Raw genomic sequence first — 57,671 nt, 5'->3', positions numbered from 1 at the left:
AGTTCTTCCTGGCCCTTTTTCAGGCGGCTGCCTATCACCATCAGCTGTTGCAGGCGCTCGCGCTGATAGGTCCAACCCTCACTCAATGGGGCCAGGGCGGCGCTGCGCTCGAGCTCGGCGGCCAGGCGTTGCAGGCGCCCGGCGACGTGGGCTTGCTTGTCCTGCAAGCCCTTGAGCAACGACTGGCCTTCGGCGCAGGCGGTTTGCTGCTGGAGTTTGTCTTCGCTGCGCTTGGCCAGGTCTTTGGTCAGGTGGGCGAGGGTGCTTTGAGCTTCGAAAGCCTGGCGCAGCAACGGCACGGCGTCGCCCTGGGCTTTCAGCGCTTCGGCCAGTGCCGCCTGGGCGTGGGCCTGCTGCTGTTGCGCCTGCGCTTGGCGGGTCTGCAGAGCGGTTTGTTGTTCGAGGTGCTGCTGAATCTGTGCGGCCAATGGCGTCAGCAGCCCATTGAGCTCAACCTGGCGCGTGAAGTGATGGCGTTGCGGTGCCAACTGCTCCAGCCGGTTCAGGTCCTGGCGTTGGGCCGCCTGGTTGTCCCAGTCGGCCTGGGCCCGTTGCAGTTGTTGCGTAGCGTCGAGCTGGCGCTGTTGCCATTCACGCAGTTCCTTGAGCCAGGTGTGCTGCAATTCCAATTGCTTGAGCTGGGCCTGCCGGGTCTTGAGCTGTTGCTGGGCGTCGGCCAGTTGTTGGTCCAGTTCGGCGCGGGCTTCGGCGGCCAGGGGCACCACGCCGGTGGCTTGGTCCTGCAACTGCTTGTGCGCATCCTTGGCGTCCTTGGCCTTGTCGAACGCACGGCGCCCCAGTTGGGTGTACAGGGCGGTGTCGGTGAGCTTTTCCAGCAGTTCGCTGCGCTCGTTGTCGTTGGCCTTGAGAAACGCGCTGAACTCGCTTTGCGCCAACAGAACGGCGCGGGTGAATTGCTCGAAATTCAGGCCCAGGGCCAGTTCCAGCTGGGTTTTGTATTCGGTTTTCTGGCTGGCCAGCAGTTGGTCGCTGTCGAGGTCGATCAGGCTTTGGCGGCTGTTCTGCAACTTGCCGCTGGCCTTGTCGCGGGCACGGTTGGCTTCCCAGCGCGCGCGATAGCGACGGCCGTTGACGCCGACGAAATCCACCTCGGCATAGCCGCCGCCGGTGCCGCGTCGCAGCAAGGTGCGCGGGTCACCGATGGAAATATCGCTGTCGGCATCCGGCATCTTGGCCTGGCCGGTGTCGCCCAGGCGCGGCACCGCGCCAAACAGCGCCAGGCACAGTGCGTCGAGCAAGGTGCTTTTACCGGCGCCGGTGGGGCCGGTAATCGCAAACAACCCGGCACTGGCCAGGGGCTCGGCGGTGAAGTCGATCTCGAACGGGCCGGCCAGGGAGGCCAGGTTCTTCAGGCGGATGGCGAGGATTTTCATGCCTGCTCCTCCTCTTGCTGCACTTCCTGGAGCAGCACGGCGAAGTCCTTCAAGGTCTGTTCATCCACTTCGCTGCCGTAGCTGTCCTGCCAGGCGCGGCTGAACAGCTCCTGAGGCGTGAGCTGGTCAAGTTCGATCAGGCGCTCGTCGTCCGTGTCATCGTTGCCGCGTTTGCCCGCGTACTCGGCGGCGATGCGCACCAGGCGCACGGCCTTGCCTTGCAGCGCGGTTTCGATCTGCTGGCGCAGGTCCGGTTGCGGCTCGTCGAGGCGCACGCGTACTTCGAGCCAGGGGTGGCGTTGGGTTTCGGCGAGCAGGTCGATGTCGGGCAAGTCCGCCAGTTGCTTAAGGATATCGGCCAGTGGCGCGGCTTCCAGGCGTTGCAGGTTAACGGAGCGGGGGATCAAGAGCGGTTCGACGCTGACCAGGGCTTGGCCTTGGAACGTTACGTCGAGAATCTGGTGCTTGTAGCCGATTTCGGAGAACGACAGCGGAATCGGTGAGCCGCTGTAGCGAATGCGCTCTTCGCCATTCACCTTTTGCGGCTTGTGCAAATGGCCGAGGGCAACATAGCCGACACTTTTATCGAACAACGTGGCTGGAAGCGCCTCGGCATTGCCGATGATCAGGCTGCGCTCGGAGTCTTCCGACACTGAGCCGCCGGCCATATGGGCGTGGCTGATGGCAATCAGCGCCTGGCCTTTTTTGCGTTTGGCGTTGGCGGCGGCGATCAGCCATTCATGGACTTGGCCAATACCGCGCAGGTAATCGTCACCCAGGTGCGCGCCGGTGACTTCCGCCGGGCGCAGGAAGGGCAATGCCAGGCACCACGCGGCGATCTTGCCTTTGGCATCCGGCAGCGGGATCAGCAGGCGTTCGGCGTCCAGCTGGCCGTCATCCAGCCACAGCACGCGGCCCAGGGCATGGGTGCGCAAGCGCCGCATCAACGGCGCGGGCAGTTCGATGCGCGAGCCGGAATCGTGGTTGCCGGCGATCATCACAATGGTCAGGTCGGGGTTTTGTTCGTGGGCGCTGATGATGAAGTCATACAGACGCTCCTGAGCCTTGAGCGGCGGGTTGACCGTGTCGAAGATATCGCCGGCGATCAGCAGCGCATCCGGGCGCTGGGCTTTTAACTGGCCCAGCAGCCATTCGAGGAAACAGGCGTGTTCGAAGTCGCGTTCCTGGCCATGCAGGTTCTGGCCAAGGTGCCAGTCGGAGGTGTGGAACAGACGCAAGGCGAACTCCGTGGAGAAGATGAAAAGGAGGGGAGTTTACCTGTAAACGCACACAGGGTGCCGGTGGGTGACCACGATCCAATGTGGGCTGGCTTGCCTGCGATGGCGGTGGGTCAGCTGGCATAGGGGTCTACTGGTCCACCGCCATCGCAGGCAAGCCAGCTCCTACAGGGTTATGCGGCGTTGGTGGGGGTTGGGTGCAGGCAATCCAGCGCCCGGTCGGCGAGGGTCTTGGCCATGTCGATCAAGTGCGCGGTGGCGCAGGCCATGTCGCGCTGGGCGCCGGTCAAGCCTTCGGCCGTCCCGGTGGCGGTGGTGGCGGCGCAGCGAAGCAGTGATGAAATGCTGGCGATGGCGTCTTCGAAACTGAGGTTTTCGTGGGCGACGAAGAGTGGGTCGGGGACGATTTTGTTCATGCGTGAAGCTCCTGTTTGGGTTGGGAGCCAGTCTTTTGCCGATCTCACTCGACGAAAGGTGGCAGCTATGTGCGGGGTGAGATTACCGGACAGGAGCACCCGGTCAGACCGAGGTCTGCCCGCACACAGCCGCCATAGAGCATGTTGCTCGCGGTTGTGGCACTTGGCTCCGTTCATCACAGGATCTCACCCCTGATCGCTGATATGCAGCGACGGAGCGAAGGCTAGCCAGTGGACTGAGCAGGCGCAAGGCCGTGGGATTGTCTAGGAAACGTCCTGCAAATTAAAGGGATATGGATTGCTGGCCTTTAACAATGCATGTCGACCATACGACACAAGTCAAATGCAGGAGACCCCACTACCCCGTGGCGAGCGGGCTTGCCCCGCGTTGGGGTGCGAAGCGCCCCTAATGAAGACGAATGCACTGTATCAGGCACGCCTCTGCGCCTGGTCTTGGGGCTGCTTCGCACCCCAACGCGGGGCAAGCCCGCTCGCCACAGGAACGTGTTCGCCGTCTCACATCCTTAACTGACCAGCATTGGGGTTTGCCCAGATGCCAGTCAGTTAAGCGCCGCTCCCACACCTGGAGTGTGTGGTGTCAGGAATGTTGCGATTACTTGGGATACAGCGGCGGCAAGCTGGTGGTATCCGTGGCCGGGTCTTGCTCGCGCTCGGCCATGGGGATGGCCTTGATCGCGCGCCACAGGTCTTCACCCAGCCAGAAGTGGCCGCTTTCGCTGTACAGCGCGCCGTTCAAACCATCCAACGCATCCGACAGCGGCACGAACCGCGCGGCCATGTCGGCCAGGGTTTCCGGTTGCTGCCGGGCCCAGGCGTCGAGGGCCTGGCGGGTGGCGTGGGGGTCGTTGGCCTGGGTCGCGCGCTTGAGGTCGTCGAGCAGGGTGCGTGGGCTCGGGCCGGTTTGTGCGGCGCGTTGTACGGCCGGTTGTCGGCGTGCACGCCACCACAGGCCAAAGCCGAGCAGGGTGGTGCAGGCCAGGAGCAGGGTGCTCAGTTGCCATAGCCACAGGTGGTTGTCGTCGGGGGCGGTGATGATGGTGGGGGTGGCGGGAGTGTCCACCGCCAGGCTCGGGTTGTTGGCCACTTGCAGGGTACGGGCAGGCAGGCTGGTGCGTTCGAGGTGGTCCTCATGGGTGTTCCACCACACGACCTCCACCGCGGGCAGTTCCAGGCTGCCGGCGCGGTTGGGTACCAGGGCTTCGCGGTCTTCGCGGCTGGCGGTCAGGCCGCGATCACTGGTCTGGTTGCCGAGCACCGGCTGGTCCGGGTAGCGGCGCAAACCCGCGATATCGGTGCTGGGCAAGGCCGGCAATTGCGCGCTGGACAGGCCCTCGGCCTTGACCGTCAGGCTGCGGGTCAGCGAGTCGCCGACCTGCACATGCTCGGGGTCCGGGTTCCAGCTCTCGCTCAGGGTAAGGCTGCGGGCCGGCAACCAGGCGGCGTCGGCCGGATACAGCGCCGGCTTGGGCTTGACCGTCAGTGGCAGCGGCGCTGAACTCACGTGGATCAGCTTGCCGGGTTTGGTGCCTTGCAGGGTATTTTCCTGGGGTGGGCGCGATTCGACCAAGGTAGCGCTGAAGGTCTGCGCAGGAATCTCAAGCATGCCGCTGTGTTGCGGGTAGATCGCGTAGCGGGTTTCGATCACGCCATGGCGGATGCTGTTGATGACTTTCTCGTAGGTGCGCGACTCACCCAACTGTTCCACACGGGCATCGGGGATCTGCAAGGGCGTGAGGCTGCTGTCGTCGTACAGCGACACCGAGTGGTACACGCGCACGGTCAACAGCACCTGGGCCTGCACGTACACGCTGCTCTGGTCGAGATTGGCTTCGACGAACACCGGTGCCAGTTCGGCGCTGGTGTTCTGGCTGGTGGTTTCCAGCACTTGCAGGTTGATCGGCTGGGTTGTGAACTGGCCCACTTGCAGCGGCGGGATGACGACGTTGCCGCTCTCCTTGGGCAGCAGGGTAATGATCCAGCGCGTGGTGGCGTGGTTATCGCCGCCCAGGGTGGTGAGCTGGTTGATCTGCCGCGTGCCGCTGACTTCGAACTGCGCATCCAGGGGGGACAGGTCGGGCTTGCCGAACTGGGTGACGTCGCTGGACTCCACCGTCAGTTCCACCGTTTCCCCAGCGTTGAGGCGGCTGCGATCGACGCTGGCGACCAGGTTCGCCGCCTGGGCGTGGGCTGCCGATAACGCGAGCAGAAACAGAAGGGTGGTGCGGCGGCTCATCGAGTCTTGTCCTGATGCTGTTGCTGTTCGTACCAGAATTTGCGCCGCAGCAGTTCGCCGGGGTTGTCCGGGATTTCCCGCAGCCATTGTTCCAGGGCCTGGCGATGTTCGCCGTCGAGGCTGGCGTCGATGGGACGCAGTGGCGGGCTGGTGGTTTGCTCATCCCCCAGTTCGCTGCCCGGTACTTCGTTACCGCCGGTTTGCGGTGTGGCGCCGGGCTGGGTATCGCCGCTGGCGGCTTCACCCTGCCCCTGGGAAGACACTTCGCTGTCCTTGGCGGTTTGCCCACTGGCGCCCGGTTGCGCAGTTTGGCCGGGTTGACGGGTTTCGTCATCTTCGTTTTTTGCCGGTTGTTCGGGCTCGGGCTGCGCCTGTTCCTGCATCAGGGTTTCCACCATGGCTTTGTTTTTCAGCGCCGGTTGCAGGTCGGGCTGGGCCTCCAGGGCTTGTTCGTACGCATCGATCGCCGCTTCCAGCTCGCCGGAGCGGGCCAGGGCGTTGCCGCGATTGTAGTGAGAGTAGGCGTCTGTGCCCTCGGCAAACCGCTTGATGGCCTCGGCATAGTTGCCCGCTTCATACAGTGCTACGCCTTGCCATTGCGGGTCCTGGAAGTGTTCGGCGGCCTCGGCCGGGCGCTTTTTCTTCAGCAGGTATTGGCCTTGCTGGTCGGGGCGCAACCACAAATCCTGGAACTCAAAGGCATAGCTGGGCTGGGGCGCGCCCAACAGCAGTAGCGCCAGGCAGAACAGCCAGCCACGGCGGGCGGCGCAGGCGGCGAGCAGCAGCAACGGCAAGAGCAGCCAGTAGCCCTGGTCGGCCCAGGTGTCGAGGTGCAGCAGCTGGCCGTCGTTGCGCAGCGCCTGTGGCGGGTCGAGCACGCCGAGCTGGCGCAGGTCTTTGTCGTCCAGGCGCGCGGCACGGTAGCGGCCGCCCATTTCGCTGGCGAAGGCCTTGAGCGTCGGGCTGTCGAGGCGCGGCACCAGGATCGCGCCCTGTTCGTCCTTGAGGAACTCACCGCTTTCCTGGGTCACCGGGGTGCCTTCGCGGCTGCCGATGCCGAGGATCGACAGGGGCGGTGCCCGGTTGTTTTGCAGCAGCAGGCGAATGCCCTGGCGTTCCTGCTTGGACAGCGACGAGCCAATCAGCAGCAGGCGCCCCTGGCCAAGACCGCCCTGGTTGAGCAAGCCCAAGGCCTTCTCCACGGCCAGGTCGGCGCGGTGGCCGGGCTCGGGCATGATCGAGGGGCGCAGGGCTTCGAGCAGGTTGCCGCTGGTGGCCAGGTCGTCCGACAGCGGCACCAGCGTGTGGGCGCTGCCGGCATACACGACAATGGCGGTTTGCGCATCGGTGCGCGCCTGCAGCAGGTCATACAGCTTGCGCCGCGCCTGTTCCAGGCGATTGGGCGGGCTGTCGGTGGCAAGCATTTCCGGGGTCAGTTCCAGCAGCACCACCAAAGGGTCGGAGGGCTTCTGGCTGTTTTGCTCGACCCGCTGCCAACTGGGGCCGAGCAGCGCCAGCAACGCCAACAGCCAGGCAATCCCGAGCACTACCCAGGGGGATTTGCTTTCGCGGCCGTTGCCGCCACTGAGCAGCACGGCGTGGAAGGCCGGCGGCAGGATCATCTGCCAGCGCCCGGCGCGTTTTTGCCGATGCCACAATTGCCACAGCAACCAGCCGAGCAAGGGCAGCAGTAACAGCCACCAGGGGCGGAACCAGTGCGGCCACAGGTCGATCATCGACGCCTCCGCAAGCGCAGGCGTTTGAGGCGCTGGCGCCATTGTGGATGCTGTTGCAGGAAGATCCCTTTGCGCGACAGTGCGTTGAACCCGCGTTGCAGTGCGTTATCGGGCCAGCGTTCCTGGATCACCAGCAGCATGCTCAGGATCAGCGCCAGGGCCAGTGGCCCGCTGTACAGCGCCTGGGCCGGGCGGGCCTGGGTGGGCTGTTGTTCGACAGGTTCGAGTGTATCGAGGGTGTCCTTGATGGCTTGCAGTTCTTCGCCGTCACGGGCGCGGAAGTAGCGGCCGCCGGTGGTCTCGGCGATGGCCTTGAGCGCCGGTTCGTCGAGGTCCAGGCTCGGGTTGACGCCCAGGATGCCCAGGGAACCGGTTTGCTCGGGGTCGGCACCGATGCCGATCGGGTAGATCTTCACGCCTTCTTCAAAGGCCAGGCGCGCGGCGGTCAGCGGGTCGATCTGCCCGGCGTTGTTGGCGCCGTCGGTGACCAGGATCAGCACGCGGCTTTGCGCCGGGCGTTGGCGCAGGCGTTTGAGGGCCAGGCCGATGGCGTCGCCGATGGCGGTGTTCTTGCCGGCGATGCCGATCCGCGCTTCGTCCAGCCAGGTGCGCACGGTGCGACGGTCGAAGGTCAGCGGGGCCTGCAGGTACGCCTGGCTGCCGAACAGGATCAGGCCGACGCGGTCGCCTTCGCGGCCTTGCAAAAAATCGCCGAGTAAATGCTGGACCAGGTTAAGGCGGCTCACGTCTTCGCCCTGCCAGTGCATGTCGGGAAAGTCCATGGAGCCGGACACGTCCACCGCCACCAGCAAGTCGCGGCCACTGGCGGCAATCGGCAGCGGTTCACCGAGCCATTCCGGGCGCGCGGCGGCGGTCAACAGCAACAGCCACAGCACCACGAATGGTGCCTGCTGGCGCCAGCCCGGCAGGTTCGCGCGGGCACGGCGACGGGCCAGCCCTTCGAGGTCGCTGAGGTAGCTGACTTTAAGTGCCGGCTCGCCGCTGTCGGCCGCGGGCAGCACCCACCGCATCAGCCAGGGCAATGGCAGCAGGGCGAAGATCCACGGCCAGGCGAACTCAAACATGTTTGCGAATCCAGGTGTCGACGGCCTGGGTCAGGCCGGCGATGGCCTTGTCGTCGAGTTTGCATTCGGGCTTGTAGGCGCCTTCCACCAGCACCATCCAGCGCGTCAGGCCGGCGGCCGGGCAGCGGTTGTCGAGGAACGCCAGCCATTTGCGCCCGTTGAGGGTGTGGCTCTGGCTATACGGGTAGTCATTGCGGCACAGGCGCTTGAGCAGGCCGTTGAGTTGTTGCAGCCAGGCGCCGGCGGGCGCGCCGTCGTAGGGCTTGGGCATCAGCGCCAGCTCGGCCAGGGCGGCAATGCGCAGCGGGTCGAGTGGTTGTTCGGCGCGGGCGAGCGGACGCCGCGCGGGCAGCAAGCGGCGCAGCGACCATACCCCCCAACCGATCAACGGAATCACCAGCAGCAACAGCCACCAGCCCGGCGCGGGGGGCCAGAAGCCAATGGGCGGTGGCGCGATCAGCGGTTGCAGTTGGTCGAGGCTGCTCATTGTTTTTTCGCCGGGCGTTGCGGGTTGAGGTATTCGCGCAGTTGCTCGACCATTTCGCTCTGGGTGCTCAAGGGCATCAGCAGTACGCGCAACTTCTGCGCGAGCAGTTCCCAGCGGGCGATGCGCGCTTCGGCCTGGGCCTTGTAGGCCTGGCGCAGGTCGACGTTCAGCGTGTCCAGTTCCAGCTGCGCGCCGCGTTCGGCGAAACGCAGCAGCCCGGCGGCGGGCAGGGCGTGGTCCAGCGGGTCGGAGATCGGCAACAGCAGCAGGTCGCAATGGCGCGAAAACAGGCTCAACTGTTGTTCGGCGCCCTCGGTCAGGGCGCGCTCATCGCAGATCACAATCACCAGGCTGCCAGGGCGCAGTACTTCGCGGCCTCGGCGCAGGGCCATGCTCAGGGCCTCGGTTTCGGGGCGGCTTTCGGTGTTCAGGCTCTGGTTGACGCGCACCAGGCGGTTGAGCAGTTGCAGCAGGCTTTGTTTGCTGCGGCGCGGCTTGATTTCGTAGTGCTCGTTGTCGCCGAACACCAGCCCGCCGACTCGGTCGTTGTGCCCCAGCGCCGCCCAACCGATCAGGCTGGCCGCCTGGGCCGCGAGCACCGACTTGAACATCTGCCCCGAGCCGAAAAACAGCCGGCAGCTTTGTTCCACCATGATGAAGATCGGGCGTTCGCGCTCTTCGTGGAACAGCTTGGTGTGCGGCTCCTGGGTACGTGCGGTGACGCGCCAGTCGATGGTGCGCACGTCGTCGCCGGCCTGGTAAACCCGCACCTGATCGAAGTCGACCCCACGCCCGCGCAACTTGGAATGGTGCAGGCCGATCAACGGGCTGCGCTGGCTCGGCGTGGAAAACAGCTGCACTTCGCGCACGCGGTGGCGCATCTCAATCAGTTCGCTGAGCGTGACGCGGATCCCATCGCCGGTGCTCATCGACTTCAAGCGACGGCAACGACGTCGAGAATGCGTTGCACCACGCGGTCCTGGTCAATGCCAGCGGCTTCGGCCTCGAACGACAGGATAATGCGGTGGCGCAGTACGTCGAACAGCACCGCCTGGATGTCTTCCGGGCTCACGAAGTCACGCCCGGCCAGCCAGGCATGGGCGCGGGCGCAGCGGTCGAGGGCGATGGAACCGCGCGGGCTGGCACCGTAGGCGATCCATTCGGCCATCTCCGGGTCGAACTTGGCCGGGGTGCGCGTGGCCATGACCAGTTGCACCAGGTATTCCTCCACGGCATCGGCCATATACAGGCCGAGGATTTCCTTGCGCGCGGCGAAGATCGCCTGCTGGCTGACGCGGCGCTCGGGCTTGGTTTCGCCATTCAGTGCTTCGCCACGCGCCTGTTGCAGAATGCGCCGCTCCACGGCGGCATCCGGGAAGCCGATCTTGACGTGCATCAGGAAGCGGTCGAGCTGGGCTTCGGGCAAGGGGTAGGTGCCTTCCTGCTCGATGGGGTTTTGCGTGGCCATCACCAGGAACAGCGGCGACAGGTCATAGGTGCTGCGCCCCACGCTGACCTGGCGCTCGGCCATCGCCTCGAGCAAGGCCGACTGCACCTTGGCCGGCGCGCGGTTGATTTCGTCGGCCAGCACCAGGTTGTGGAAGATCGGCCCTTGCTGGAAGACGAAACTGCCGGTTTCCGGGCGATAGATCTCGGTGCCGGTGATGTCGGCGGGCAGCAGGTCGGGGGTGAACTGGATACGATGGAACTGCGCTTCGATACCCTCGGCCAACTCTTTGATCGCCTTGGTCTTGGCCAGGCCCGGCGCGCCTTCCACCAGCATATGGCCGTCGGCGAGCAGGGCGATCAGCAGGCGATCGATGAGTTTTTCCTGGCCGAGAATCTGCGTAGAAAGAAAGGTTCGCAGCGCAAGCAGCGCTTCACGATGTTCCATCGATGACGGTTCCTGGAAAGATGAGCCCGTGTGCTGTGCGACAAACACCGGGCTGGGGGGCACTACTTTAATGCATGGAGGGGGGTGGCGACTAACGGCGTAACGGGTATTTTTGGCAAAACTTGTAGGATTTTTGTGTTGCGAACACCGTCTATGTGGGAGCTGGCACCGCTTAGATCCGGATAAGGGTGCCCGTGCCGCTGAGGATGTTCTGCAGGGTTTCTTCGACTTCGGCCATGTCCGACGCAGCAGTGCTGTGGGTAATCTCCAACTGATCCTTGCCACCCAGCGCATCGGCATCACCTGCGGCAAGCTCCACCAACAGGGTGGTGTTGCCCAACGTTACCTTCAATCCGTCCAGGGTCGATGGCTCGTAATCCCAGGTCAGTTCGACTTCGTCTTCATCCGGGTAACGGCTCAGCATGAACATCTCGCCGTTCTTGCCGTGGCAGCAGAGCATGGCCATGTTGTCTTCTTCGTCGTCGCATGGGGTGGCCATCAGGGCGTCGGTTTTCAGCTGCAGCATGTGGGATCCTGTCTGGAGTGGGCGTTGTGCGTGGCAATTGTGCCATTGCGGCGAATTTTCTGCTGCATCCTGTGTCACAACCGCGGCATGACCTGACGGTCAAAACCAGTCATTTTTGGTACTCGCAGGTGTGAAACCTGTCTGTTTTTACACCGCAAATCCCGGGTTGCACCCGTCGCAACTCCACGCCTGCTTACCGATGACCGAATATGTCGCAGCGCTGCAAGAGTGGTCTTCCTACACTCGCTAAGCTGCGCAACGGATGTGCATGAGCCAGGCGCCTGACCTGCCCGTCGTACCGTCACCCGGCAAGGTGCGCATCTTATGGAAGTTGTATGTGACCTGACTGTCTTGTCCAGCTTCACCCACCTGTCACCCTGATTCGTTTATGGTGCTTAACTCGTTACCAGCGATCAGAGCTGATGGTCCCCCGCAAGGGGATAACACGCGACGCTTCCATCAATAACAAGCCCAAGCGGAGTACCACAGATGGCGTTCTTCACCGCAGCCAGCAAGGCCGACTTCCAGCATCAACTGCAAGCGGCACTGGCGCAGCACATCAGTGAACAGGCACTGCCACAAGTGGCGCTGTTCGCTGAACAATTCTTCGGCATCATTTCCCTGGACGAACTGACCCAGCGTCGTCTTTCCGACCTGGCTGGTTGCACCCTGTCTGCCTGGCGCCTGCTTGAGCGCTTCGATCACACCCAACCGCAAGTGCGGGTCTATAACCCCGATTACGAACGTCATGGCTGGCAGTCGACCCACACCGCGGTCGAAGTGCTGCACCATGACCTGCCGTTCCTGGTCGACTCGGTGCGCACCGAGCTGAACCGCCGTGGCTACAGCATCCACACCCTGCAGACCACCGTGCTCAGCGTACGTCGCGGCGCCAAGGGCGAGTTGCTGGAAGTGCTGGCAAAAGGCACCCAGGGCGAAGGCATCCAGCAAGAATCGCTGATGTACCTGGAAATCGACCGTTGCGCCAACGCCGTCGAACTCAGCGTGCTGAGCAAAGAGCTTGAGCAGGTATTGGGCGAAGTGCGCGTGGCCGTGGCCGATTTCGAGCCGATGAAAGCCAAGGTCCAGGACCTGCTGGCCGGTATCGACGCCAGCCCGTTCGCTATCGACAGCGAAGAAAAAGCCGAGATCAAGAATTTCCTGGAATGGCTGGTGGGCAACCACTTCACCTTCCTGGGTTACGAAGAGTTCGTGGTACGTGACGAGGTGGATGGCGGTCATATCGAATATGACGCCGACTCTTTCCTCGGTCTGACCAAGCTGCTGCGCGCCGGCCTCACCGCCGATGACCTGCGCATCGAAGATTATGCCGTGTCTTACCTGCGCGAACCGACGGTGCTGTCGTTCGCCAAGGCCGCTCACCCCAGCCGCGTGCACCGCCCGGCCTACCCGGACTACGTGTCGATCCGCGAGATCGATGCCGACGGCAAGGTCATCAAAGAGTGTCGCTTCATGGGCCTCTACACCTCCTCGGTGTACGGCGAAAGCGTGCGGGTCATTCCTTATATCCGCCGCAAGGTCGCGGAAATCGAACGCCGTTCGGGCTTCCAGGCCAAGGCGCACCTGGGCAAGGAGCTTGCGCAGGTGGTTGAAGTGCTGCCTCGCGATGACCTGTTCCAGACCCCGGTCGACGAGCTGTTCAGCACCGTGATGTCGATCGTGCAGATCCAGGAGCGCAACAAGATCCGCGTGTTCCTGCGCAAAGACCCGTACGGTCGTTTCTGTTACTGCCTGGCCTACGTGCCGCGCGACATCTACTCCACCGAAGTGCGCCAGAAGATCCAGCAAGTGCTGATGGATCGCCTGAAGGCTTCGGACTGCGAGTTCTGGACGTTCTTCTCCGAGTCGGTGCTGGCCCGTGTACAACTGATCCTGCGGGTCGACCCGAAGAACCGCCTGGACATCGATCCGCTGCAACTGGAAAAAGAAGTGGTGCAGGCCTGCCGCAGCTGGCAGGACGACTACTCCAGCCTGGTGGTCGAAAGCTTCGGCGAAGCCCACGGCACCAACGTGCTGGCGGATTTCCCGAAAGGCTTCCCTGCCGGCTACCGCGAGCGTTTTGCCGCGCATTCGGCCGTGGTCGACATGCAGCACCTGCTCAGCCTGACCGAAGCCAACCCGCTGGTGATGAGCTTCTACCAGCCGCTGGGCCAGGTGTCCGGCCAGCGCGAGCTGCATTGCAAGCTTTATCACGCCGATACCCCGCTGGCGCTGTCCGACGTGCTGCCGATCCTGGAAAACCTCGGCCTGCGCGTGCTGGGCGAGTTCCCGTACCGTCTGCGCCACGCCAATGGCCGTGAGTTCTGGATCCATGACTTCGCGTTCATCGCCGCCGAAGGCGTGAACCTGGATATCCAGCAGCTCAACGACACCTTGCAGGACGCGTTCGTGCACATCGTGCATGGCGATGCCGAGAACGATGCGTTCAACCGCCTGGTGCTGACCGCCGGCCTGCCATGGCGCGACGTCGCGCTGCTGCGTGCCTACGCCCGTTATCTCAAGCAGATCCGCCTGGGCTTCGACCTGGGTTACATCGCCAGCACCCTGAACAACCACACCGACATCGCCCGCGAGTTGACCCGGTTGTTCAAGACCCGCTTCTACCTGGCGCGCAAGCTCACCGCCGACGACCTGGAAGACAAGCAGCAACGCCTGGAACAAGCGATCCTCAGCGCCCTGGACGACGTTCAGGTGCTCAACGAAGACCGCATCCTGCGTCGCTACCTGGACCTGATCAAGGCCACACTGCGGACCAACTTCTACCAGACCGACGCCAACGGCCAGAACAAGTCGTACTTCAGCTTCAAGTTCGACCCGCGCGCGATTCCCGAGCTGCCCAAGCCGGTGCCGAAGTTTGAAATCTTCGTGTACTCGCCACGGGTCGAAGGCGTGCACCTGCGCTTCGGCAACGTCGCGCGTGGCGGCCTGCGCTGGTCCGACCGTGAAGAGGACTACCGCACCGAAGTGCTGGGCCTGGTAAAAGCCCAGCAGGTGAAGAACTCGGTGATCGTGCCGGTGGGCGCCAAAGGTGGCTTCCTGCCGCGTCGCCTGCCGTTGGGCGGCAGCCGCGACGAGATCGCGGCCGAGGGCATCGCCTGCTACCGCATCTTCATTTCCGGGCTGTTGGACATCACCGACAACCTGAAAGACGGCGCCCTGGTGCCGCCGGCCAACGTCGTGCGCCATGACGCCGATGACCCATACCTGGTGGTGGCCGCGGACAAAGGCACCGCGACTTTCTCCGACATTGCCAACGGTATCGCCATCGACTACGGCTTCTGGCTGGGCGATGCGTTTGCGTCGGGTGGTTCGGCCGGTTACGACCACAAGAAAATGGGCATCACCGCCAAGGGCGCGTGGGTCGGCGTGCAGCGCCACTTCCGTGAGCGCGGCATCAACGTGCAGGAAGACAGCATCACGGTGGTCGGGGTCGGCGATATGGCCGGTGACGTGTTCGGTAACGGCTTGCTCATGTCCGACAAGCTGCAACTGGTCGCGGCCTTCAACCACCTGCACATCTTTATCGACCCGAACCCGAACCCGGCCACCAGCTTCGTCGAGCGCCAGCGCATGTTCGAGCTGCCGCGTTCGGCGTGGAGCGACTACGACACCAGCATCATGTCCGAAGGCGGCGGCATCTTCTCGCGCAGCGCGAAGAGCATTGCCATCTCGCCGCAGATGAAGGAACGCTTCGACATCCAGGCCGACAAGCTGACCCCGACCGAATTGCTGAACGCCTTGCTCAAGGCGCCGGTGGACCTGTTGTGGAACGGCGGTATCGGTACCTACGTCAAGGCCAGCACCGAAAGCCACGCCGATGTGGGCGACAAGGCCAACGACGCCTTGCGCGTCAACGGCAACGAGCTGCGCTGCAAGGTGGTGGGCGAGGGCGGTAACCTCGGCATGACCCAACTGGGTCGCGTGGAATTCGGCCTCAACGGCGGCGGCTCCAACACTGACTTCATCGACAACGCCGGTGGCGTGGACTGCTCCGACCACGAAGTGAACATCAAGATCCTGCTCAACGAAGTGGTGCAGGCCGGTGACATGACCGACAAGCAACGCAACCAGTTGCTGGCGAGCATGACCGACGAAGTCGGCCACCTGGTGTTGGGCAACAACTACAAGCAAACCCAGGCCCTGTCCCTGGCTGCACGCAAAGCCTACGAGCGTGCCGCCGAGTACAAGCGCCTGATGAGCGACCTGGAAGGCCGTGGCAAGCTGGACCGCGCCATCGAGTACCTGCCGACCGAGGAGCAACTGGCCGAGCGCGCTTCCACCGGCAAGGGCCTGACCCGTCCGGAACTGTCGGTGCTGATCTCATACAGCAAGATCGACCTCAAGGAAGCGCTGCTCAAGTCCCAGGTGCCGGATGACGAGTACCTGACCCGCGACATGGAAACCGCGTTCCCGCCGAGCCTGGTGGCCAAGTTCGGTGAGGCGATGCGTCGCCATCGCCTGAAGCGCGAGATCGTCAGCACCCAGATCGCCAACGACCTGGTCAACCACATGGGCATCACCTTCGTTCAACGACTCAAAGAGTCGACCGGCATGAGCCCGGCGAACGTGGCCGGTGCTTATGTGATCGTGCGTGACATCTTCCATCTCCCGCACTGGTTCCGCCAGATCGAAGCCCTGGACCACCAGGTTTCGGCCGACGTGCAACTGGAGCTGATGGACGAGCTGATGCGCCTGGGCCGTCGCGCCACGCGCTGGTTCCTGCGCAGCCGTCGCAACGAGCAGGATGCTGGCCGTGATACCGCGCACTTCGGTCCGCACCTGGCTGCGTTGGGTCTCAAGCTCGACGAACTGCTGGAAGGCCCGACCCGCGAAGGCTGGCAGACCCGCTACCAGGCCTACACCGAAGCCGGCGTGCCGGAGTTGTTGGCGCGTATGGTGGCAGGCACTGCCCACCTGTACACCTTGCTGCCGATCATCGAAGCCGCCGACGTAACCGGGCATGACGCCGCCGAAGTGGCCAAGGCCTACTTCGCCGTCGGCAGCGCCCTGGACTTGCCGTGGTACCTGCAGCAGATCAGCGATCTGCCGGTGGCCAACAATTGGCAGGCCCAGGCCCGCGAAGCGTTCCGCGACGACGTGGACTGGCAGCAACGGGCGATCACCATTTCGGTTCTGCAAATGGCCGATGCGCCACAAGACATGGAAGCCCGCGTGGCCCTGTGGCTTGAGCAGCACCAGGACATGGCTGATCGCTGGCGCACGATGATGGTGGAAATTCGTGCTGCGGTCGGCACGGACTACGCCATGTATGCAGTGGCCAACCGTGAGTTGCTGGATTTGGCGTTGAGCGGCCAGTCGGTACTGCAACCGGCTTGATTTAGCGGCGCAAACAAAAGCCCCTGTATCGTGAGATGCAGGGGCTTTTTGTTGGAGCCGAATTGATCAAACATAACCGACAACTGTAGGAGCGAGCTTGCTCGCGAATGCTGTGTGTCAGTCAGTTATTTATTCACTGATTCACCGCATTCGCGAGCAAGCCCGCTCCCACATTTTGATCTCCATTCGCTTGGGTTCAGTGGTGTTTGAGTAGTTTGGTTTCGAGGTGATCCAGGTGTTGGGTCAGCAGGGCCACTGCGCCGGCCGAGTCGCGCCGTTCGACGGCATCCGCAATCGTCATATGCGCCTGCCACGCACAATACGTGCAGGCTTTTGCTTCGGATTGGGCAATGATCAATGACGTCAGCGGCACCAGGCTATTCAGGAACTGCGCCAGCGGCGCATTCCCCGCGATGGCTGCCAAGTGCAGGTGAAACTCCCCGGACAAGCGAATCGCCGGTCCACGCTGGTCGCGTTCCATACAGTCGCGTTCCCGTGTTATCAGCTCGCGCAACTGGCGTATCTGCGCGGGCGTGGCCTGGGCGCACGCCAGTTGCGCAACGGTGATTTCGGTCATGCGCCGCGCTTCCAGGATTTGCCGCGTCTGCTGGGCATCCGGCGCCGCCACCTGGGCCCGTTGGTTGGGGCGCAGGATGATCACCTGTTGATGGGACAGCTTGGCCAGCACCCGGCGAATCACGCTGCGGCTCACGCCAAAGGTTTCACCCAGGCTTTCCTCGGTAAAGCGGCTGGCGGGGGCGATGCGTTGTTCGAGGATGGCGTCGAACAGCCGTGGGTAGATGTCGTCCACGGAGGGCTTTTTACCGGCCACCAGGCGCATGGTGGGCAGGGCGGCGACGGCAGGGGCACGGTGCAAGGCGTGGGCGGTCATGGTCGTCTCCAGAATGTCAGTTGCCCAGATGGTCGTCCGGGATGTTCAGGGCAATGCCCATGCGCAGGCCTTCCTGGAGGATGTGCCGACGCATCTCGGCACTGGCCAGGGCGCTGTTCTTGTTGCGGATGGCGCGCACCACGGCTTCGTTTTCCTGCAGGCGTTCGGCCAGGTGCTCGGGGGAGTTGCGCAGCACCTGGGCGCTTTGCTTGAGGGCATTGCGGGTCTGCTGCACCACGTTCTGGAAGATCGGGTTGGCGGTGAGGGCGAAGAGTTCTTCGTGAAAGCCGATGTAGGCATTCATGCCCGCTTCGGCGTCGCCGGCGTCGAGGGCTTCGCGCATGTCCATCAGGGTCAGGCGCAGTTGGCCGACTTCCTTGCTGCTGATGGACTGGGCCACTAGGCCGACAATGAACGGCTCCAGGGTGTAGCGCAGTTGCAGGATGTCTTCCAGGCTGGCATCGGCCACGGCGTCCGCCGAGTGCGTTTCGCCGACACTGGTTTCCAGCACCACCACGCCTTTGCCGGGCATGGAGCGCACCAGGCCGAGGGTTTCCAGCACGATCACCGCTTCGCGCAGGCTGGGGCGGCTGATGCCCATCTGCTCGGCCAGTTCGCGCTGGCCGGGGAGCATTTCGCCTCGGCGCCACTGGCCCCGCTTGAGTGCGGCGCGGAGTTTTTCTACGACTGAATTGACGACGGTTGAGGTGCTGATCACGTCGTGCGCTCCTAAAAAATGAATAATCCCTGCAGTGGAAAGCGTTTAGCGTTTTAAAATTCCTGGTGGACCGGCACTACCGGCTTCTTGGCCTGGAAGGCATAGCCTTGCTGGCCATCCAGCACCTTATTGGCGCGCTGGATATCGATGTCTTTTTCCCAGCGGGCGATGGCCACGGTGGCCACGCAGTTGCCGATCAGGTTGGTCAGCGCGCGGCCGATGCCCATGAACCAGTCCACGGCCAGTACCAGCACCAGGCCCACCACCGGAATCGCCGGGATAGCGGTGAGTGTCGCGGCCAGGATCACCAGCGCCGACCCCGGAATGCCGTGGGCGCCCTTGGAGGTAATCAGCGATACCAGCAGGATGGTCAGCAAATCAGTCATCGACAGCGGGGTACCGGTGGCGTTGGCGATAAACACGATGGCCAGGGTCAGGTAGATCGAGAAACCGTCGAGGTTGAACGAATACCCGGTCGGGATCACCAGGCCCACGGTGGAGCTGCCGATCCCCAAATGTTCGAGTTTGCGCATGACCTGCGGCAGCACGGCGTCGGAGGAGGCGGTGCCCATGACGATCAATAGTTCTTCGCGCAGGTACTTGAGCAGCGGCAACATTCGCAGGCCCGACACGCGCATCACCAGGCCGAGGATCAGTGCGACGAAAGCCAGGCAGGTCAGGTAGAACAAACCCACCAGGCTGCCCAGGTGTTGCAGCGAATCCAGGCCGTAGGTGCTGGTGGTGAAGGCGATTGCGCCGAACACGCCGATCGGCGCCAGGCGCACGATCATGCCCATGATGCGGAAAATCACATGGCTGAGCTCATTGATCAGCCGGGTGATGCCGGAGGCCGCTTCGCCCACCAGGTTCAGCGCGCTGCCGAACAGCACCGAGAACAGCAGCACCTGCAGCACGTTGTTGTCGGCAAAGGCGCCGATCACCGAATTGGGGATCAGGTCCATCAGGAACTGGCTGCTGCCCTTGAGGTGCTGGCCTTTGTCGGCCAGTTCATTCAGGCCGGCGGAGGAGAGTTGTTCCAGATGGATATTGGCGCCGGTGCCGATCCCGGTACTGAAGGCCATGACCAGGCCGATCACCAGGGCGACGGTGGTCAGCACTTCGAAGTAGATCACCGACTTGAGACCGATGCGCCCGACTTTTTTCAGGTCGCCGGCGCCGGAAATGCCGCTGACCACCACGCAGAACACGATCAGGCCAATCAGCATTTTGATCAGCTTGATAAAACCGTCACCCAGGGGTTTGAGTTGCGAGGAGAATTCGGGAAGGGCCAGGCCGCAGATGACGCCGAGCATCAGGCCAATCACGACTTGCAGGAAAATCGAACGCGAGCACCATCTGAGCATGGGAGTGATCTCTATTCGGTGCCCTGGTTGTTCCAGGGCTTAATTGTTGTGGTCATACCGGTAAGTCCAGTGCGCGGCCAGTCTACGCCGGGTTTTTTTCAAATCACAAGTGAATATTCGGCGGTTTGCAGGCACCGGTCTGACCGGTTGCCCGGCAAGGGCGATGCTTGAGCGGTTGGCGCGCTGGAAATTTTTTCGTCTATCATCCGCCGCCTGGCACATGAGGTGATGGATGGACACACCCGGACTGAGCACCGACGCGGCAGGACGCAGCCATTGCGCCTGGCGTACGTCGGCGCCGGAATACCCGCATTACCACGACCACGAGTGGGGCGTTCCGGTGGCGGATGATATCCAGCTGTACGAGAAGATTTGCCTGGAAGGATTCCAGGCGGGCATGGCGTGGATCACCATCCTGCGCAAACGCGAGCGGTTCAGGGCGGCGTTCGACGGCTTTGATTTTCGCCGGGTGGCGCAGTATGGCGAGGCGGATATCGAGCGGTTGCTGCAGGATCCGGGCATCGTGCGTAATCGGGCGAAGCTCGTGTCCACCATCAACAATGCGCGCAGGGCGTGTGAGTTGGTGGATGAAACCGGCTCGCTGGCGCGCTGGTTGTGGGCGTTCGAGCCCGGCCCTGAAGAGCGCCCGGCAGTGGTGGACCTGGATTACTGGAGGGGCAATCCCACCTCGCCGGCCTCGGTGCGACTGTCCAAGGCCCTGAAGAAGCGCGGCTGGACGTTCGTAGGGCCAACCACGATGTATGCGTTGATGCAGGCGATGGGCATGGTCAATGATCACCTTGAAGGGTGTGCGTGCCGTCCGCAGATTGAAGCGCTGCGCCGCCAATTCAAACGTCCCTGAATCTCTGACTGAACGCGGTTTAAACCTGTGGGAGGGACAAGCCCCAATGCCGTTCAGTTAAGCTGTAGGAGCGAGGGGGACGCCTAGTTCTTGCTCGCGAAGAACTCAGGGCCACCGCGCTTATCGAGAATGAACGCGTTGCCTGGGCGTTTTTCGCGAGCAAGAACTAGGCGTCCCCCTCGCTCCTACAGCTTAGATCGACTCCTGGTTGTACACCGGATCGTGGGCCAAGGCGCTGAAGGAGATGAGTAGCAGGGGGGGGGGCGAGCAGTCGTTTCATGATCAGGCTTACGTGTAGTTCGAGACCTGCTCACCCTACGCTGCGAGGCTTGGCGGGCCAATGACCAATCCAGCGGAAAAGGCCTTAGCCAATCTGCTGGAGAATAGTGCGCACTTTATCCAGGGCCGGGTCGATATCCAGCAGTTCAATGGCACCGAAACCGATGATCAAGCCCTCACGCACCGGGGCGTCATGGAAGAACACGTCCAGTGGGTACACGCCGACGTCCACCTGGCGTGCCAGCTGCATCAGCAGTGGGATGTTCACCGGCACCTTGCACAGCGCTGCCAGATGAAAGCCGGCCACGGTGGGCACCGCTTCGAACCACGGTGACAAGTCCCCCGCCAGGCGTTGCAGAATGCGCTCGCGGCGCGCGGCATACACGGTGTGGCAGCGCCGAATATGCTTGAGCAGATAGCCTTCGCTGATGAACTTGGCCAGTGCCCATTGCGGCAGGGTAGAGCTGTGCTGGTCGGTCAATTGCTTGGCCTTGACCACTGCGCCGTGAATCGCTGGCGGCAGCACCAGATAGCCCAGGCGCAACTCGGGCAGCAGGGTTTTGGAGAAGGTGCCGACGTACGTCACCACGCCGCGGGTGTCCATGCTTTGCAGGGAATCGGTGGGGCGGCCTTCGTAGCGGAATTCGCTGTCGTAATCGTCTTCGATAATGATTGCCCCCAAGCCGAAGGCGCGCGCGAGCAGGGCTTCGCGGCGTGCCAGGCTCATGGGCATGCCGAGGGGGAATTGGTGGGAGGGTGTCACATAGATCAACTGCGTGCCGTCCGGTATGTGATCGACCTGGATCCCCTGGTCATCCACCGGCACACTGGCGACGCTGGCCCCCATCGCCATGAACAACTGGCGCGCCGGGCTGTAGCTGGGGTCCTCCATCGCGACGATGCTGCCCGGTTCCAGCACCACGCGAGCGATCAGGTCGAGTGCCTGTTGTGCGCCGTTGGTGACCACGATGTCGGCATCGCGGCATTTGACCCCACGGGAAAACGCAATGTGCCCGGCGATGGCGCCGCGCAACGCCGGCAGGCCTTCGGGCTGGCTATAGAAGCCGCTGTTTTGCGCAATGCGGCGCAGGGCGTCCTGGGTGCAGCGGCGCCATTCGTCCTGGGGGAACTGCTGGCGGCTGGTGGCGCCGCCGATAAATTCGTAGCGCAGGATGCTGTCGCGCGTGGGGTGGTGCATGGGCGAGGGCAGCGCCTGCCACTTCGCCAGGTTGGCGGCGCAGGCCAGGTCGGTGGCGGTTTGCAGGCGATCCGCCTGTGGCGCCCAGGCGTTAACGAAGGTGCCGCGGCCGATCTTTCCCTCCAGCAAACCTTCGTAGGTCAAGGTGGCGTACGTATCGGACACGGTTTTGCGCGATACACCTAACTGCGCCGCCAGCAGGCGGCTGGGCGGCAGTTGCGCACCCGCCGCGAGACGCCCTGAGGCAATGGCTTCGTGCAACTGCTGATAGAGCTGGGCAGCCAGGTCCTTGCGGCCGTTGATGACGATGTGCAATTCCATGTTTCACCCTGAGACAAATCGATCTACGCCAAGGTTACGCGTAAATCGATCTGCAGAAACCCAGGTGCATTCAGGACAGGAAACCACCGTCCACATTCAGCGACACACCGGTGGTGTAGCTCGACGCATCACTGGCCAGGTAGAGCACCGCGCCCGCCATTTCGCTCGGGTCGGCCACGCGCTTGAGTGGGATCTGCGCCAGGGCCATTTTCAGGATCGCGTCGTTTTTCACCAATGCCGAAGCGAACTTGGTGTCGGTCAGGCCGGGCAGCAGGGCGTTGCAACGGATGCCGAATTCCGCGCATTCCTTGGCGAACACCTTGGTCATGTTGATCACGGCGGCCTTGGTCACCGAGTAGATGCCCTGGAACACACCCGGCGAGATACCGTTGATCGAGGCCACATTGATGATGCTGCCACCGCCGTTTTCGCGCATCAGCTTGCCGGCTTCCACCGACATGAAGAAGTAGCCGCGGATGTTCACGTCCACGGTTTTCTGGAATGCACCCAGGTCGGTGTCCAGTACGTTGCAGAACTGCGGGTTGGTGGCGGCGTTGTTGACCAGGATATCCAGGCGTCCGAACTGCTCGCGGATGCCGGCGAACACCTGGGCAATCTGCTCCATTTCGCCGATATGGCAGGCCACGGCCGTGGCCTTGCCGCCGTCGGCGATGATCGCATCGGCCACGTGCTGGCAGCCTTCGAGCTTGCGGCTGGAGACGATCACATGGGCACCTTGCTGGGCCAGCAATTTGGCGATGGCTTCACCGATGCCACGGCTGGCGCCGGATACAAACGCAATTTTGCCGTCGAGGTCGAACAGATGAGTCTTGGACATGGGGGTTCCTTAAAGGGCTGATTTAGCGATGACGTTCAGGCTCATCTGCTCCAGCAGCGTGTTCATATGAATGAACTGCGCAAAGCGTTTGTCCTGGGTCTGGCCATGGAAGAAGCGGTAGTAGATCTGCTGCACGATGCCGGCCAGGCGGAACAGGCCGTAGGTGTAGTAGAAGTCGAAGTTGTCGATCTGGATGCCTGCGCGCTCGGCGTAATAGTCGACGAACTGCCGGCGGGTAAGCATGCCGGGGGCGTTGCTCGGTTGACGGCGCATCAGTTGCACCGGCGCCGGGTCGGCGGCTTCGATCCAGTAGGCGAGGGTGTTGCCCAGGTCCATCAGCGGGTCGCCGAGGGTGGTCAGCTCCCAGTCCAGCACGCCGATGATCTGCATCGGGTTGTGCGGGTCGAGGATCACGTTATCGAAGCGGTAGTCGTTATGCACGATGCTCGAGGTGGAGTGGTCGGCGGGCATCTTGTCGTTGAGCCAAGCCTTTACCGCCTCCCATTTTGGCGCATCCGGGGTCAGGGCTTTTTCGTAGCGGTCGCTCCAACCTCGGATCTGGCGTGCCACGTAGCCTTCGGGTTTGCCCAGGTCGGCAAGGCCGCAGGCGGTGTAGTCGACCTGGTGCAACTCGACGAACTTGTCGATAAAGCTCTTGCACAGGGCTTCGGTCTTGGCGGCGTCCAGGCCCAGTTCGGCGGGCAGGTCGGAGCGCAGGATGATGCCGTTGACGCGCTCCATCACATAGAACTCGGCACCGATCACCGACTCATCGGTGCAGTGCACGTAAGCCTTGGGGCAATACGGGAAACCGTCTCTGAGCTGGTTGAGAATGCGGTATTCGCGGCCCATGTCGTGGGCGGACTTGGCCTTGTGGCCAAACGGCGGGCGGCGCAGCACGAATTCCTGGCCGGGGTACTCCAGCAGATAGGTCAGGTTGGATGCGCCCCCTGGGAACTGGCTGATGGTGGGCGTACCGCTCAGGCCCGGAATATGGGCCTTGAGGTAGGGATCGATCAGGCGGGCATCAAGTTCTTCGCCTGGGCGAATCTGGGTCGATTGATCGTTCAGCGCCATGCTTATCCCTTCTGCTTATTCTAGAGGCCTCGGACTATTTCCTAATCTAATGCGCCCAACCGGCCAGCGACAAGGTCGGGGCGGCTTAATAGGTTAGCGTGTTGGAGGATGATCAGCATGCCTGATCGGTCATTTTATGGGTGGGGGCAACGCGACCGGCGTGAGTACCGGACGGCCGGCAAAGTGCTCCACCAGATTGTCAGCCACCCGTTGCACGGTGTCGTGGGCCGCCTCGGGCGACAGGCCGGCGACATGGGAGGTCAGCACGGTATTGCCCAGGCGCTTGAAGGCGTCGGGCACTTCAGGCTCGTCGTCGAACACGTCCAGCGCCGCCCCACCGATGCGGCGTTGCTCAAGGGCGGCAATCAGGTCGGCGGTGACCACCACGCTGCCGCGCCCGATGTTGACCAGGTAGCCATTGGGCCCCAGGGCGTCCAGCGCATGGCGATCGATCAGGTGGCGCGTGCCGGCGCCGCCGGGGGTGGCCAGGACCAGGAAGTCGCAGGTGCGCGCCAGCTCCACGGGGCTGGCGCAGTAGGTGTAATCCACGTCATCCCGTGGTTGGCGGTTGTGATAGCTCACCTCCATGCCGAACCCCAGGGACGCGCGCTTGGCGATTTCCAGGCCCACCGCGCCCAACCCGAGAATGCCCAGGTGCTTGCCGCCCAGGGAAGGGCGCATGACCTTGGGCCATTCGCCGCGTCGCACGGCGGCATCGGTCTGCGCAATGCCGCGCACCAGCGACAACAGCAACGCCATGGCGTGGTCGGCCACCGACGGTGCGTTGACCCCGGCGCCGTTGGTGACGATGATCCCGCGATTGCTCGCGGCCTGCAGGTCCACATGCTCGTAGCCCGCGCCGATCACGCAGATGATTTCCAGCAGCGGCAGGGCGGCGATTTCCTCGGCGTACAAACCCAACGGCCCACGCGTCAGTACCGCCTTGATCTGCTCGCCGTGGTCCTTGATCGCCTGGGCGCGTTCAGCGGGCGTCGGTGCGAGGATCACATGAAAGTCATTGCTCTCGATAATGGGCAGGTATTCGTTGATGGTTTCAACCAGGACCAGAACAGTGGCGGGCATGGTGCGGCTCTTGTTGTGGAATTTGATGCCTGGATTATGCGGGATTTCTTGCAGGCCGACGTACCTGCAGGAGAAAGATGTTGGCCCGACAGGTATGCCGCCCAGGATGCAGGGCGCACTCGCGAGCCGCGGGCGCCCTGCATCGGTTCCGCGTCAGCGGGTTTGACGTGCCTTGTCCTGTTGGGCCTGGGCTATTTCACGGAAATCATAGGTCGGAAAAAACTCGGTGCGGTAGGCGCCCCACGCGGTGTTTTCCAACGCGAGGTTCACCGCCGACAGGCGCGAAGCGGGGAAGCGCAGCACCACGACCTGGCCGATACCCATGGTGATGTTCCAACTGACCACCTCGACCCCCGCAGGTGGAAACACCTTATAGAATTCCTGTTTGTCGAGTTGGGCCCTCAGTTCGCTTAATGGGCGTGATTGGTCGTGTTTGAGAAATACAGTCAACATGACGGCATTCTCAGGTGTGGTGACTGGGTCTTTTGTTATTGCGGGGGGTTTGGATTGTGCATGGGCGCCGGCGGAAAAAAGGACGGACAATAAAGCGGTGGAAATCAATAGCGATTTAAATCGGTTGTTCATAGGTTGGCACCTTTTTAATAATAGCGTTGCGCAGGTTTAAAATTGACCGTTGATTCACGGGCGTGCGGCGCGGTATTGAAACCCATGTGCCTTTATTGAGCGTAGAAGCGCGAAGGGGTGGTTTTGACGGCGCCTGCATAGGGCGCATGAACCACGTAGATGCGCACGGGGTCGTTGGTTTCGATCATGTCGCGGGGCACTTCCCGCGAGTAGGTGAACTCTTCGTTGTTCAGCGCCTCCAGCCGGCGCACAACCGCCTTGGTGGGGCCTTTGTCGGGGACCAGGATATGGGTTTTCCTGTCACCGGTTACCAGGAAGTAGCCGCCACCGCCCTGTTCATACTTGGACAGCCCCGTGTCGGTGTAGAAAAACTCATAGCGATTACGTTCCGGGTCCCACATGGAGATGCCGACCACGCCTGGGTATTTATCCTTGACGTCGACGTCCGGTGCGCCTTCTACGTAAACCTTGGTGGTGAGCCACCGAGGTGACGAGGCGAATGCGCGGATGTCGGACTTGGCCTCTGCCGGTTGTGCATGGCTGATGAGTGGGGTCAGCAGCCCTGCGAGAAGCAGACTTGTAAAAATAGCGGGGTATTTTTTCATGGGAGAATTCTGGTCCTGTTTTGGTAAGTTTTTTTTATATGTTTTATCAGTGGTGATCAGATACTCAGGTGATGAGTGCAAAGAATATAGATGTGATGCAAGTCGTTCTCAATGCCTGTGTATATGTTTGTAACAATTATGCGAAAAGCCGGTAAAAGAATAGTTCAAATGTATTGTGTGTAAGAGATGTAAGTAGGAGTTTTCTTGGGATTTTGCTTAAAGGGATTAAGTTTGTTATTGCAAGAGGTCTATGTTCAGTCGCGGTAATGTAGCCATAGGTTTTCAATATTAATTGGCAATGAAATCACAAAGTGCTGCCCCGACATGAGGATCGAATGCAAAATGTTTGTCTTTTTTTTCAAAGAAAATGGTATGAGTTTTGTCGCTGGCAGTGAAGACTTTCATGGAAGGCTGTAATTTTTTTAAGGCGGGAAGTGGTGTGGCTGTAAGTAATGCAGTTAGTGATTTTCGACGTCGCTAATATTTTTTAGTTGTAGAGGTGAGGGGGAGGTAGTGTGCCATCATTTGCAAAGATTTTTGATAATGATGGTTGCTATGTGTTTTATCCACGTCTTGTGGAACCGGTCAACCTGATACGAATCATGGCTGCCGTGTTCATAATGTGCGGACTTATGATGATGACGCTATCTTCGGTATGATCAGTTTCGACAGCCAGTTGACCTACAAGGGCAGAGACTGATCTGCCCTTGTAGTCACCTGGGTGTCAGGCCTGGGAGGCCAACCAGGTACGCCAGCCACCGTGCTCGCTGATATCGACAGCACTTTCTAGGCCGTAACCTTCACATATGAAGCCGGTTTCCCAGCGACCGTCCTGAAGCTCTACCTTCCCCAACCCTAGAGGAGCTGGAATACCGTTCAGGAAGGAGCCCAGTTCCGAGCTGGGCAGTTGCCATACTTCAACGCCAATCTCAACGCCTCCTTCCGCGACACGCACCATGCCAGGACGTTTGACCGACCCTCCAGCAAGTGCGTACAGCCGATAATTAGGCGAGCTCACGGTGGCCTCCAGTAAGGTGGCTCCACGTTGTTTTAGTTGCCAGTTGAGCGCCAAGCCATCGAGATGGGCGCCGCACACCACCACGCGGGTCTGATCGTTGCGAGCGGCGTTGCCCGGGGTTTTGCCGGCTTGATAGGCGTTGGCAAGGCTCAGCAGATACTGATCCGTAAACGGCCGGCCAAAGAGCGTTATGCCCCAGGGCAAACCGTTGGCCATCCGGCCACTCGGTACGGCTACGGCGGCGTAGTCAAGCAGGTTCATGAAGTTGGTGTAGTACCCGAGCTCCGAATTGCGCAACACCGGCTCTGCCGCGAGTTCCGCCAGCGTCACTGGCCGGCCCAGGGTCGGCGTCAGCACGCAGTCGAGGCTCGCCATCACGTGGTCACACTCGGCCTTCAGTGCTTGCAGGCGGTATTGAGCGCGGAAGGTCTCGACGCCTGTCACGTCCGGGCCTTTGGCGAGAACGGCATGGATCACCGGCAAAACGGCCTCGGGCTGGGTGCGCGCCAGCTCTCCCACCACACTATAGCGTTCAGCGACCCAAGGGCCTTCGTACAGCAACCGTGCCGCCTCCAGGAACGGTGAGAGGTCCACAACCACCGGCGTGCCGCCCAGTGCTTGCAAACGCTCCACGGCTGCGTCGAACAGGCGGGGGCCCTCAGTGCAGCCAAAGAATTGGAGGTCTGCAGCGCGCGGTACGCCGAACCGGAACGCGTTGACCTGGCCGAACGCAGCTTCGTCGTTCCAGCTGGGGTTGGCGCGACTGTATTCGTCCCTGGGATCAAGCGCTGCAATCAGAGCCAGCAGGCGGCTGGCTTCCGCCGCAGTCGCCGTGAACGTCGTGACGCAATCCAGCGTGCGGCATGCGGGAACAACACCGGCTGTCGATATCAGGCCTTTGGTCGCCTTCAGGCCAACCAGGTTGTTCAGTGCGGCCGGCACACGACCGGATCCTGCGGTATCGGTGCCCAGGGCAAAGCTGGACAGGCCCAATGCGACGGTGAGCGGCGACCCGGCGCTCGAGCCTCCGGATGGATACTCGCGCAGGACGCTGTTGGTGCAGGCGCCGTAGGGCGAGCGGGTGCCATTGAGGCCTGTGGCGAACTGGTCCAGATTGGTCTTGCCCAGCGGTACCGCGCCAAGCTCGATCAGGCGCTGAACGACCGTCGCCGAACGTTCGGGTGTATAGGCATAAGCGGGGCAGGCCGCGGTCGTTGGGATGCCTGCCAGGTCAATGTTGTCCTTGATGGCAAATGGAACGCCGTACAGCGGCAGGTCATCGATGTGACGGGCCTCAAGGGCGAGGAGGTAAGGCTCCAGCTCTTCGACACTGAGCAGATGGATGAACATGTTGTAATCAGGATTCAGTATCCGTGCCTGCTCGCGGAGCGCCAGGATGAGGCTGCGCGGGGAGAGCTGCCCACTCAGGTAGCGCGCTCTCAATACCTCAAGTCTCAGGTCTTCTTTCATGCGTTTTCTCCTTTGGCGGTCACCGGTTCCAGAACAATTACCCGTTGCCCCGCACGTATCGCACCGCCCGGTTCCACCAGCACTTGGCGGACGATACCGGTGCAGGGGGCAAGCACCGGGATTTCCATCTTCATCGATTCGAGTACCACTAACGCGGTACCCGCACTGACTTGATCGCCGACGTTCACCTGTACTTGCCACAGGTTGCCTGCGACAGGACTTTCGACGCCTGTCTGGCCGGGCAGCAAAAGGGCTTCTTCGGTTGCTGGCGCCACGGCTTCGTGACTGTCGAAGTGGGCCTGGCCGCTGTCGATCCAGCGTTGTCTTTCTGCCGCGAAGGCAGTTTGCTGCCGGTCTCGGAATGATTGGATGCTCTGTGCTTCTTTCGTCAGGAAGTCCTGATAATCGGCCAGTCGCAGTTGACTCTGCTCGATCTGCAGGTCAAATCGGCCCAGAGGGAAATCCCGACGGATGCGGGTCAGCTCCTCGGCGCTGACCGGGTAGAAGCGAATCTGGTCAAAGAAGCGAAGCAGCCAGGGTTTGCCCGAAAAAGCCGCGACGTCCCGGTAGCGGTTCCACATTTGCAGCGTGCGGCCTACAAACTGGTAGCCACCCGGGCCTTCCATGCCATATACGCACAGGTACGCACCGCCGATGCCGACGGAATTTTCGGCTGTCCAGGTCCGCGCCGGGTTGTATTTTGTCGTGACCAGCCGGTGCCGTGGGTCCAGCGGAGTCGCCACCGGAGCGCCCAGATACACGTCGCCAAGCCCCATGACTAGATAGCTGGCCTCGAATACCGTGCGTTGTACCTCGTCCAAATTCGGCAGGTCGTTAATACGGCGGATGAACTCAAGGTTGCTCGGACACCACGGGGCGTCCTTGCGCACGGTGGTCATGTACTTGTCGATGGCCAGTTGGCACGCGGGGTCGTCCCACGACAGCGGTAAATGCACGATGCGTGAAGGCACCTGCAAGTCGCCCGCGGCGCACACCGCGCCCCATTCACCGGCCACCGTCTCAAGCAAGGTCTCCAGGGACAATTGCTCAGGTTGATAGTGAACTTGCAGCGAGCGGATGCCCGGCGTCAGGTCGATCACCCCGGCCAACTGCTTGGTTTGCAGCGCCTGCATCAAGGCATGCCCGCGAAAGCGCAGAACCAGGTCAAGCTCGGGCGCGCCGATCTCCAACAGCAGGTGGGTATCACCGGCGACACGTGCCACCAGACGGGTGTCATCGCGACCGATATCCAGAACAATGGGCGAGTGCAGAGGGATGCGCTCAACGGGTTCGACAGCCGTGGGCTCGGCCAACAAGGGCGCGGTAGCAAGCTGACGGGCGTGGGCAAGGGTGCACGGAACGAAGCGAATGTTGTCGCCGGCTTTAAGCTGACCCAATTGCCACAGGTCGGCCTCGATCACGGTTACCGGGCACACGAAACCACCAAGACTTGGCCCGTCCGGCCCGAGTATCACGGGCATATCGCCAGTAAAATCCACGGCACCGATGGCGTAGGGGTTGTCATGGATATTGGAGGGGTGAAGCCCGGCTTCGCCGCCGTCGGCACGCACCCACTCAGGTTTTGGCCCGATGAGCCGAACACCGGTACGGCTGGAGTTGAAGTGCACTTCCCAGTCGGTGGAAAAGAACCTGGCGATGTAGTTCTCGGTGAAGTATTCCGGTGCGCCATGTGGGCCGTAGATAACCCTGACGTGGCGAAGCGCGCCGAGTGGGGGCTGTTCGCAAAGTACGGCCCCCACGGTTCTATCGGTCAGCGGCGCCAGGTGCAGCACATCGCCTGCACGCAGCGCACGGCCAGCGTGGCCGCCGAATTGACCCAGGGTGAAGGTACTTTTACTGCCCAGATAGTCCGGCACTTGAATGCCGCCGCGTACACACAGGTAACTGCGTGCGCCGGCGCCGGCTATCGTGCCCAGGCTCAGGACTGAACCGGCCTTGACCAGCAGTACCGTATTCATGGCGACATCCGCGCCGTCCAGGGTCACAGGCACGACCGCACCGGTCACCGCCACGACCGCATCGGTATTGAACCGAAGGGTGGGCCCGCTCATGGTGATCTCCACTGCGGCAGCGCCTTGAGGATTACCCAGGAGCTGGTTGCCCAGGCGCAGCGCTCGGCTATCCATTGGACCCGAGGGCGGAACCCCGACAGCCCAGTAGCCCAAGCGTCCCGGATAGTCCTGCACGCTGGTCTGGGTGCCGCCACTCAACACTTCAAAGGTGTCGGCCTGGTAAATCAGCCCCTCAAGGCAGCGGGTCCAGGGTTGACCACGGGTGAACGGTTGATCGAGCAGGATTTGACGCAGGTAATCGCGGTTGGTCTCCACTCCGTAGAGCTGGCTTTCGCCGAGTGCCTTGTGCAGTTGCAGACGCGCTTGTTCGCGGTCAGGCGCCCAGGTGATGACCTTGGCAATCATTGGGTCGAAGTAGGGCGGAATTTCGCATCCTGCCTCCACCCAGGTGTCGATGCGCAGCGCTTTGCCATCAGCCTGCGGGAAATGCACTGCGGTCAGCAGGCCCGGGCTTGGCTGGAAATCCTTGCCCGGATCTTCAGCGTAAAGCCGTGCCTGTATGGCGTGTCCACTTGGCTTCAGGTGGGCGCCCAGCTCGCTCAGTGGTGGCAAGTCGCCTGCGGCCAACTGGATCATCCAGCGCACCAGGTCCACGTCCCAGACCTGTTCAGTCACGCCGTGCTCGACCTGCAGGCGTGTGTTCACTTCCAGGAAGTAGAAGCGCTGATCATCGCTGTCGAACACGAACTCGACGGTACCGGCGCTTCGGTAATCAACGGCTTTGGCGAGTTTGATCGCGGCGGCGCAAAGCGCCTCGGCCATGCCCTCCGGGAGGTTGGGGGCGGGGGTTTCCTCCAGCACCTTTTGGTTGCGTCGTTGAACCGAACAATCGCGGACCCCCAGGGCCAACACCTCGCCGGCGCCGTCACCAAAGACCTGAACTTCAAGGTGCCGGGCGCGTTGAATGTACTTCTCGATGAACACGCCAGCGTCGCTGAAATTGTTCTGGCCCAGGCGCTTGACTGTCTCGAACGCCTCGCTCAGCTCATCTGCCGTACGGCAGACACGCATGCCAATCCCACCGCCGCCGGCGGTGCTTTTCAGCATGACCGGGTAGCCGATCCGCGCTGCCGCCTGCAAGGCGTCTTCGACGCTGTCCAGCAGGTCTGTGCCTTCCAACAATGGCACGCCTTGCCCGCGCGCCAGGGCACGGGCGGTGTGCTTGAGCCCGAACACACGCAACTGCTCGGGCGTCGGCCCGACAAACGCGATGCCGGCCGCTTCGCAGGCCTCGGCCAACGCGGCGTTTTCAGACAGGAAGCCGTAGCCTGGATGAATGGCCTGGGCGCCGCTGACTTTGGCGGCGGCGAGAATTTTGTCGACCGCCAGATAAGTGCCTGCGGCGGCGCCTTCACCGAGGCTCAGCGCCTGGTCGGCCTCAAGGATGTGACGGCTGGCGATATCGGCTTGCGAGTAGACGGCAACGCCCTTGATGTGGAGCTCGCGCAGTGTTCGCAAAATACGGCAGGCGATAGCGCCACGGTTGGCGATTAACAGGGTGTCGAACATAGGTGTCCCCTAAAGGCTGCGCGTGCGCGCCTCAACTGGGTTGCGGGTCGTCCCGCAGTTTTTCGAAAGGTCTTGGGGCCGTCCCCGGGCAGCGCTCAGTGAGGCTTGCGGGCCTTGGCGCAATGCTCGTCGCGCGGTCGAACCTGGCTCGCGCGGCTTTGGCAGAGCATGAACAGCCAGGCTCTCACAGTGCGCAACCGAATCTTCATGCCCATATCAATAACTCCGCCGGCGTCGGGTTATAGCCATTGCACGGGTTGTTCAATTGGGGGCAGTTGGAAATCAGCACGATCACGTCCATCTCGGCGCGCAGCTGCACGTACTTGCCTGGCGCAGAAATCCCGTCCTCGAAGGTCAGGCCACCGTCTGGCGTAACCGGCACGTTCATGAAGAAGTTGATGTTGGGGCTGATGTCGCGTTTGCCCAGGCGGCCATCGTGGCAGCAGGCACGCAGGTAATTGTCTCGGCAACTGTGCATATGGCGTTTGTCGAGTGCATAGCGGACGGTGTTGCTCTCCTGCGCGCACGCACCGCCGAGGGTGTCATGACGGCCGCAGTTGTCTTCGAGAATGGTCAGCAGCGGCCGACCGAGGTTGGAGTAGAGGACGCTGCCAACACCGAGGTAGACGTTGTTTTGCCGCCGAAGCGTGCGCTGCACGTCGTAACGCTCACGCGGGTTGGCGGCACTGTAGAACAACGTATCGATCGCTTGGTTACCTTCCAGGTCCAGGATGCGCAGGGTTTGACCCGCCTTGACTTCAGTCAGCCAGGGTTCGCCGGCTGGAATCGTGGCTCGATAAAGGGCGGCTTCTGGATGCAGATAAGCTGTCATGGAATGGTCCTCAGGCGAACAAACGTTCGGTGTTGGCGAATCCGCGCTCGTTTTCAGCGCGCGACGTGCGGCAATGCTCGGCGACACTGGCGTTCGCGTGCATGAAGGTCAGTTGAACGGGTTTCGGCGCATACGCAGTTGCGGGATCCATGGGGTGCTGCAAGGCGGTGATGACGAACAGCGTGTCCATCGGCGCATAGAGTTCAATGCAATCGCCGGCCCTGGAGTTGCCCTGGGCAAAACTCAGCCCACCGTTGTCATCCACATCGATGCGGCTGAACAGGTTTAACACCATGGACAAGTCGGTCAGCCCCAGTCCCCATTTGCCCATCTCGACCAGCAGGTTGTCGGCGCCGTTACGGAAGAAGCCATTGCGCAATTCCTGATAGCGGCCTTGACCGTACTTTTCCTCGGCCTCGGCCGCGCATAGCACGCCACCGATGCTGTCGCTCCACCCGCAGGTATCCCGCGTAATCGCGGCCAGTACACGGCCCATGTCCGAGTACAGGCAATGGCCCGCGGTCAGCTTGGCCGTGTGTTGGCCCTTGAGGCTGTCGGGCAGGTTCAGGCGCTCGCTTTTTTCGTTGGCGTTGAACAGCATGAGGCTGACATTGGCACCGCCTTCAAGGTCGGTCAGGCGCAGCAATTGGCCACGCTTGAGAACGAAGGAAAGATGGCCGCCACCGGGTAGCAGTTCTTCGGAAAAAACGTTGGTTTCACGCATGGGGGATTCTCCCAAAGTCAGTTAATGAGCGCCTGGCAGCGCCGAGGCCAGGGTCAGTTGCGCCTCGCTACGCTTGGCGTTCAGCGGCAGGTCATAGGTAATACGGGCGCCATAGGCGTTGGGCGCGTGCGGGTCGACGCGAACCTTGTCGAACACCATCAGTCGGGTGCCCAGGCTGAAGCCCTCACTCAGGTCATGCGTGACCATGAATACGGTCAGCCGAGTCTCACGCCAAAGGTCCAGCAGCAGTGCATGCATGTCCTTGCGGATGCCGGGGTCCAATGCGCCGAACGGCTCGTCCAGCAGCAGCACCCGCGGCTGCATGATCAACGCTTGGGCGATGGCCAGGCGTTGCTGCATCCCCCCTGACAATTGCGACGGGTATTTATCCAGCGCCTGGCCTAGCCCGACTTTGCAGAGCAGTTGCGCTGCCTGCTCTCGAGCGAGCCGTTTACGCTGCCCGAACAGGCGCCCTGTCAACGCGGCATTGGGAAGTTCCAGCCCAAGCACGACGTTGTCCAGCACACTCAGGTGCGGGAACACGGAGTAGCGTTGGAACACCACGCCTCGGCTGGGGTCCGGTTCGGCGGCCAATGGTCGACCGTCCAGCAGGATCTCGCCTTTGCTAGCCCTTTCTTGACCCAGCAGCAGGCGCAGGAAGGTCGATTTTCCACAGCCCGAGGTGCCAACCAGGGTGCAGAATTCGCCTTCGGCAATGCTCAGGTTGAGGCCTTCCAGCACCACGTGATCGCCGTATCGCTGCCACACGTTGTTCACTTGAATGAAGCTCACGGGCGGCCCCCCTCATACCATGGAAACGCGCGGCGCGTGAGGGCCTTCAGCCCCCAGTCCATCAGCCAGGCCAAGAGGGTGATCCACACGACATAGGGCAGGATGACGTCCATGGCCAGATAACGGCGCACCAGAAAAATCCGGTATCCAAGGCCATCTTCCGAAGCAATGGCTTCGGCGGCGATCAGGAACAACCAGGCAGAGCCCAGCACCAGGCGAAGGGAGATGAGCAAACGCGGAAGCAATTGCGGCAGTACCACCCGCAGGATCAGCGTCCAGGTCGACGAACCCAATGTCTGGGCCTTGATAAGCAGTTCTACCGGTATTTCCCGCGCACGTTGTTCGAGATCCCGCGCCAGGATCGGCGTGATGCCGATCACGATCAGCATGACCTTGGAGAGCTCGCCAAGGCCGAAGACAATGAACAGGATCGGCAGAATCGCCAGGGGCGGCACCATTGACAGTACCACCAGCAACGGAGACAGCGTCGCACCGAACAGCGGCAACGTACCCGCTGCAATCCCCAGGCACAGCCCCATCAGAGCGCTTACGCCCAGGCCGATTGCCAGGCGCCGGAGACTGGATGCGCTGTCTTGCCAGAGCAGGTACCCACCGCTGCGTTTGTCCTCGGTAAAGGCCATGCGCTTGACCGCATCGGTCATTTGCACCGCGCTGGGCAACAGTTTGTCATTGGGGTTTTGCGCAAGCCGTTGCGCTGACCCCAGGAAGTAGGCGCCCAACAACAGTACGAACGGAAGGATCACCAGGAGCAATCGCATCGGGCGATCAGGGTGACGGTTAATCAGTTGCATGGGGCGCCCTCCAGATCACAGCTTGCCGTCGACGGCCATCTGCACGTAACGGGGATCGAAGCGCAATTTGATATTGCTCTTGTCTCCAAGGAAGACGTCTTGAGCGAAGCTGATGCCCACGGCGCTGCTGTCTTTTGCGCCTTCGCCAAGCAGCCCGTGCGCGAAGGAAAAGTCCGCCACTTTGGCCATGGTCTTGGGAAGCTCGGGGCTCTTCGCAAAGTCCAGTGTGTCCTGGGCGGTGTAGAAGAGCTGGGTGGTTGCCAACTGCGCTTTGAAACCGGCCAGGTCAGTGCCGGAGGCGTGGGCCATATGCTCAAGCGCTGCTTCACCCGCCGGGGTTTTGCTGCCCATCATTGCCATCACTTCAAACCAAGCGCCGGTCAGCACCTTGCCCAAGGCAGGATTGTCTTTCAGTGTTTGGGTGTTGACGACCATCATGTCCAGGATTTCCCCGGAATTCTGCTGGAGTCGAAGACTTGGGTGACACCCGGTTTGGCCTTGATATCGGCAAGCATGGGGTTCCAGGTGGTGACCGCTTGCACGTCATCGGTGTTGAATGCCGCCGAGATATCCGCATCCGAGGTGTTGACCACCTTCAGGTCTTTCTCGCGCAGGTCGACAGTGTCCAGGGCACGGGCCAGCAGGTAATGTGACACCGATAGCTCAACGAGGTTGACGTCCATGCCCTTGAGGTCAGCAATCGTTTTGCCAGTGCCCTTGATGACAATGCCGTCATTGCCGTTGGAGAAATCGCTGACAATCAGCGCCGTGCTGTCGACGCCACCTGCAGCGGGGATTGTCAGTGCATCCATGTTGGTCATGGTGCAGCCATCGAACTGGCCGGCGGTGTACTGGTTGATCGACTCTACGTAGTCGTTGAGTTGAGTGACCTTGACGTGAATGCCATATTTCTTGGCCCATTTATCGACTACGCCCTGAGCCTGCGCGTACTCCCAAGGCATCCAGCCCGCATAGATCGTCCAGCACACATTGAAATCCGTCTTCGCAGCGGCGTATGAAGACGTGCTTGTAAGCAGAGCTATACCTGCAGCTAGGCAGGCGGCGAGAAGAGGATTTCTCATGGTAGGACTCCAGTTGAGGATGGACGGGCAAGGAGCAGCGCAACACCTGTGCAAGTAGGTGGTCTGTCTCCCGGGCTTTTATCCCGCCGTGTAACCTCAACTAGAGGTCGTCAGCTCTCGGCCCAGACGCTCACTTTTCAGTGAACCGGAACCCTAGCCAACCATTTTCAAATTGTAGTGCGCTCAGCTTTAGCTGCTCCCGCGCATTTAAGGGCAAGCGATAATCATGCCAATGATGAAAGATTCAACCGGGTTGTACCATTGCCACGGGACTAAAGGGGCTCAGACGGCAAGGGATCCCAGGTTGCCGTGATGATAAAACGTCTACAGTTTCGAACCGGCGCACCAGCCTGGGGCTCTGCGCGCTAAAATGGATCGTAAATATTTGCTCATGCACCCTGGTACCTTCCCTAGGGGCGTTAGGTCGACCAATCCGCAATAGGGTCTGAGGTAGGGCTTGGTTTTCCGCCCGACTCCGAGTCCTGCCAGAGACTTTGTGGGAGGTGCCGGGGGCAGTCCACTGTCGACGAAGCGGTGTCTACGAAACACCGCTCCTCAGCTAAGTCTTTGCTTATGCACACGAATCCCGGACAATCCGGCCCCTTCTATGGTCGCGACGCTGCCTGTCAGGTTTTTCTGACTCGTCCCGGCCATGTAAATGCGGAGATCCGACTGGATGAATGATCAGGCCAATAGTGTCGACGAACGCTATGCAACGACACCTGCAACCCTCTCGAGCTGGAGCCGACAGGACACCACGTGGATGCTCGGGTTGTTCGGCACCGCCATCGGTGCCGGCACCTTGTTTCTGCCGATCAATGCCGGGCTGGGCGGCTTCTGGCCCCTGGTGATCCTGGCGTTGCTGGCGTTCCCGATGACGTTTTTTGCCCACCGTGGCCTGACCCGTTTCGTTCTGTCCGGCCGTGAAGGCTCGGACATCACCGACGTGGTCGAGGAGCATTTCGGCATCAAGGCTGGCGCGCTGATCACCTTGCTGTACTTCTTTGCCATCTTCCCGATTTTGCTGATCTATAGCGTGGCATTGACCAACACCGTCGGCAGCTTCATGCAGCATCAGCTGCATATCATGCCGCCGCCTCGGGCCATCCTCTCGTTCGTGTTGATCCTCGGGCTGCTGGCCGTGGTGCGTTGCGGGGAACAGGCGATCGTCAAGGCCATGAGCCTGATGGTGTACCCGTTTATCGTTGCCTTGCTGTTCCTGGCGGTGTACCTGGTGCCGCACTGGAATGGTGGCATCCTCAGCACCGCCAGCGAGGTGCCGGCGCCGTCTGCCTTGCTCAACACGCTGTGGCTGGCGATTCCGGTGATGGTGTTCTCGTTCAACCACTCGCCGATCATCTCGGCCTTCGCGGTTGACCAGAAACGCCAGTATGGCGCCAACGCCGATGCGCGCAGCTCGCAGATCCTGTCCCGCGCGCATCTGCTGATGGTGGTGATGGTGCTGTTCTTCGTGTTCAGCTGCGTGCTGACCCTGTCACCGGCACAGCTGGGTGAGGCGAAACAGCAGAACCTGTCGATCCTGTCGTACCTGGCCAATCACTTCGACAACCCAACCATCGCGTTCGCCGCGCCATTGATCGCGTTCGTGGCCATTGCCAAGTCGTTCCTGGGGCACTACATCGGTGCCAGCGAGGGTCTCAAGGGCTTGATCGTCAAGAGCGGTCGCCGCCCGACGCCGAAGGCGCTGGACCGCATGACCGCTGCGTTCATGCTGGTGGTGTGCTGGATTGTAGCCACACTGAACCCAAGCATCCTCGGCATGATCGAGACCCTGGGTGGGCCGATCATTGCGTCGATCCTGTTCCTGATGCCGATGTACGCGATTCGCAAGGTGCCGGCCATGGCCCGCTACCGTGGGCAGGCGTCCAACGTGTTTGTCACGGCTGTCGGCCTGGTGGCAATTACCGCGCTGATCTACTCGCTGTTGTCCTGACGCAGGCGCACTGCAACAGAGGCCGATTCGCGTACTGCGCGAATCGGCTTTTTTATGCGTGCAAAACCTGACGGGCCTCAACCGCCGCCACGTAATGAGCGCTAAGCTGAAGCAGGCTTTTTCAAGGATGGGTTGGGTCGCTTGGACACTGAAACCGATACACCTGTTGCCGTACCGTCGAATCGCATCCAGGACCTGCTCGCCGGCCTGTCCATCGCCGGTTTGCTGTTGCCGGAGGCCGTGGCCTATTCGAGTATCGCCGCGCTGCCACCCCAGGCCGGGGTGATTGCCCTGTTCGCCGGGTTGGTGTGCTATGGCCTGTTCGGTACCAGCCGCTTCGCGATTGTCTCGGCCACCTCGTCGTCGGCGGCGGTGCTGGCGGCGGCGACGGCCAGCCTGGCCGGGGGCGACCCGGCGCTGAGGCTGGCCCTGGCTTTCGGGCTGGTGCTGCTCACCGGGGCGTTTTTCCTGCTGGCCGGCCTGTTCAAGCTCGGTGGCGTCACCTCATTTATTGCCAAGCCGGTGTTGCGTGGCTTTGCCTTCGGCCTGGCCCTGACCATCATCCTCAAGCAACTGGCCAGCGTGGTCGGGGTGCACCTGACCGACAACAACCTGATCCGTTTCCTGCCGCAACTGATCGAACAACTGCCACGCTGGAACTGGCCCGCCGCCCAGGTGGCGGGTGTGGCGTTGCTGCTGCTGTGGCTATGCGCTCGCATCCCGCGCGTGCCCGGCGGGCTGGTGGTCGTGGTGCTGGGCATCGTTGCCGGGCAGTACCTGGACCTGCAGGGCCAGGGTGTGGCGCTGATCGGCATGATCGACCTGCGCCTGGAGCTGGGGCATTTGCCTGTGTTGCCGTTTGCCGACTGGCTGCGCCTGGGGGAGCTGGCGTTCGCCTTGGTGATGATCCTCTACGCAGAGTCCTACGGTTCTATCAGCGCGTTCGCCCTCAAGCACGGTGACCGGGTCTCCTCCAACCGCGATTTGCTTGCGCTGGGGGCGGCCAACCTGGTGTCGGGGTTGTTTCATGGTATGCCAGCCGGTGCAGGGTATTCGGCGACCTCGGCCAACGAGGCTGCCGGTGCCTACTCACGCTTGGCGGGGATCGTCGCCGCGCTGGTGATCCTGGTGATTGTGCTCACCGTGCTGCCCTATGTTGCGCTCACCCCGGAACCGGTGCTGGCCGCCGTGGTGATCTACGCCCTGGCCCGAGGCCTGAGCCTGCAGCCCCTGGGGCGTTATTTCCTGTGGCGGCGCGACCGGCTGCTGGTGATCTGCGCGGTGGCGGCGGTGCTGGTGCTGGGCGTGCTGGACGGTTTGCTGCTCGCGGTGGCGATCAGTGTGATGTTGATGCTGCGGCAGATGTCGTCCGCCGACATCCAAGTGCTGGGACGTCTGGGCGACAGCCATGACTTTGTCGACCGTCGGCACCACGTCGATGCCTTGGCTGTGCCTGGGGTGTTGATCGTGCGGCCCAGCGAAGCGCTGTTTTTCGCCAATGCCGAGCGCATCCTCGGCGCGGCGTTGCGCCTGATGCGCCACTCGCAGGTGGAGGCGGTGGTGTTGAGCCTGGAAGAGTCGCCCGATCTTGACGGCACCAGTATCGAGGCGTTTGCGGCCTTTTTCGCCCAAGTGCGCGGGGAGGGCAGGCGCCTGGTGCTGGCCCGCGTACGGCATGAAGCGCGCGAGGTATTGCAGACCTTGCCGCAAGCCTTGGCGCCGTATGTGTTGCTCAGTGGCTTGAGCGTCGACGACGCAGTGCAGCTGGCCTTGCAGGGCAACGCCCAGGCATAAAAAAACGCCGCGTACCTTGCGATACGCGGCGTCTATTTATTGCGCGCTACATCTTAGGCTTGAATCACCGGGATGTTGGCGCTTGCTGCGACCTTGCGGAACTCGGCGATCTGGTCGAAGTTCAGGTAGCGATAGACGTCACTGGCCATGGTGTCCAGTTTCGCCGCATAGCCCATGTACTCTTCGACGGTCGGCAGGCGACCCAGAGTAGAGGCCACTGCCGCCAGCTCAGCCGAAGCCAGGTAGACGTTGGCACCGTCACCCAGGCGGTTCGGGAAGTTACGGGTCGACGTCGATACCACTGTCGAGTTCGGCTCTACACGTGCCTGGTTACCCATGCACAGCGAGCAGCCCGGCATTTCCATGCGCGCGCCAGCCTTGCCGTAGATGCCGTAGTAGCCTTCTTCGGTCAGTTGGTGAGCGTCCATCTTGGTCGGCGGCGACAGCCACAGACGGGTTGGCAGCTGACCCTTGACCTGCTCCAGCAGTTTACCGGCAGCACGGAAGTGACCGATGTTGGTCATGCACGAACCGATGAACACTTCGTCGATCTTCTCGCCGGCAACGCTGGACAACAGACGGGCATCGTCCGGGTCGTTTGGCGCGCAGAGGATCGGCTCGTTGATTTCGGACAGGTCGATCTCGATGATTTCGGCATATTCGGCGTCGGCATCGGCTTCCATCAGCTCCGGGTTGGCTACCCAGGCTTCCATCGCTTGGGCGCGACGTTCCAGGGTACGTGCATCGCCGTAGCCTTCACCGATCATCCAGCGCAGCAGGGTGATGTTGGAGTTCAGGTATTCGGTGACGGACTCTTTGGACAGCTTGATGGTGCAACCGGCAGCCGAACGTTCGGCCGAGGCGTCGGACAGTTCGAACGCCTGCTCCAGCGTCAGGTCGTTCAGGCCTTCGATTTCCAGGATGCGGCCGGAGAAGGCGTTTTTCTTGCCTTTCTTCTCTACGGTCAGCAGGCCAGCCTGGATCGCGTAGTAAGGAATGGCATGAACCAGGTCACGCAAGGTGATGCCAGGTTTCATTTTGCCTTTGAAGCGCACCAGGATCGATTCCGGCATGTCCAGCGGCATGACGCCAGTGGCTGCAGCGAAGGCGACCAGGCCGGAACCGGCCGGGAACGAGATGCCCATCGGGAAACGGGTGTGGGAGTCACCACCGGTGCCGACGGTGTCCGGCAGCAGCATGCGGTTCAGCCAGCTGTGGATGATGCCGTCGCCTGGACGCAGCGATACGCCGCCACGGGTCATGATGAAGTCAGGCAGGGTGTGGTGGGTGGTAACGTCGATCGGCTTTGGATAAGCCGCGGTGTGGCAGAAGGACTGCATCACCAGATCGGTCGAGAAGCCCAGGCACGCCAGGTCTTTGAGTTCGTCACGGGTCATAGGACCGGTGGTGTCCTGGGAACCCACGGTGGTCATCTTCGGTTCGCAGTAGGTGCCAGGGCGAACGCCTTTGCCTTCTGGCAGGCCGCAGGCCTTGCCGACCATTTTCTGTGCCAGGGTGAAACCCTTGCCGGTGTCGACAGGTGCTTCAGGCAGCTTGAACAGGTCGGTAGGGCCCAGGCCCAGTTCGGCGCGAGCCTTGTCGGTCAGGCCACGGCCGATGATCAGCGGGATACGGCCGCCGGCGCGCACTTCGTCCAACAGCACCGGGGTCTTCATTTCGAAGGTGGTCAGGACTTCGTCGGTGCCGTGTTTGCAGACTTTGCCAGCATGGGGGTACAGGTCGATCACGTCGCCCATGTTCATGTTGGTGACGTCGAATTCGATCGGCAGTGCGCCGGCATCTTCCATGGTGTTGTAGAAGATTGGAGCGATCTTGCTGCCGAAGCAGAAGCCGCCGGCGCGCTTGTTCGGCACGTACGGTACGTCGTCGCCGAAGAACCACAGCACCGAGTTGGTCGCGGATTTACGCGAAGAACCGGTACCCACCACGTCACCCACGTAGGCGATCGGGAAGCCTTGGCCGCGCATTTCTTCGATCTGCTTCATCGGGCCGGTCTTGCCTTGCTCGTCCGGCACGATGCCTTCGCGAGCCATTTTCAGCATGGCCAGGGCGTGCAGCGGGATGTCAGGGCGGGACCAGGCGTCCGGGGCAGGGGACAGGTCGTCGGTGTTGGTTTCGCCGGCGACCTTGAACACACGCAGGCTGATCTTGTCGGCCAGGGTTGGGCGGTTGCGGAACCACTCGCCGTCAGCCCAGGACTGGATCACGCCTTTGGCGTGCTCGTTGCCGTTGCGGGCTTTTTCGGCCACGTCGTGGAAGGCATCGAACATCAGCAGGGTGTGCTTGAGTTGGGCAGCGGCGACAGGCGCAAGCGTAGCGTCGTCCAGCAGCTCAACCAATGTCACGATGTTGTAGCCGCCTTGCATGGTGCCCAGCAGTTCAACCGCGCGTTGCTTGCTGATCAGGGGGGAAGTGGCTTCGCCCTTGGCCAGGGCAGACAGGAAACCGGCCTTGACGTAGGCAGCTTCGTCAACACCTGGTGGAATGCGGTTGGTGATCAGGTCAACGAGGAATTCTTCTTCGCCAGCCGGAGGATTTTTCAGCAGCTCGACCAGGCCTGCGGTTTGTTCGGCGTTAAGCGGCTGGGGAACAATACCCAGGGCTGCACGCTCTTCGATATGTTTGCGGTAGGCTTCAAGCACAGTTATTACCCTCATCAGTGGTCCCACGGGACGCTCATCCAGAAATGAACGGCACGCATGCGCTCGGGGGCTTTTTGGGCCGCAAAGCCAGCGCTGCCGGCATTCCTTACAGAAGCTGCTTTCAAAGTTTTACGCCTGCAGAACGGAGCTGATGAGGGTTGGCGCGAGCTCTGACCTACCGGGTCATGACGCGCGCCAACACCGTTCTGAAGGAACGACTGTGCTCGTGACGCTTTGAAAACAGCTTCCAGCGGATTATTGGCGCCTTACAAGGCCGGGTGATTCTACGGCAAAAAATGTCGGAAGGTAAGTTGCCTCACCAAGTTTGCCGGATGATCTACCTTAGACAAAGGGCTAACATGGCGCACTGTTTCGCTGATTTGCGTGTCGTTGCCCATGTCCAACTCAACCATAAAGACCCCCTGCGTCGGCCTGTGCTCCACGGTCTACGGCGATCTGGTGTGCCGTGGCTGCAAGCGCTTCCACCACGAAGTGATCCAGTGGAACGGCTATAACGAAGAAGAAAAACGCGCGGTATGGTTGCGCCTGGAGCAACTGTTGGTGCAGGTGATGGCGGGCAAACTGGAGATTTTCGACCCCAGGACCCTGCGCGGCCAGCTGGAGCAGCGCCAGATCCGTTTCGTGCCGCACCAGTCCGAGTATTGCTGGGCCTATCAGCTGATCGCGCGGGGCGCGCGGGTCATTTCCAACCTGGAAGCCTACGGCATGGTGCTGCTGCCGGAGTTCCGTGACTGGCCCTTGCCGGACCTGCGCGACGCCATCGACCGTGAGTTCTTTATCCTGTCCGAGGCCCATTACCAACGCTACATCGCGCCGGGGTTTCTCAAGGATGCGTTTGGAGCCTAGGTGTCAGGCGTTGTTCGCCGGTTTTTCCAGTTGATCCATCAGCGCCTGCGGCTTGAGCACCAGCACATCGCCTTCCACTTCATCCAGCACCACTTCCGCGGTATTGCCGATCAACGCGCCGGTAAGGCCGGTGCGTGCCACGGTGCCGATGATGGTGACCGCGGCCTGGTATTTGTGCGCCACAAACGGAATCAGCACATCCGCCGGGCCCTCCTCGACATGCAGGTGCGCGTCATCCACGTCGAATTCAGCCTGAAACGCTTTGCACTGTTCGCGATACCGCGCCTCAATGGTTTCCTTGAGTTGGAATGTCGGGTCTGCCGCCGACAGCATGGGCGACGGATGGGCGCTGATCACATGCAACTGGGCCTTGGCCAGGCTGGCGATGTCAAAGCCGTAGTCGATGACGGTGTGGTGCAGCGAACGGTGATCGTCGTCGGTATTACCCACATCGACCGCCGCCAGAATCACCCTGCCGGCCCATGGCTTGGATGTCTTCACCAACAGCACCGCAGTCGGGCAATAACGCAGCAGTTTCCAGTCCGCCGGGGTCAGCAAGGCCTTTTTCAGCGGGCTGTCGGGAAAGTGCTGCTTGATCACCAGCCCGCAGCCTAAGGCCTGCTGCACATCGATAATGGTTTCATGCAGGCCTTTATTCCACGCCTGTTCAGTGGTGACGTTGTAGCCATCCACCAAGAGTTGTTGCTTGAGCAGGGCCAGTAGCGCCGAATGCTCATGGTTTTTATCGCACACCAGCAAATGCAGGTGCGCGCCTGTCACCCCGGCGATCAGCTTGGCGCGTTTGAGGGCCAGGCTTTCCGAGTGGGTTGGGTCGATGATCACCAGGATTTTGCCAATTTCGTTCATGATCAGGATCTCCAGCGGCAGGGACAGGGCGTCCAACCACTATAGTTGCTGCTCGCCGCACGTCATGTTGATACACATCAAGGCCGATGGCTGGTGGTCTGCGGCGCGCCCGGTATAATCGCCGGCCTTTGTGATCCTTTTGCCCGTGAGCCCGATGAACCTGCCAGAAATCCACGAATTCCTCGGTTGCCGCACCCCCGACGCCTGGGTCCAGGCGGCGTTGGTCGACCAGGACACCCTGCTGATCGACCACAAGAACTGCGAATTCAAGGCCGCCAGCACCGCCCTGAGCCTGATCGCCAAGTACCACGGCCATGTCGACCTGATCAATATGATGTCGCGCCTGGCCCGCGAGGAGCTGGTGCACCACGAGCAGGTCATGCGGCTGATGAAAAAGCGCAAGGTCGAACTGCGCCAGCTGCATGCCGGTCGCTATGCCTCGGGTTTGCGCAAAGTGGTGCGTAGCCACGAACCGGTCAAGCTGGTCGACACCCTGGTGGTCGGCGCGTTTATCGAAGCGCGCAGTTGCGAGCGTTTCGAAGCACTGGTGCCGCATTTGGACGAAGAACTCGGCAAATTTTACTTCGGCCTGCTCAAAAGCGAAGCGCGGCACTTCCAGGGTTACCTGAAGCTGGCCTACCAGTACGGCGACGCCAAGGATGTCGCCCAGGTGATCGAGCGGGTGAGGGCGGCCGAGCGGGAACTGATCGAATCACCCGACGTCGAGTTCCGCTTTCACAGTGGCGTGCCAGCCTGGGCCGAAACAAAGACCGCCAGGTAATCCTTGTGCATACCACTCCCTGTGGATGGCGTTAAAAATTGCAGGCTATTTGTTAAAAAGTCTTAAAAGGATGAAGCTTCGTCGGCCATGGCGGGCCGGTTGAATCAGCGGCTCAGCTTGCCACCTATAATGCCCGCTCTTCACTCCGCCTTTGCACACTGAGAACTTATGGAAAATCTGGGTCTGGGCAAGGTCCTGCTCGTTGAGGACGATGAAAAGCTGGCAGGGCTGATCGCGCATTTTCTGTCGCAGCATGGCTTTGACGTGCGGGTGGTACACCGGGGCGATGAAGCCTTGGCCGCGTTCCTGGCGTTCAAGCCGAAGATCGTCGTACTCGACCTGATGCTGCCCGGCCAGAGCGGCCTGCAGGTGTGTCGCGGGATACGCGCGGTGTCCGACACACCCATCGTGATCCTCACGGCCAAGGAAGACGACCTGGACCATATCCTCGGCCTGGAGTCCGGTGCCGACGACTACGTGATCAAACCCATCAAGCCGCCGGTATTGCTGGCGCGCCTGCGCGCGTTGCAACGTCGCCATGCGCCGGAGCCGACGGTACGCGGCGCCCTGGCGTTTGGCCGGCTGGCCATCGACCGCAGTTGCCGCGTGGTCAGTCTGGGTGACGACGTGGTCGACCTCACCACCATGGAGTTCGAGCTGCTGTGGTTGCTGGCCAGCAGCGCCGGCACGATTCTGTCGCGCGATGACATCCTCAACCGCATGCGCGGCATCGCGTTTGACGGCCTCAACCGCAGTGTTGACGTGTATATCAGCAAGCTGCGCGGCAAACTCAACGACAACCCTCGCGAGCCCGTGTGCATCAAGACTATTTGGGGCAAGGGGTATCTGTTCAATCCATTCGCGTGGGAGGTTTAAATGTTGCGGCTCTATCTGCGCCTTTACCTCATCCTGGCCCTGGGCCTGGCGGGGGCGATCTGGCTGGTCAACTACACCTATGACGAGCTGATGCCCGAAGCCAATGAAACCTATAACCGCGAAGCCATGCGTGGCCCTGCCTATGGTTTGGTCGAGCAACTGCGGCCCTTGACGGGTAAGGCCCGCGAGGTGCGCCTGGCGCAGCTGCAACCGCATTACGGCCTGCCTTTGAAGTTGGTGCAGCGCGACGAATTGGCGTTGAGCCAACGCGAACAGCAATTGCTGGCCGCCGGGCAACTGGTGGTGCGCGGCGACTTCGTGGAGTTCATCGCCAATATCGACGGCGGCCCGCAAGTGCTGGAAATCGAGCTGCCGGAAGAGCCCAAGTGGTTGTACTTGTGGGCGTATGGCCTGCTCGGTGTGTGCCTGGCGATCGTCTTGTATTTCTGGGTACGCCCGCACTGGCGCGACCTGGAGCACATCCGCCTGGCCGCGCAGCGTTTCGGTGACAACGACCTGGGCTCGCGCATCCTGCTGCCGCGCCGTTCCACGGTGCGCGAGCTGGCCGGGCACTTCAACCAGATGGCCGAGCGCATCGAAAGCCTGATCGCCAACCAGCGCGATTTGACTAACGCGGTGTCCCATGAATTGCGCACGCCCATTGCACGTTTATCGTTTGAACTCGACCAGCTCAAGCAGCAGGCCGATCCGCGTCAGCGCGGCGAATTGATCGCCGACATGTACGCCGACCTCGGCGAACTGGAAGAAATGGTCTCCGAACTGCTCACCTACGCCAGCCTGGAGCGTGGCGCCACCCGGGTCACTCGCGAGCGCATCGAAGCCCACAGCTGGCTCGACAGCGTGATCGGCAGCGTGGCCCTGGAGGCCGAGGCCGCAGGGATACAGCTGTCGTTGCGTACCTGCGAGGTGGACTTTATCCAGATCGAACCGCGTTTCATGGCGCGGGCACTGATCAACCTGCTGCGCAACGCCATTCGTTATGCCGAGCGCCGTGTGGAAGTGTCGCTGATCAAGTACGGCAACGGTTATGAAGTGTGCGTCAACGACGATGGCCCTGGTGTACCGCTGGACGGTCGGGCGAAGATTTTCGAGCCCTTCCTGCGCCTGGACGTCAGCCGCGACCGCCGTACCGGCGGCTTCGGCCTGGGTCTGGCGCTGGTCAAGCGGGTCAGCCAGTGGCATGGCGGGCAGGTTGAGGTGCTGGACTCTGAGTGGGGCGGGGCGTCGTTTCGGATGACGTGGGCCTATACCCACTAAGCCGCCGCCCGCCATCGCGGGCGTTACCCGCGAAACTACCGGGACCCGAACCGCACCAGCATGCGCTGGCCTACGCGCAGCGACTCAGGCGCGGGTTGATCGAAGGCGACGATGCATTCGACGGTGCGCATATTGGCCCGAACCTGTGGGTCGTCTTCGAGGGTGCTGTTGCCCAGTACGGCGCTGATGCGCACCACATGCGCGGACAGTGGCGCGGCACCGTTGCTGTTTTCATCCGATATCTCAGCTTTCATCCCGGGAAGTACCGCACCGATAAACGATTCGTTCAGCTCGGCTCGCACAATGCGTGGCTGGTTTGGCAGCAGAATGAACGCGGGGCCCGACTGCGGTGACACGGCGGCGCCAGGTTGGATCAGGCGGCGGACTACCTCGGCATCGACGGGCGCAGGGAGGCTGCGTTGTGCCAGTTCATAGCGCGCAACGGTGAGCCTTCTGGCGGCCATTTCGGCATCTGCCTGGTTGTTGGTCATTGCGTCGCGCAGTTGCTCGGCGGCTTCGCGTGCGTCATCGGCGCTCTGGCCATCGCCAGCGCCGGCCGTGGCCGCCTGCGCCAGGCGCGTGGCTTTCTGCTCAGCGAATTTGAAGTGCCTTGCCAGTTGCTTGGCTTGAGCCTGGACCTGTTGTTGCTCGGTCAGGGCGGCACTCACGGCCAGGCGCGCCAGTTCGCTGTCGAGCGAGGCGAGCAACTGGCCTTTTTGGACGTGGTCACCTTCTTTGACTTTGATCTCGGCCACGTTGCCGTCGCGGGTAAACCCCAACTTGAGCAGGCCGCCTTCCACATCCACGCGACCACGCGCTACCGCCAGGTAAGTCGTTGGCGAGGCGGTGTTTTCAGCGGTGGCGGGGGCCTGCGGGCAGCCTGTGAGGAAAACACAGGCGCTGGCCAGGGCCAGCCAGGGGTGAAGTAAACGCACATTCATACGGAGTGTTCCTGGGGGCCGGGCGTGGTGGCTGGCCGGGGATGAGAAAGGAGATCGCTGATGATGCGGCCGTCTTCAAGGGCCAATACGCGGTCGGTGTGGCTGATGAGGCGCGGGTCGTGGCTGACACACAGCACGGTGGTCCCGCGCTCGCGTGCGATGCGGTGCAGGATGTCGATCACGACCTGGCCGTTGGCGGCATCCAGGGCGCTGGTGGGTTCGTCCGCGAACAACAGCTCGGGCGCCTTGGCCACGGCGCGGGCGATGGCCACTCGCTGTTTTTCGCCGCCGGACAACGCGGCCGGGCGCAGTTTCATGCGCGAGCCCAGGCCGACTTCCTCCAGTGCCTGGGTCGCGCGCCTGCGTACTTCCAGGGGGGGAGGCCGAGGTAACTCAAGGGCAGTTCGACCTGTTGCAACGCCGTCAACGCGGGGAACAGGTTGAAGCCCTGAAAGACGAACCCGGTGTGCTGCAGGCGGAATCGTTCCAGTGCCTGGGTGGAGAGCGTTCCCAGGTCTTGGCCCAGGGCCATGACCCGGCCTTGGTCGGGGCGCTGCAAGCCGCTGAGAATTGCCAGCAGCGTACTTTTACCGCAGCCCGAAGGCCCGGCGATCAAGGTCAGCTCGCCAGGCCGTATTGCCAGGCTGACGTCATGCAGCACCGAGGTCACCACCTGGCCAGAGGTAAACGACTTGCTGATAGCGCTGGCGTGCAGGGTGAAGGGTGAGGGTGTGCTCAAGTGGCTCATGGGGGAGGCTATCTCAAAAGGCTCGTCGGGTCGGCGTGCCGCAAGGTGTGGATGGCGGCCAGGCCGGATACCAGGGCCAAGGTCATGCTCAAGAGCAGGCACGCCACGGCCGCGACGGGGGAAAGCGCCACCGGCACGTTGTAGGAATGGGCCAGGGCGAAGAACAGGCTGGCCAGCGCGGTGCTGCCCAGCAGCCCCAGCGCGCCCACCCAAAAAGCCTGTTCCATCACGACCTTGCGCAGCGCCTTCACGCCGACGCCGAGGGCGTTCAAGGTCGCGTATTCGCGGATCGATCCCATCACCGCAGCCACCAGGGTCTGGCTGGTGATCACGGCACCGACCAGGAACACGATTGCCGCTAAAAACAGCACGCCGGCGCCGGCCCCGGTATCGAACATCCAATACGTCTGCGAGCGGTAGCTGAACTGTTCGGCTGTCCACACGGCGTATTTGCCGAAGGCCGAGTCGCCGTCAAGGCGGGCCGCCATCGCTTCGGCCTGGCCGGGGTCGCGGATTTTGGCCACCAGGTAGGTCACGCGATTTTCGTCAGCGGTGGTATCGAGCTGGCGGGCCGTGGCTAACGATGCCAGCACGTTGACCCCACCCAATGCGCGCAGTCCGCTGATGACGCCCACCACGCGCACACGGTTGCCGTTGATGGTGGCGGTGTCTCCCGGGTTGACGCCCAGGCTGTCCAGGTCGGCGCGGTCAACGATGACGGCTCCCGGCTCGTTCAGGCGTTCGCGCAGCGCGGGGGGCAGCAGGCGGGCGAACATCAGGCCTTGCGGCCTGGCGTCGATGCCGGAGACAAAGACCGAGACGCCGCCCGTGTCTGCGGCCCCGCGCCAATCGGCATCCACCCAGCGGAATGGCTCCACCTGGAGTACATCCGGGTCCATGCGCAAACGCATCTCCACGCCGGCGTCGATCGGTCGGCCCAGGTTGACGCTTTGGGTGCCGGGATAACCCACCCACAGGTCCGCGGTGGAGCCGGTGATGTAGAGGCTGGCGCTGCTGAATATGCCCAGTACCAGCGCGGTCTGAAGCAGTTGCAGCAGCCCGGCGAAGCCAACGGCAATCATCGCCGGCAGAAATCGCCGCCATTCATGGATCAGCGTTTGACGGGCAAGCGACGTCATCAGTCAGCCTCCTTCGCCGGGGCCGCCGTCAACTGCACCGCCGTGGGGAGCGGCGCACCGCCGAGGGCCTTGTACAGCGCGACATAGGCGATCGCGCGCTCGGTGCTGGCCTGGTCGAGCTGTTGCTGGGCATGCAGTTTTTTCACCCGTGCATCTGCCAGGTCCAGTGGGTTCAACAGCCCCAGCGCGGCCTGGTGTTGCAGCGCGTCCAGGCGCGTCTGCGCGGCCGTATCGGCCTGCCGCGATGCCTGCTCGCGTGCATGCAGTTGTTCGAGGTCGCCCAGGGCGATTTCGGCTTCGGCCACGCCCTCCAATACCGCTTGCCGATAGGCCAGTACCGCGGCCTGCATATGGTGGTCCTTGGCTTTTGCGGCAGCCACACGCTGGCCCCAGTCGAACAGCGGGATGCTGATCCCTGGGCCGGCGGAGAAAATGCTGTTGCCACTGGGCGTCTTGTTGCGGTTGCTGGCAATGTTCACCGACCACTGCAATGAGGTGCCGAAGCTGATGTGCGGGTAGATATCGGCCTGGGCCATGCCCAGTTCTCCGGCCGCGACAATCACCGAGGCTTCGGCGCTGGCAATTTCCGGGCGCGTGCGTAGCAGGTCGGTCGGTACGCTATTGAGTTGCCAGTCGCCTAGCTTCGGTGGCTGCCCTGGTTGCAGCCACTGCGCGTCGGGCTCGTTCTGGCCGCATAACACCGCCAACAGCTGCGCATTGCGGTTTATCCGCTGGCGCACCCGTGTCAGGGCAACCTCGGCGTCGGCCTGCTCAGCCTGTGCAGCGGCAACGTCCGCAGACGATGCCAGTGCCAGTTGTTCCTGAACGCGGCGCAGGGTGAGCTTTTCCTGGCGAATGTCGCGGATGGTCGCAAGGGTCTGCTCCAGGTGCTGCGCCGTTCGCAACTCGATCCAGCGCCGGCTGACTTCAGCCACCAGCGACACTTGCACGGCGCGCACGTTGTTTTCCGCCAGCGCCGCATTGCCTTGGGCGAGGCGATCGGCACTCTGTTGCACCCCAAACAAGGGGAGTTCCCAGACCGAATCGAAACCGACCAGAAAGTAAGAGGTGCGCGTATCGGGGCTGACGGCATCCTTGGTGTTCAGGCTCAGAGAGGGCAGGTAGGGTGATTGCGCGTGCTGGCTGAGGGCCCGAATGGCGCGCAAACGCTCGACTGCCGCGCCGACGTCCAGATTGTTTTGCAAGGCGCGATCCACCACGGCATTGAGCTGGGGGTCGTTGAGGGCATGCCACCATTGCTTCAGATCGGGTGGCTGAGGCGACAGCGCGTGTGGTGCATGACGCCATGTCTCTGGCGTGGGCGGTTTCAACGCCGGCAGGGGCGCCACGGAGCATCCCGCGAGCGGCATTAACACTGACAACAGTGCACAGAGCGACCAGCCGGCATGCGATCGGTTAAAAGGCTTGATAAGTGTTCCTCGGTGAAGTCCAGTGGCTGCGGTGTTGATTCGATGAACACGGCAGCCAACGCGTCCGTGCGTCAGTTCGTTGATAGAGGGAGGCAATGCGTTATTGGCCAGCAACATACCCGCAGGGTCCGTTCAGTTCTGTTGGGAAATTGTACTGGCGGGCACTGATGCGCTTGCGTTCAGCCGAGGTTCAGAAACTCAATTTGATAGGGGGCGAAAGGGTTCGCTTGAAGCGATAACCCGAGGCGCTGAGGCCATTGATCTGGCGGCTCACGGTATCGCCCAGGCCATAGCCATTACCGGCCAGCACCGCGTGGGCGTCGTCGACGGGCAGCAGGATGTAGTCGGTCAGCGGCTCGTCGTGCAGTTGGCCACGGATCACCAGGTAGCCTTCTTCCAGGCGCACGCTGATACCGCTCAGCGGCGCGTCGGGTTCATGGGTGTTGAGCACCTGATAGGTGCCGATGGTGTCGGCCCAGGCCAGCGGCAAGGGGGGCGGCTCGACGCGCTCGCCAATGGCAATGCGCTGACCATGGCTGCGCGCGATGAGCATCTGGCGGCCCTGCACCGTGACCACGTCCAGTTGCATGCTGCCCAGCTCTCCAAGGTCTTTGAACCACAGGCCCAGGACTTTTTTCTGTGCGCGCAACCAGCCATCGTCGTCGCGCAGCAGCTCGAAGTGGAACCCGGCCAGTTCGCCCGACAGGCGGCTCTCGTCATCCTTGATTCGGAACACACCCCAGGCGGTTGCGTAGAACCCGGCCAGGCGCTTGCGGTCGATGGCGGCCGGCACATGGCGCGCCTTGAGGCCATGGCCGGGGGACTGGCAGTCGTCGGCGCAGACGGAATTGCCCGTCTGGGCCTGCAGCATCAGGCGCAGGGTGTCGGTGGCCAGCGTGGCCACCAGTTCGTCGGCGTTGCCATCATTGGCCATGATGATCACTGCCAACTGCTGGTCGGGCAGCAGGCTCAACTGCGCGGCAAAATCGTCGCCACCACCGCTGTGCTGGTAGGTGCGTACCCCCGCGCCAACCGGTGCATCGCCGCAGGGCGCGAGAAACCAACCCAGCCCCATCTGGCAGTCGAAGTCCAGTGCATTGCCGGCATTCTGCTGGCTGAACATCTCATTGATCGACGCGCTGCTCAGCACGCGGTTGCCTTTGTAGACCCCTTGGGCGAACAGCATCTGAACGTAATGGCCGAGGTCTTTGGGGGTGCTCCACAGGCCACCGGCAGCGAGGTCTCGCACCGGGGCATCGGGGCTGGCGATGCCGTCCTCATAGCCTTGGGCGCGGTAGGTCTGCTGCATTCGCGTGCCGACAAAGCTCGACTGGTCCATCTCCAGAGGCCTGAGCAGGCTGTTTTGCAGCTGGGTTTCGAAGCGCTTGCCACTGCTGCGTTCGATCGCAGCGCCCGCCAGCGCATAGCCGAGGTTGGAGTACGTCACCTGCGAGCCCGGTGGGCTGCTGAGCCATACGCCCGACAGGCGCGTGGGCATCTGGTCCATGGCGTACGTGCTGCGCAGGTCGCGCAGGTATTCGCTGGGCAAGCCGGACTGGTGGCTGAGCACGCGTCGCAGGGTGATGTCGCGGTCCGCGGCATCCTGGTCGGCATGAAAGCGCGAGCGTACATGGAACTCGCTCAGGGTGCGCTGGATCGGCGCATCCAACGCCAGTCGTTGCTGCTCCACCAATTGCAACGACGCCGTGGCGGTCAGCAGTTTGGAGATACCGCCGGCGCGGAACGCCGTGTTGGGTGTGACCGGCACGCCGCCGGCCTTATCGGCCAGGCCGAAGCCGCGCGCCCAGATCAGCTCCTTGCCATTGACCAAGGCAATGGACAGGCCGGCTACGTTGTCTTGGGCGATGGCTTGGGGAATTCGGTTTTGCAGGTAGCGGATGATCGCACTGTAATCGCCCTTTTGGATGGTCGGCGGGGCAGGCGCCGGCCCATGGCAGCCGACACTGCCCAGCAGGCAACCCAGCAGCGGAATACCGCGCAATGTGCGAAACATGAAAAGCACCCGGATGGTTGTTTGGATGCTCGAATGCTAGGGCAGGGCTGTCCAATAATCTTTGTCAGCTTTGTTGGTAAATTGTCAAAGAGTGTTAAGCCGGGATCAAAGTGGCGATTAACGCGCTGATTGTTCCCGGCAACGTTGCCAGCTCGCCGGCTCTTGGTGACATCCATTTCCAGCCCGTTCCTGAAGACAATGACGACAAGCGCCTGCTGGTTAAGCGGTTTACTCCCCAGGGCACTCAGGATCGCATGCGCCACCTTGACCCGTTCGGCGTTCGGGTAGTTCTTGTTCGCCAGGATCACCACGCCGATGTCCTTGCTCGGTACATAGGCCACGTACGCACCAAACCCGCCGGTGGAGCCGGTTTTGTTGAACAGCACATTGGCGGGCTGCACGTGGGGTGTCGCCAGCCAGTCGGCCTTGTGCGCCTGCATCGCCATCGGTGTGGAATTGCCGTCGATCAAGGCTTGCAGCGTGACCGGGTAGGGGTAGTACTCCCAACCCAGGCCCTGGGTCATGCCGTTCAACGTGTAGTAACCGGTGTGGGTGGTGGCGATGGCCTGTTGCAGAGGCTTTTCCAAGGTGTCGGGGTGCATGTTGAGCATGACGTAATGCGCCAGGTCATGGGCGCTGGTCTTGATGCCATAGGCTTCGCTGTCCAGTGCGCCGGGGCTGACGCGCAGCGGTTTCTGCTGCTTGTCGTAGCCTTGGGCATAGAGCGCGGCCTTGTCGGCAGGCACGCTGATGTAGGTGTTTTTCAGGCCCAACTGGGGCAACAGGGTGTTCTCCATGGCCACCTTGAACGGCTGGCCCAGGCTTTGCGCCGCGAGGTAGCCGAACAGGCCGATGCTCGGGTTGGAATAGAGGCGCCGGGTGCCTGGGGCGTATGTCGGTTTCCAGTGCTGGAAGTAGCTGAGCATGGTCTCGGCACTGTCGGCCGACTGCGGGAATTGCAGGGGTAAGCCGCCCGCGGTGTAGGTGGCCAGTTGCAACAGGCTGATGCGGTCGAAGGCGCTGCCCTTGAGTGCAGGCAAGTGTGCGCTGGCCTTGTCGGTGAGCTTGAGCTTGCCGATGGCCTGGGCGTAACCCCCCAGGGTTGCGGTGAAGGTTTTACTGACCGAGCCGATTTCAAACAGGGTGTTTTCGGTGACCGGTTGTTTGCTGTCCTTGGAGGCGACACCGTAGTTGAAGTAGTGCACCTGGCCGTTATTCACCACCGCGACCGCCAGGCCGGCGATCGCCTGTTGCTGCATCAGCGGTTCAACGCTATCGTCCACGACCTTACGCCAATCGGTGGCGGCCATGCAGGTGCTGGAGCCGAATAGCAGGGCTGAAAACAGGACGTTTCTCAGGTTGGGGGAGGATTTTTCATGCATGGTTATTCGTTTCCATGTTGGGCATTCATTGGCGCTCTACACGTGCGCAGAGGCGGCAAATCTAGGCAGATTGCCTGCTGTCGACAACCGATGATATTTCACGCCAGCCATTAGAAAATTTAGGGCTAACCATGCTGCGTTCCCATCTGCCCCTCAATGCCCTACGGGCCTTCGAGGCTTCGGCCCGGCACTTGAGCTTTACCCGTGCGGCCATCGAACTGTGCGTGACCCAGGCGGCAGTCAGTCACCAGGTAAAAAGCCTGGAAGCGCAATTGAATGTCACCTTGTTCAAGCGTTTGCCGAGGGGCTGATGCTCACCCGCGAAGGCGAAACGCTGCTGCCGGTGTTGCGCGAATCCTTTGACCGCATCGCCAATACCTTGGGACAGTTCGAAGGCGGGCATTACTGTGAAGTGCTGACCGTGGGCGCCGTGGGTACCTTCGCCGTCGGTTGGCTGTTGCCGCGCCTGCCGGGGTTCCAGGTGCGTTATCCGTTTATTGACCTGCGCCTGTCGACCCACAATAACCGCGTCGACGTGGCCGCCGAAGGCCTGGACTACGCAGTCCGCTTCGGTGCCGGCGCGTGGCACGGCACCGAAGCCTGCCAACTGCTGGAGGCGCCGCTGACGGTGCTGTGCGTGCCGCACCTCGCCGACCGGTTGCACACGCCCGCCGACGTAGTGAAACACACCTTGCTGCGCTCCTACCGCGCCGATGAATGGAACCTGTGGTTCCAGGCCGCCGGGTTACCCGCCGATACCCGGGTGCCGCGTAGTATTGTCTTCGATTCGTCGGTGGCGATGATGGAAGCGGCGCTGCAAGGGGCCGGCATCGCCCTGGCGCCGGGGCTGATGTTCGCGCGCCAACTGCAGAGCGATGTGATCCGCCAACCGTTCGAGGTGGGCATCACCACCGGCAGCTACTGGCTGACCCGCTTGCAGTCGCGGGCCGAAACGCCAGCGATGACGGCCTTCAAACGCTGGCTGCTGGAAGAGGCGAGTGCTTAAACCAGGTATTTGCGGAACCACCCCAGCGTGCGCTCCCATGCCAGGTTCGCCGCCGCTTCGTCATAACGTGGTGTCGAATCATTATGGAAACCGTGATTGGCGCCCTTGTAGATAAACGCCTCGTAGGTCGTACCCGCCGCCTTCAGCGCTTGCTCATACGCGGGCCAGCCCTCATTGATCCGTGTGTCCAGCTCGCCGTAATGCAACATGATCGGCGCCTTGATACGCGGCACGTCCTTGGCTTGCGGCTGGCGCCCGTAGAACGACACCGCCGCGCCCAGTTCCGGGTAGGCCACCGCCGCTGCGTTGGTCACGCCGCCGCCGTAGCAGAAGCCTGTGATACCGACTTTGCCGGTGCTGCTGTCGTGCTGCATCAGCCATTCGATGGCGGCGAAGAAATCGTTCATCAGCTTGGTGGGATCGACGGTCTGTTGCAGGGCTACGCCTTTTTCATCGTTGCCGGGGTAGCCGCCGACCGAGGTCAGGCCGTCCGGCGCCAGGGCGATGAAGCCGGCCTTGGCCAGGCGTCGCGCAACGTCTTCGATATAGGGGTTGAGGCCACGGTTTTCGTGGACTACCACCACCGCAGGCAACTTGCCCGGCGCCTTGGCCGGGCGCACCTGGTAACCGCGCACGGTGCCGTTGCCCTTGGGCGAGGGGTAGGTGATGTAGTCGGCGACGATGTCCGGGTCGGTGAATTTGACCTGTTCGGCCAGCGCGTAGTTGGGGCTCAGGCACGCGAGCAGGGCTGAGGCGGTGAGGCCGCCAAAGGTGAACAGCGCGGCGCGGTCGAGGAATTCACGGCGGTTGATCCTGCCATGGGCGTAACCGTCATAGAGCTCCAGCAATTCGGGGGCAAAGTCTTTCGCGGTGAGACGAGTCATCGGTGCGGTCCTCGATGGGCGGTGACAATCACTGTAGACCAGGTTCGGCCAACCGCGTCGCTAGCGCGCAAACCGCTTGGCGCCGGCCACACAGCCGATCACCGCCACCGTGACCAGCAGCATGCCCAGGCTTACCGGCTCATGCAGCAGGCCCGCCGCCAGCGCCAGGCCGAAGAATGGCTGCAGCAACTGCAGTTGGCCAACGGCGGCGATGCCACCCTGGGCCAGCCCGCGGTACCAGAACACAAAGCCGATCAACATGCTGAACAGCGCCACATAGCCCAGGCTCAGCCAGGCCGGCAGGCTGATGCCGGTAAAGCTCGATGGCGCGAGGATCAGGCTCAGCGGCAGCACCACCGGCAACGACACCACCAGCGCCCAGCAGATCACTTGCCAGCCGCCCAGGCTGCGCGACAGCTTGGCGCCTTCGGCATACCCCAGGCCGCAGACCAGCACCGCCAACAGCATCAGCACGTCACCGGTGGGTGCGGCGCTCACGCCTTGG

At 62.2% G+C, this 57,671-nt stretch carries 41 protein-coding genes, 4 pseudogenes and 1 riboswitch (2 of these 46 cut by a window edge); of the genes and pseudogenes, 9 read left to right on the top strand and 36 right to left on the bottom strand.

The features are described 5' to 3' along the window. The 10 genes from AB4O05_RS19965 to AB4O05_RS19920 all read right to left on the bottom strand — a co-directional run. A protein-coding gene (locus AB4O05_RS19965; protein ID WP_460135762.1) for an AAA family ATPase crosses the window boundary here: on the bottom strand, positions 1-1,394 show its start. The gene continues 2,245 nt to the left of window position 1, outside the view; the window shows 1,394 of its 3,639 coding nt (coding positions 1-1,394); the start codon lies at positions 1,392-1,394; its stop codon lies off the left edge, out of view. Beyond that, on the bottom strand, positions 1,391-2,632 hold the full coding sequence (locus AB4O05_RS19960) for an exonuclease SbcCD subunit D C-terminal domain-containing protein (protein WP_460135763.1): 1,242 nt from the start codon (positions 2,630-2,632) through the stop codon (positions 1,391-1,393). The genes AB4O05_RS19965 and AB4O05_RS19960 overlap by 4 nt, the downstream gene beginning before the upstream one ends. Before the next feature lie 173 nt (positions 2,633-2,805). Continuing rightward, the gene (locus AB4O05_RS19955; RefSeq protein ID WP_460135764.1) at positions 2,806-3,048 is read right to left on the bottom strand and encodes a DUF6124 family protein; all 243 of its coding nucleotides are present in this window, start codon (positions 3,046-3,048) and stop codon (positions 2,806-2,808) included. A 613-nt stretch (positions 3,049-3,661) separates the two neighbouring features. Beyond that, entirely contained in the window at positions 3,662-5,302 is a 1,641-nt protein-coding gene (locus AB4O05_RS19950) for a BatD family protein (protein ID WP_460135765.1), read from the bottom strand. Next, positions 5,299-7,038: a tetratricopeptide repeat protein gene (locus tag AB4O05_RS19945; protein WP_460135766.1), complete on the bottom strand. Its 1,740-nt coding sequence runs from the start codon at positions 7,036-7,038 to the stop codon at positions 5,299-5,301. Before AB4O05_RS19945 ends, AB4O05_RS19950 begins: the two co-directional genes overlap by 4 nt. Continuing rightward, on the bottom strand, positions 7,035-8,123 hold the full coding sequence (locus AB4O05_RS19940) for a vWA domain-containing protein (protein ID WP_460135767.1): 1,089 nt from the start codon (positions 8,121-8,123) through the stop codon (positions 7,035-7,037). The genes AB4O05_RS19945 and AB4O05_RS19940 overlap by 4 nt, the downstream gene beginning before the upstream one ends. Then, entirely contained in the window at positions 8,116-8,610 is a 495-nt protein-coding gene (locus tag AB4O05_RS19935) for a DUF4381 domain-containing protein (RefSeq protein ID WP_460135768.1), read from the bottom strand. Before AB4O05_RS19935 ends, AB4O05_RS19940 begins: the two co-directional genes overlap by 8 nt. Then, entirely contained in the window at positions 8,607-9,539 is a 933-nt protein-coding gene (locus AB4O05_RS19930) for a DUF58 domain-containing protein (protein ID WP_460135769.1), read from the bottom strand. The genes AB4O05_RS19935 and AB4O05_RS19930 overlap by 4 nt, the downstream gene beginning before the upstream one ends. Before the next feature lie 5 nt (positions 9,540-9,544). Beyond that, positions 9,545-10,504, bottom strand: coding sequence for an AAA family ATPase (locus tag AB4O05_RS19925; protein WP_003174327.1), 960 nt, complete (start codon positions 10,502-10,504; stop codon positions 9,545-9,547). Positions 10,505-10,676: 172 nt separating this feature from the next. Beyond that, entirely contained in the window at positions 10,677-11,030 is a 354-nt protein-coding gene (locus tag AB4O05_RS19920) for a hypothetical protein (protein WP_460135770.1), read from the bottom strand. A gap of 489 nt (positions 11,031-11,519) precedes the next feature. Between AB4O05_RS19920 and AB4O05_RS19915 the strand changes: the two genes are divergently transcribed. Beyond that, positions 11,520-16,388, top strand: coding sequence for an NAD-glutamate dehydrogenase (locus AB4O05_RS19915; RefSeq protein ID WP_460135771.1), 4,869 nt, complete (start codon positions 11,520-11,522; stop codon positions 16,386-16,388). A gap of 196 nt (positions 16,389-16,584) precedes the next feature. Here the strand turns inward: AB4O05_RS19915 and AB4O05_RS19910 are convergent, their stop codons facing one another. Genes AB4O05_RS19910 through AB4O05_RS19900 form a run of 3 tightly spaced genes read right to left on the bottom strand, consistent with a single transcriptional unit; the run spans position 16,585 to position 19,362 of the window. Then, the gene (locus AB4O05_RS19910; protein WP_460135772.1) at positions 16,585-17,280 is read right to left on the bottom strand and encodes a GntR family transcriptional regulator; all 696 of its coding nucleotides are present in this window, start codon (positions 17,278-17,280) and stop codon (positions 16,585-16,587) included. 16 nt (positions 17,281-17,296) lie between these two features. Beyond that, complete coding sequence (locus AB4O05_RS19905) at positions 17,297-17,998, bottom strand: FadR/GntR family transcriptional regulator (protein WP_460135774.1); 702 nt, start codon at positions 17,996-17,998, stop codon at positions 17,297-17,299. A gap of 53 nt (positions 17,999-18,051) precedes the next feature. Then, entirely contained in the window at positions 18,052-19,362 is a 1,311-nt protein-coding gene (locus AB4O05_RS19900) for a C4-dicarboxylate transporter DctA (protein ID WP_460135775.1), read from the bottom strand. A 232-nt stretch (positions 19,363-19,594) separates the two neighbouring features. On the opposite strand from AB4O05_RS19900, the gene AB4O05_RS19895 reads away from it, so the two are divergent. After that, on the top strand, positions 19,595-20,224 hold the full coding sequence (locus tag AB4O05_RS19895) for a DNA-3-methyladenine glycosylase I (protein WP_460135776.1): 630 nt from the start codon (positions 19,595-19,597) through the stop codon (positions 20,222-20,224). A 364-nt stretch (positions 20,225-20,588) separates the two neighbouring features. Here the strand turns inward: AB4O05_RS19895 and pdxR are convergent, their stop codons facing one another. The 13 genes and pseudogenes from pdxR to AB4O05_RS19830 all read right to left on the bottom strand — a co-directional run bounded on the left by pdxR (position 20,589) and on the right by AB4O05_RS19830 (position 36,542). Beyond that, positions 20,589-22,022, bottom strand: a complete 1,434-nt coding sequence (pdxR, locus tag AB4O05_RS19890; RefSeq protein ID WP_460135777.1) for a MocR-like pyridoxine biosynthesis transcription factor PdxR — start codon at positions 22,020-22,022, stop codon at positions 20,589-20,591. A gap of 70 nt (positions 22,023-22,092) precedes the next feature. Beyond that, a complete protein-coding gene (locus tag AB4O05_RS19885; RefSeq protein WP_460135778.1) occupies positions 22,093-22,860 on the bottom strand; it encodes an SDR family oxidoreductase in 768 nt (255 codons plus the stop codon). 9 nt (positions 22,861-22,869) lie between these two features. Continuing rightward, positions 22,870-23,937 carry a phosphotransferase family protein gene (locus AB4O05_RS19880; protein ID WP_460135779.1) on the bottom strand — a complete coding sequence of 356 codons (1,068 nt, stop codon included), beginning with the start codon at positions 23,935-23,937 and terminating at the stop codon, positions 22,870-22,872. Between the two features lie 129 nt (positions 23,938-24,066). Beyond that, the gene (locus AB4O05_RS19875; protein WP_460135781.1) at positions 24,067-25,020 is read right to left on the bottom strand and encodes a 2-hydroxyacid dehydrogenase; all 954 of its coding nucleotides are present in this window, start codon (positions 25,018-25,020) and stop codon (positions 24,067-24,069) included. A 153-nt stretch (positions 25,021-25,173) separates the two neighbouring features. Continuing rightward, entirely contained in the window at positions 25,174-25,605 is a 432-nt protein-coding gene (locus AB4O05_RS19870; RefSeq protein ID WP_460164786.1) for a hypothetical protein, read from the bottom strand. 92 nt (positions 25,606-25,697) lie between these two features. Then, positions 25,698-26,210: a DUF4822 domain-containing protein gene (locus tag AB4O05_RS19865; RefSeq protein WP_460135782.1), complete on the bottom strand. Its 513-nt coding sequence runs from the start codon at positions 26,208-26,210 to the stop codon at positions 25,698-25,700. Positions 26,211-26,934: 724 nt separating this feature from the next. Beyond that, positions 26,935-28,698, bottom strand: coding sequence for an allophanate hydrolase (gene atzF / locus AB4O05_RS19860; protein WP_460135783.1), 1,764 nt, complete (start codon positions 28,696-28,698; stop codon positions 26,935-26,937). After that, entirely contained in the window at positions 28,695-32,300 is a 3,606-nt protein-coding gene (gene uca / locus AB4O05_RS19855) for an urea carboxylase (protein WP_460135784.1), read from the bottom strand. Before uca ends, atzF begins: the two co-directional genes overlap by 4 nt. Before the next feature lie 205 nt (positions 32,301-32,505). After that, positions 32,506-33,132 (bottom strand): urea amidolyase associated protein UAAP2, encoded by a 627-nt coding sequence (locus AB4O05_RS19850; protein ID WP_460135785.1) that lies wholly within the window; start codon positions 33,130-33,132, stop codon positions 32,506-32,508. A gap of 10 nt (positions 33,133-33,142) precedes the next feature. After that, positions 33,143-33,856, bottom strand: coding sequence for an urea amidolyase associated protein UAAP1 (locus AB4O05_RS19845; protein WP_460135786.1), 714 nt, complete (start codon positions 33,854-33,856; stop codon positions 33,143-33,145). A 21-nt stretch (positions 33,857-33,877) separates the two neighbouring features. Then, positions 33,878-34,648, bottom strand: a complete 771-nt coding sequence (locus tag AB4O05_RS19840; protein WP_460135787.1) for an ABC transporter ATP-binding protein — start codon at positions 34,646-34,648, stop codon at positions 33,878-33,880. Next, positions 34,645-35,460 carry an ABC transporter permease gene (locus AB4O05_RS19835; RefSeq protein ID WP_460135788.1) on the bottom strand — a complete coding sequence of 272 codons (816 nt, stop codon included), beginning with the start codon at positions 35,458-35,460 and terminating at the stop codon, positions 34,645-34,647. Before AB4O05_RS19835 ends, AB4O05_RS19840 begins: the two co-directional genes overlap by 4 nt. 15 nt (positions 35,461-35,475) lie before the next feature. Next, positions 35,476-36,542: pseudogene (locus AB4O05_RS19830) on the bottom strand (putative urea ABC transporter substrate-binding protein). Between the two features lie 65 nt (positions 36,543-36,607). Then, positions 36,608-36,710, bottom strand: a riboswitch (guanidine-I (ykkC/yxkD leader). Positions 36,711-37,218: 508 nt separating this feature from the next. On the opposite strand from AB4O05_RS19830, the gene AB4O05_RS19825 reads away from it, so the two are divergent. Together AB4O05_RS19825 and AB4O05_RS19820 are read left to right on the top strand one after the other, a co-directional pair. Continuing rightward, positions 37,219-38,496, top strand: a complete 1,278-nt coding sequence (locus AB4O05_RS19825; RefSeq protein ID WP_460135790.1) for a serine/threonine transporter — start codon at positions 37,219-37,221, stop codon at positions 38,494-38,496. Between the two features lie 141 nt (positions 38,497-38,637). Then, the gene (locus tag AB4O05_RS19820; RefSeq protein ID WP_460135791.1) at positions 38,638-40,290 is read left to right on the top strand and encodes a SulP family inorganic anion transporter; all 1,653 of its coding nucleotides are present in this window, start codon (positions 38,638-38,640) and stop codon (positions 40,288-40,290) included. Positions 40,291-40,343: 53 nt separating this feature from the next. Here AB4O05_RS19820 and acnB read toward each other — a convergent pair whose 3' ends face one another. Continuing rightward, positions 40,344-42,953 carry a bifunctional aconitate hydratase 2/2-methylisocitrate dehydratase gene (gene acnB / locus AB4O05_RS19815; protein WP_460164921.1) on the bottom strand — a complete coding sequence of 870 codons (2,610 nt, stop codon included), beginning with the start codon at positions 42,951-42,953 and terminating at the stop codon, positions 40,344-40,346. Positions 42,954-43,349: 396 nt separating this feature from the next. Between acnB and AB4O05_RS19810 the strand changes: the two genes are divergently transcribed. Next, a complete protein-coding gene (locus AB4O05_RS19810; protein ID WP_460135792.1) occupies positions 43,350-43,820 on the top strand; it encodes a DUF1289 domain-containing protein in 471 nt (156 codons plus the stop codon). Between the two features lie 3 nt (positions 43,821-43,823). Here the strand turns inward: AB4O05_RS19810 and AB4O05_RS19805 are convergent, their stop codons facing one another. Then, complete coding sequence (locus AB4O05_RS19805) at positions 43,824-44,687, bottom strand: universal stress protein (RefSeq protein ID WP_460135793.1); 864 nt, start codon at positions 44,685-44,687, stop codon at positions 43,824-43,826. A gap of 154 nt (positions 44,688-44,841) precedes the next feature. On the opposite strand from AB4O05_RS19805, the gene AB4O05_RS19800 reads away from it, so the two are divergent. From AB4O05_RS19800 to AB4O05_RS19790, 3 genes are all read left to right on the top strand, one after another. Then, positions 44,842-45,468 (top strand): MiaE family protein, encoded by a 627-nt coding sequence (locus AB4O05_RS19800; protein ID WP_460135794.1) that lies wholly within the window; start codon positions 44,842-44,844, stop codon positions 45,466-45,468. A 168-nt stretch (positions 45,469-45,636) separates the two neighbouring features. Then, on the top strand, positions 45,637-46,344 hold the full coding sequence (locus AB4O05_RS19795) for a response regulator (protein ID WP_460135795.1): 708 nt from the start codon (positions 45,637-45,639) through the stop codon (positions 46,342-46,344). Beyond that, positions 46,345-47,622: an ATP-binding protein gene (locus tag AB4O05_RS19790; RefSeq protein WP_460135796.1), complete on the top strand. Its 1,278-nt coding sequence runs from the start codon at positions 46,345-46,347 to the stop codon at positions 47,620-47,622. Positions 47,623-47,657: 35 nt separating this feature from the next. Here AB4O05_RS19790 and AB4O05_RS19785 read toward each other — a convergent pair whose 3' ends face one another. The 6 genes and pseudogenes from AB4O05_RS19785 to ampC form a co-directional block, all read right to left on the bottom strand. Continuing rightward, the gene (locus tag AB4O05_RS19785) at positions 47,658-48,563 is read right to left on the bottom strand and encodes an HlyD family secretion protein (RefSeq protein ID WP_460135797.1); all 906 of its coding nucleotides are present in this window, start codon (positions 48,561-48,563) and stop codon (positions 47,658-47,660) included. Beyond that, positions 48,560-49,311, bottom strand: a pseudogene (locus AB4O05_RS19780) (ABC transporter ATP-binding protein). Before AB4O05_RS19780 ends, AB4O05_RS19785 begins: the two are co-directional and overlap by 4 nt. An 8-nt stretch (positions 49,312-49,319) precedes the next feature. Continuing rightward, positions 49,320-50,450: an ABC transporter permease gene (locus AB4O05_RS19775; RefSeq protein WP_460135799.1), complete on the bottom strand. Its 1,131-nt coding sequence runs from the start codon at positions 50,448-50,450 to the stop codon at positions 49,320-49,322. Then, positions 50,450-51,820: an efflux transporter outer membrane subunit gene (locus AB4O05_RS19770; protein ID WP_460164785.1), complete on the bottom strand. Its 1,371-nt coding sequence runs from the start codon at positions 51,818-51,820 to the stop codon at positions 50,450-50,452. Before AB4O05_RS19770 ends, AB4O05_RS19775 begins: the two co-directional genes overlap by 1 nt. Before the next feature lie 250 nt (positions 51,821-52,070). Further along, entirely contained in the window at positions 52,071-53,894 is a 1,824-nt protein-coding gene (locus AB4O05_RS19765) for a serine hydrolase domain-containing protein (RefSeq protein ID WP_460135802.1), read from the bottom strand. Between the two features lie 227 nt (positions 53,895-54,121). Beyond that, positions 54,122-55,276 (bottom strand): annotated as a pseudogene (gene ampC, locus AB4O05_RS19760) (class C beta-lactamase); the annotation flags it as partial. Positions 55,277-55,407: 131 nt separating this feature from the next. Between ampC and AB4O05_RS19755 the strand changes: the two are divergent. Further along, a pseudogene (locus tag AB4O05_RS19755) lies at positions 55,408-56,282 on the top strand (LysR family transcriptional regulator). Here the strand turns inward: AB4O05_RS19755 and yghX are convergent. Beyond that, positions 56,279-57,166, bottom strand: a complete 888-nt coding sequence (gene yghX, locus AB4O05_RS19750; RefSeq protein ID WP_460135806.1) for a YghX family hydrolase — start codon at positions 57,164-57,166, stop codon at positions 56,279-56,281. The pseudogene AB4O05_RS19755 and the gene yghX sit on opposite strands and share 4 nt — an antisense overlap. Positions 57,167-57,226: 60 nt before the next feature. After that, positions 57,227-57,671: the end of a DMT family transporter gene (locus AB4O05_RS19745; RefSeq protein WP_460135808.1), read on the bottom strand. Its footprint extends 446 nt past the window's final position; 445 of the gene's 891 nt are visible here — the last part of the coding sequence; the start codon falls outside the window, past its right edge — the gene reads right to left on this strand; the stop codon is at positions 57,227-57,229.

The sequence above is a fragment of the Pseudomonas sp. S1_G07 genome (assembly GCF_054668565.1).
Note: the sequence above shows the minus strand (reverse complement) of the source record. Positions and strands in the feature narration are given on the sequence as shown.

Bases quoted from the DNA above. Each gene is read 5' to 3' on its own strand.
- AB4O05_RS19955 (WP_460135764.1), bottom strand. From the start codon at position 3,048: ATGAACAAAATCGTCCCCGACCCACTCTTCGTCGCCCACGAAAACCTC.
- AB4O05_RS19950 (WP_460135765.1), bottom strand. From the start codon at position 5,302: ATGAGCCGCCGCACCACCCTTCTGTTTCTGCTCGCGTTATCGGCAGCC.
- AB4O05_RS19945 (WP_460135766.1), bottom strand. From the start codon at position 7,038: ATGATCGACCTGTGGCCGCACTGGTTCCGCCCCTGGTGGCTGTTACTG.
- AB4O05_RS19940 (WP_460135767.1), bottom strand. From the start codon at position 8,123: ATGTTTGAGTTCGCCTGGCCGTGGATCTTCGCCCTGCTGCCATTGCCC.
- AB4O05_RS19935 (WP_460135768.1), bottom strand. From the start codon at position 8,610: ATGAGCAGCCTCGACCAACTGCAACCGCTGATCGCGCCACCGCCCATT.
- AB4O05_RS19930 (WP_460135769.1), bottom strand. From the start codon at position 9,539: ATGAGCACCGGCGATGGGATCCGCGTCACGCTCAGCGAACTGATTGAG.
- AB4O05_RS19925 (WP_003174327.1), bottom strand. From the start codon at position 10,504: ATGGAACATCGTGAAGCGCTGCTTGCGCTGCGAACCTTTCTTTCTACG.
- AB4O05_RS19920 (WP_460135770.1), bottom strand. From the start codon at position 11,030: ATGCTGCAGCTGAAAACCGACGCCCTGATGGCCACCCCATGCGACGAC.
- AB4O05_RS19915 (WP_460135771.1), top strand. From the start codon at position 11,520: ATGGCGTTCTTCACCGCAGCCAGCAAGGCCGACTTCCAGCATCAACTG.
- AB4O05_RS19910 (WP_460135772.1), bottom strand. From the start codon at position 17,280: ATGACCGCCCACGCCTTGCACCGTGCCCCTGCCGTCGCCGCCCTGCCC.
- AB4O05_RS19900 (WP_460135775.1), bottom strand. From the start codon at position 19,362: ATGCTCAGATGGTGCTCGCGTTCGATTTTCCTGCAAGTCGTGATTGGC.
- AB4O05_RS19895 (WP_460135776.1), top strand. From the start codon at position 19,595: ATGGACACACCCGGACTGAGCACCGACGCGGCAGGACGCAGCCATTGC.
- pdxR (WP_460135777.1), bottom strand. From the start codon at position 22,022: ATGGAATTGCACATCGTCATCAACGGCCGCAAGGACCTGGCTGCCCAG.
- AB4O05_RS19885 (WP_460135778.1), bottom strand. From the start codon at position 22,860: ATGTCCAAGACTCATCTGTTCGACCTCGACGGCAAAATTGCGTTTGTA.
- AB4O05_RS19880 (WP_460135779.1), bottom strand. From the start codon at position 23,937: ATGGCGCTGAACGATCAATCGACCCAGATTCGCCCAGGCGAAGAACTT.
- AB4O05_RS19875 (WP_460135781.1), bottom strand. From the start codon at position 25,020: ATGCCCGCCACTGTTCTGGTCCTGGTTGAAACCATCAACGAATACCTG.
- AB4O05_RS19870 (WP_460164786.1), bottom strand. From the start codon at position 25,605: ATGAACAACCGATTTAAATCGCTATTGATTTCCACCGCTTTATTGTCC.
- AB4O05_RS19865 (WP_460135782.1), bottom strand. From the start codon at position 26,210: ATGAAAAAATACCCCGCTATTTTTACAAGTCTGCTTCTCGCAGGGCTG.
- atzF (WP_460135783.1), bottom strand. From the start codon at position 28,698: ATGAAAGAAGACCTGAGACTTGAGGTATTGAGAGCGCGCTACCTGAGT.
- uca (WP_460135784.1), bottom strand. From the start codon at position 32,300: ATGTTCGACACCCTGTTAATCGCCAACCGTGGCGCTATCGCCTGCCGT.
- AB4O05_RS19850 (WP_460135785.1), bottom strand. From the start codon at position 33,132: ATGACAGCTTATCTGCATCCAGAAGCCGCCCTTTATCGAGCCACGATT.
- AB4O05_RS19845 (WP_460135786.1), bottom strand. From the start codon at position 33,856: ATGCGTGAAACCAACGTTTTTTCCGAAGAACTGCTACCCGGTGGCGGC.
- AB4O05_RS19835 (WP_460135788.1), bottom strand. From the start codon at position 35,460: ATGCAACTGATTAACCGTCACCCTGATCGCCCGATGCGATTGCTCCTG.
- AB4O05_RS19825 (WP_460135790.1), top strand. From the start codon at position 37,219: ATGAATGATCAGGCCAATAGTGTCGACGAACGCTATGCAACGACACCT.
- AB4O05_RS19810 (WP_460135792.1), top strand. From the start codon at position 43,350: ATGTCCAACTCAACCATAAAGACCCCCTGCGTCGGCCTGTGCTCCACG.
- AB4O05_RS19805 (WP_460135793.1), bottom strand. From the start codon at position 44,687: ATGAACGAAATTGGCAAAATCCTGGTGATCATCGACCCAACCCACTCG.
- AB4O05_RS19800 (WP_460135794.1), top strand. From the start codon at position 44,842: ATGAACCTGCCAGAAATCCACGAATTCCTCGGTTGCCGCACCCCCGAC.
- AB4O05_RS19795 (WP_460135795.1), top strand. From the start codon at position 45,637: ATGGAAAATCTGGGTCTGGGCAAGGTCCTGCTCGTTGAGGACGATGAA.
- AB4O05_RS19790 (WP_460135796.1), top strand. From the start codon at position 46,345: ATGTTGCGGCTCTATCTGCGCCTTTACCTCATCCTGGCCCTGGGCCTG.
- AB4O05_RS19785 (WP_460135797.1), bottom strand. From the start codon at position 48,563: ATGAATGTGCGTTTACTTCACCCCTGGCTGGCCCTGGCCAGCGCCTGT.
- AB4O05_RS19775 (WP_460135799.1), bottom strand. From the start codon at position 50,450: ATGACGTCGCTTGCCCGTCAAACGCTGATCCATGAATGGCGGCGATTT.
- AB4O05_RS19770 (WP_460164785.1), bottom strand. From the start codon at position 51,820: ATGCCGCTCGCGGGATGCTCCGTGGCGCCCCTGCCGGCGTTGAAACCG.
- AB4O05_RS19765 (WP_460135802.1), bottom strand. From the start codon at position 53,894: ATGTTTCGCACATTGCGCGGTATTCCGCTGCTGGGTTGCCTGCTGGGC.
- yghX (WP_460135806.1), bottom strand. From the start codon at position 57,166: ATGACTCGTCTCACCGCGAAAGACTTTGCCCCCGAATTGCTGGAGCTC.